This is a genomic window from Ferrimonas sp. YIN67, from assembly GCF_057219095.1.
Genome location: NZ_JBXVVJ010000005.1, coordinates 120738 through 177121, shown reverse-complemented (window position 1 = coordinate 177121; position 56384 = coordinate 120738). Strand labels below are relative to the sequence as shown.

General features: G+C 58.1%; 58 protein-coding genes and 1 pseudogene (1 of these 59 only partly in view). 27 read left to right on the top strand and 32 right to left on the bottom strand.

Features of this window, described 5'->3' with window-relative positions:
* The 9 genes from AC2D8U_RS12695 to AC2D8U_RS12655 all read right to left on the bottom strand — a co-directional run.
* Positions 1-37: the 5' end (the start) of an ACT domain-containing protein gene (locus AC2D8U_RS12695; protein WP_484619436.1), read on the bottom strand. 377 nt of this gene lie to the left of the window's left edge; 37 of the gene's 414 nt are visible here — the first part of the coding sequence; the start codon lies at positions 35-37; its stop codon lies beyond the left edge, outside the window.
* 41 nt (positions 38-78) lie between these two features.
* Complete coding sequence (locus AC2D8U_RS12690) at positions 79-522, bottom strand: thioesterase family protein (protein WP_484619435.1); 444 nt, start codon at positions 520-522, stop codon at positions 79-81.
* 87 nt (positions 523-609) lie between these two features.
* Positions 610-3060, bottom strand: a complete 2451-nt coding sequence (locus AC2D8U_RS12685) for a penicillin acylase family protein (RefSeq protein WP_484619434.1) — start codon at positions 3058-3060, stop codon at positions 610-612.
* Entirely contained in the window at positions 3060-3260 is a 201-nt protein-coding gene (locus tag AC2D8U_RS12680; RefSeq protein WP_484619433.1) for a hypothetical protein, read from the bottom strand. Before AC2D8U_RS12680 ends, AC2D8U_RS12685 begins: the two co-directional genes overlap by 1 nt.
* Before the next feature lie 12 nt (positions 3261-3272).
* Positions 3273-4169 carry an SDR family NAD(P)-dependent oxidoreductase gene (locus AC2D8U_RS12675; protein WP_484619432.1) on the bottom strand — a complete coding sequence of 299 codons (897 nt, stop codon included), beginning with the start codon at positions 4167-4169 and terminating at the stop codon, positions 3273-3275.
* Positions 4166-5902, bottom strand: coding sequence for an FAD-binding protein (locus AC2D8U_RS12670; protein ID WP_484619431.1), 1737 nt, complete (start codon positions 5900-5902; stop codon positions 4166-4168). The genes AC2D8U_RS12675 and AC2D8U_RS12670 overlap by 4 nt, the downstream gene beginning before the upstream one ends.
* Positions 5903-5914: 12 nt before the next feature.
* The gene (locus AC2D8U_RS12665; protein ID WP_484619430.1) at positions 5915-6688 is read right to left on the bottom strand and encodes an SDR family NAD(P)-dependent oxidoreductase; all 774 of its coding nucleotides are present in this window, start codon (positions 6686-6688) and stop codon (positions 5915-5917) included.
* A 347-nt stretch (positions 6689-7035) separates the two neighbouring features.
* Positions 7036-8250, bottom strand: coding sequence for an NADH:flavin oxidoreductase (locus AC2D8U_RS12660; RefSeq protein ID WP_484619429.1), 1215 nt, complete (start codon positions 8248-8250; stop codon positions 7036-7038).
* 9 nt (positions 8251-8259) lie between these two features.
* Entirely contained in the window at positions 8260-9378 is a 1119-nt protein-coding gene (locus AC2D8U_RS12655; RefSeq protein WP_484619428.1) for a 3,4-dihydroxy-2-butanone-4-phosphate synthase, read from the bottom strand.
* Between the two features lie 310 nt (positions 9379-9688).
* On the opposite strand from AC2D8U_RS12655, the gene AC2D8U_RS12650 reads away from it, so the two are divergent.
* Entirely contained in the window at positions 9689-10831 is a 1143-nt protein-coding gene (locus AC2D8U_RS12650) for a helix-turn-helix transcriptional regulator (RefSeq protein ID WP_484619427.1), read from the top strand.
* A 666-nt stretch (positions 10832-11497) separates the two neighbouring features.
* The gene (locus AC2D8U_RS12645; protein WP_484619426.1) at positions 11498-12541 is read left to right on the top strand and encodes a 3-ketosteroid-9-alpha-monooxygenase, oxygenase component; all 1044 of its coding nucleotides are present in this window, start codon (positions 11498-11500) and stop codon (positions 12539-12541) included.
* Between the two features lie 45 nt (positions 12542-12586).
* Here AC2D8U_RS12645 and AC2D8U_RS12640 read toward each other — a convergent pair whose 3' ends face one another.
* The 3 genes from AC2D8U_RS12640 to AC2D8U_RS12630 form a co-directional block, all read right to left on the bottom strand.
* The gene (locus tag AC2D8U_RS12640; protein ID WP_484619425.1) at positions 12587-13618 is read right to left on the bottom strand and encodes a hypothetical protein; all 1032 of its coding nucleotides are present in this window, start codon (positions 13616-13618) and stop codon (positions 12587-12589) included.
* Between the two features lie 370 nt (positions 13619-13988).
* The gene (locus AC2D8U_RS12635; RefSeq protein WP_484619424.1) at positions 13989-14579 is read right to left on the bottom strand and encodes a hypothetical protein; all 591 of its coding nucleotides are present in this window, start codon (positions 14577-14579) and stop codon (positions 13989-13991) included.
* Positions 14580-14765: 186 nt separating this feature from the next.
* Positions 14766-15554: a sterol desaturase family protein gene (locus AC2D8U_RS12630; RefSeq protein WP_484619423.1), complete on the bottom strand. Its 789-nt coding sequence runs from the start codon at positions 15552-15554 to the stop codon at positions 14766-14768.
* 170 nt (positions 15555-15724) lie between these two features.
* Here AC2D8U_RS12630 and AC2D8U_RS12625 point away from each other — a divergent pair, with 170 nt between their 5' ends.
* The 5 genes from AC2D8U_RS12625 to AC2D8U_RS12605 all read left to right on the top strand — a co-directional run bounded on the left by AC2D8U_RS12625 (position 15725) and on the right by AC2D8U_RS12605 (position 21651).
* Positions 15725-16387, top strand: coding sequence for a TetR/AcrR family transcriptional regulator (locus AC2D8U_RS12625; protein ID WP_484619422.1), 663 nt, complete (start codon positions 15725-15727; stop codon positions 16385-16387).
* Positions 16388-16559: 172 nt separating this feature from the next.
* Positions 16560-17960 (top strand): efflux RND transporter periplasmic adaptor subunit, encoded by a 1401-nt coding sequence (locus tag AC2D8U_RS12620; RefSeq protein WP_484619421.1) that lies wholly within the window; start codon positions 16560-16562, stop codon positions 17958-17960.
* Positions 17960-18661, top strand: coding sequence for an ABC transporter ATP-binding protein (locus tag AC2D8U_RS12615; RefSeq protein WP_484619420.1), 702 nt, complete (start codon positions 17960-17962; stop codon positions 18659-18661). The genes AC2D8U_RS12620 and AC2D8U_RS12615 overlap by 1 nt, the downstream gene beginning before the upstream one ends.
* Positions 18658-19884 carry an ABC transporter permease gene (locus AC2D8U_RS12610; RefSeq protein WP_484619419.1) on the top strand — a complete coding sequence of 409 codons (1227 nt, stop codon included), beginning with the start codon at positions 18658-18660 and terminating at the stop codon, positions 19882-19884. The genes AC2D8U_RS12615 and AC2D8U_RS12610 overlap by 4 nt, the downstream gene beginning before the upstream one ends.
* 162 nt (positions 19885-20046) lie before the next feature.
* Entirely contained in the window at positions 20047-21651 is a 1605-nt protein-coding gene (locus AC2D8U_RS12605) for a cation:proton antiporter domain-containing protein (RefSeq protein WP_484619418.1), read from the top strand.
* Here AC2D8U_RS12605 and AC2D8U_RS12600 read toward each other — a convergent pair.
* The 3 genes from AC2D8U_RS12600 to AC2D8U_RS12590 form a co-directional block, all read right to left on the bottom strand.
* Positions 21617-22198 carry an LON peptidase substrate-binding domain-containing protein gene (locus tag AC2D8U_RS12600; RefSeq protein ID WP_484619417.1) on the bottom strand — a complete coding sequence of 194 codons (582 nt, stop codon included), beginning with the start codon at positions 22196-22198 and terminating at the stop codon, positions 21617-21619. The two genes, AC2D8U_RS12605 and AC2D8U_RS12600, sit on opposite strands and share 35 nt — an antisense overlap.
* Before the next feature lie 511 nt (positions 22199-22709).
* Complete coding sequence (locus AC2D8U_RS12595; protein WP_484619416.1) at positions 22710-22919, bottom strand: DUF2061 domain-containing protein; 210 nt, start codon at positions 22917-22919, stop codon at positions 22710-22712.
* Positions 22920-23039: 120 nt separating this feature from the next.
* Entirely contained in the window at positions 23040-24086 is a 1047-nt protein-coding gene (locus AC2D8U_RS12590) for a patatin-like phospholipase domain-containing protein (RefSeq protein WP_484619415.1), read from the bottom strand.
* A 432-nt stretch (positions 24087-24518) separates the two neighbouring features.
* Between AC2D8U_RS12590 and AC2D8U_RS12585 the strand changes: the two genes are divergently transcribed.
* The 7 genes from AC2D8U_RS12585 to AC2D8U_RS12555 all read left to right on the top strand — a co-directional run bounded on the left by AC2D8U_RS12585 (position 24519) and on the right by AC2D8U_RS12555 (position 29100).
* Complete coding sequence (locus AC2D8U_RS12585) at positions 24519-24899, top strand: DUF2057 family protein (protein WP_484619414.1); 381 nt, start codon at positions 24519-24521, stop codon at positions 24897-24899.
* Positions 24900-25019: 120 nt separating this feature from the next.
* Positions 25020-25619: a peptidylprolyl isomerase gene (locus AC2D8U_RS12580; protein ID WP_484619413.1), complete on the top strand. Its 600-nt coding sequence runs from the start codon at positions 25020-25022 to the stop codon at positions 25617-25619.
* Between the two features lie 106 nt (positions 25620-25725).
* On the top strand, positions 25726-26145 hold the full coding sequence (arfB, locus tag AC2D8U_RS12575) for an alternative ribosome rescue aminoacyl-tRNA hydrolase ArfB (RefSeq protein ID WP_484619412.1): 420 nt from the start codon (positions 25726-25728) through the stop codon (positions 26143-26145).
* Between the two features lie 166 nt (positions 26146-26311).
* On the top strand, positions 26312-26773 hold the full coding sequence (gene aroQ, locus AC2D8U_RS12570) for a type II 3-dehydroquinate dehydratase (protein WP_484619540.1): 462 nt from the start codon (positions 26312-26314) through the stop codon (positions 26771-26773).
* A gap of 8 nt (positions 26774-26781) precedes the next feature.
* Positions 26782-27237, top strand: coding sequence for an acetyl-CoA carboxylase biotin carboxyl carrier protein (accB, locus tag AC2D8U_RS12565; RefSeq protein WP_484619411.1), 456 nt, complete (start codon positions 26782-26784; stop codon positions 27235-27237).
* 11 nt (positions 27238-27248) lie between these two features.
* Positions 27249-28595: an acetyl-CoA carboxylase biotin carboxylase subunit gene (gene accC, locus AC2D8U_RS12560; protein WP_484619410.1), complete on the top strand. Its 1347-nt coding sequence runs from the start codon at positions 27249-27251 to the stop codon at positions 28593-28595.
* Between the two features lie 202 nt (positions 28596-28797).
* On the top strand, positions 28798-29100 hold the full coding sequence (locus AC2D8U_RS12555) for a hypothetical protein (RefSeq protein WP_484619409.1): 303 nt from the start codon (positions 28798-28800) through the stop codon (positions 29098-29100).
* A gap of 330 nt (positions 29101-29430) precedes the next feature.
* On the opposite strand, the gene AC2D8U_RS12550 is transcribed toward AC2D8U_RS12555, so the two are convergent.
* The 5 genes from AC2D8U_RS12550 to AC2D8U_RS12530 form a co-directional block, all read right to left on the bottom strand.
* On the bottom strand, positions 29431-31011 hold the full coding sequence (locus tag AC2D8U_RS12550) for a S8 family serine peptidase (protein ID WP_484619408.1): 1581 nt from the start codon (positions 31009-31011) through the stop codon (positions 29431-29433).
* Between the two features lie 190 nt (positions 31012-31201).
* On the bottom strand, positions 31202-31939 hold the full coding sequence (locus AC2D8U_RS12545; protein WP_484619407.1) for a fumarate reductase iron-sulfur subunit: 738 nt from the start codon (positions 31937-31939) through the stop codon (positions 31202-31204).
* On the bottom strand, positions 31936-33927 hold the full coding sequence (locus AC2D8U_RS12540; RefSeq protein WP_484619406.1) for a fumarate reductase flavoprotein subunit: 1992 nt from the start codon (positions 33925-33927) through the stop codon (positions 31936-31938). The genes AC2D8U_RS12545 and AC2D8U_RS12540 overlap by 4 nt, the downstream gene beginning before the upstream one ends.
* A gap of 15 nt (positions 33928-33942) precedes the next feature.
* Positions 33943-34629 (bottom strand): fumarate reductase cytochrome b subunit, encoded by a 687-nt coding sequence (locus AC2D8U_RS12535; protein ID WP_484619405.1) that lies wholly within the window; start codon positions 34627-34629, stop codon positions 33943-33945.
* 88 nt (positions 34630-34717) lie between these two features.
* On the bottom strand, positions 34718-35419 hold the full coding sequence (locus tag AC2D8U_RS12530) for a succinate dehydrogenase/fumarate reductase transmembrane subunit (RefSeq protein ID WP_484619404.1): 702 nt from the start codon (positions 35417-35419) through the stop codon (positions 34718-34720).
* Between the two features lie 221 nt (positions 35420-35640).
* On the opposite strand from AC2D8U_RS12530, the gene prmA reads away from it, so the two are divergent.
* From prmA to fis, 3 genes are all read left to right on the top strand, one after another.
* Positions 35641-36522, top strand: coding sequence for a 50S ribosomal protein L11 methyltransferase (gene prmA / locus AC2D8U_RS12525; protein ID WP_484619403.1), 882 nt, complete (start codon positions 35641-35643; stop codon positions 36520-36522).
* Between the two features lie 236 nt (positions 36523-36758).
* Complete coding sequence (gene dusB / locus AC2D8U_RS12520; RefSeq protein ID WP_484619402.1) at positions 36759-37724, top strand: tRNA dihydrouridine synthase DusB; 966 nt, start codon at positions 36759-36761, stop codon at positions 37722-37724.
* A gap of 19 nt (positions 37725-37743) precedes the next feature.
* Complete coding sequence (gene fis, locus AC2D8U_RS12515; protein WP_013343972.1) at positions 37744-38052, top strand: DNA-binding transcriptional regulator Fis; 309 nt, start codon at positions 37744-37746, stop codon at positions 38050-38052.
* Between the two features lie 70 nt (positions 38053-38122).
* Here the strand turns inward: fis and AC2D8U_RS12510 are convergent, their stop codons facing one another.
* The gene (locus AC2D8U_RS12510; RefSeq protein ID WP_484619401.1) at positions 38123-38773 is read right to left on the bottom strand and encodes a hypothetical protein; all 651 of its coding nucleotides are present in this window, start codon (positions 38771-38773) and stop codon (positions 38123-38125) included.
* A gap of 248 nt (positions 38774-39021) precedes the next feature.
* Here AC2D8U_RS12510 and AC2D8U_RS12505 point away from each other — a divergent pair, with 248 nt between their 5' ends.
* From AC2D8U_RS12505 to AC2D8U_RS12495, 3 genes and pseudogenes are all read left to right on the top strand, one after another.
* Positions 39022-39741 (top strand): YebC/PmpR family DNA-binding transcriptional regulator, encoded by a 720-nt coding sequence (locus AC2D8U_RS12505; RefSeq protein WP_484619400.1) that lies wholly within the window; start codon positions 39022-39024, stop codon positions 39739-39741.
* A 219-nt stretch (positions 39742-39960) separates the two neighbouring features.
* Positions 39961-40182 (top strand): annotated as a pseudogene (locus AC2D8U_RS12500) (RNA-binding S4 domain-containing protein); the annotation flags it as partial.
* Between the two features lie 98 nt (positions 40183-40280).
* Complete coding sequence (locus AC2D8U_RS12495) at positions 40281-40631, top strand: ribonuclease E inhibitor RraB (protein WP_484619399.1); 351 nt, start codon at positions 40281-40283, stop codon at positions 40629-40631.
* Positions 40632-40716: 85 nt separating this feature from the next.
* Here AC2D8U_RS12495 and AC2D8U_RS12490 read toward each other — a convergent pair whose 3' ends face one another.
* The gene (locus tag AC2D8U_RS12490; protein WP_484619398.1) at positions 40717-41541 is read right to left on the bottom strand and encodes a hypothetical protein; all 825 of its coding nucleotides are present in this window, start codon (positions 41539-41541) and stop codon (positions 40717-40719) included.
* 165 nt (positions 41542-41706) lie between these two features.
* Between AC2D8U_RS12490 and AC2D8U_RS12485 the strand changes: the two genes are divergently transcribed.
* The gene (locus tag AC2D8U_RS12485) at positions 41707-42363 is read left to right on the top strand and encodes a YiaD family glycine zipper/OmpA-like lipoprotein (protein WP_484619397.1); all 657 of its coding nucleotides are present in this window, start codon (positions 41707-41709) and stop codon (positions 42361-42363) included.
* 105 nt (positions 42364-42468) lie between these two features.
* Here the strand turns inward: AC2D8U_RS12485 and AC2D8U_RS12480 are convergent, their stop codons facing one another.
* From AC2D8U_RS12480 to AC2D8U_RS12470, 3 genes are all read right to left on the bottom strand, one after another.
* Positions 42469-43251: a hypothetical protein gene (locus AC2D8U_RS12480; protein WP_484619396.1), complete on the bottom strand. Its 783-nt coding sequence runs from the start codon at positions 43249-43251 to the stop codon at positions 42469-42471.
* 138 nt (positions 43252-43389) lie between these two features.
* Entirely contained in the window at positions 43390-44196 is an 807-nt protein-coding gene (locus AC2D8U_RS12475) for a hypothetical protein (protein WP_484619395.1), read from the bottom strand.
* Between the two features lie 287 nt (positions 44197-44483).
* A complete protein-coding gene (locus tag AC2D8U_RS12470) occupies positions 44484-45821 on the bottom strand; it encodes a DEAD/DEAH box helicase (RefSeq protein ID WP_484619394.1) in 1338 nt (445 codons plus the stop codon).
* A gap of 357 nt (positions 45822-46178) precedes the next feature.
* Here AC2D8U_RS12470 and AC2D8U_RS12465 point away from each other — a divergent pair, with 357 nt between their 5' ends.
* Both AC2D8U_RS12465 and AC2D8U_RS12460 read left to right on the top strand, forming a co-directional pair.
* Positions 46179-46373 (top strand): DUF2375 family protein, encoded by a 195-nt coding sequence (locus AC2D8U_RS12465; RefSeq protein ID WP_484619393.1) that lies wholly within the window; start codon positions 46179-46181, stop codon positions 46371-46373.
* Positions 46374-46521: 148 nt separating this feature from the next.
* Positions 46522-46719, top strand: coding sequence for a DUF2375 family protein (locus AC2D8U_RS12460; RefSeq protein ID WP_484619392.1), 198 nt, complete (start codon positions 46522-46524; stop codon positions 46717-46719).
* On the opposite strand, the gene AC2D8U_RS12455 is transcribed toward AC2D8U_RS12460, so the two are convergent.
* Positions 46716-47066: a glutaredoxin family protein gene (locus tag AC2D8U_RS12455; RefSeq protein WP_484619391.1), complete on the bottom strand. Its 351-nt coding sequence runs from the start codon at positions 47064-47066 to the stop codon at positions 46716-46718. The genes AC2D8U_RS12460 and AC2D8U_RS12455 overlap by 4 nt on opposite strands.
* A 275-nt stretch (positions 47067-47341) precedes the next feature.
* Here AC2D8U_RS12455 and AC2D8U_RS12450 point away from each other — a divergent pair, with 275 nt between their 5' ends.
* On the top strand, positions 47342-48238 hold the full coding sequence (locus AC2D8U_RS12450) for a LysO family transporter (protein WP_484619390.1): 897 nt from the start codon (positions 47342-47344) through the stop codon (positions 48236-48238).
* A 74-nt stretch (positions 48239-48312) separates the two neighbouring features.
* Here AC2D8U_RS12450 and AC2D8U_RS12445 read toward each other — a convergent pair whose 3' ends face one another.
* The 4 genes from AC2D8U_RS12445 to zntR all read right to left on the bottom strand — a co-directional run bounded on the left by AC2D8U_RS12445 (position 48313) and on the right by zntR (position 51426).
* On the bottom strand, positions 48313-49164 hold the full coding sequence (locus AC2D8U_RS12445; protein ID WP_484619389.1) for a tetratricopeptide repeat protein: 852 nt from the start codon (positions 49162-49164) through the stop codon (positions 48313-48315).
* A 210-nt stretch (positions 49165-49374) separates the two neighbouring features.
* Positions 49375-49707 (bottom strand): hypothetical protein, encoded by a 333-nt coding sequence (locus tag AC2D8U_RS12440; protein ID WP_484619388.1) that lies wholly within the window; start codon positions 49705-49707, stop codon positions 49375-49377.
* 73 nt (positions 49708-49780) lie between these two features.
* Positions 49781-51025 carry an SO_0444 family Cu/Zn efflux transporter gene (locus tag AC2D8U_RS12435; RefSeq protein ID WP_484619387.1) on the bottom strand — a complete coding sequence of 415 codons (1245 nt, stop codon included), beginning with the start codon at positions 51023-51025 and terminating at the stop codon, positions 49781-49783.
* On the bottom strand, positions 51022-51426 hold the full coding sequence (zntR, locus tag AC2D8U_RS12430; protein WP_484619386.1) for a Zn(2+)-responsive transcriptional regulator: 405 nt from the start codon (positions 51424-51426) through the stop codon (positions 51022-51024). Before zntR ends, AC2D8U_RS12435 begins: the two co-directional genes overlap by 4 nt.
* A gap of 396 nt (positions 51427-51822) precedes the next feature.
* Here zntR and purH point away from each other — a divergent pair, with 396 nt between their 5' ends.
* Positions 51823-53415, top strand: a complete 1593-nt coding sequence (gene purH, locus AC2D8U_RS12425; protein WP_484619385.1) for a bifunctional phosphoribosylaminoimidazolecarboxamide formyltransferase/IMP cyclohydrolase — start codon at positions 51823-51825, stop codon at positions 53413-53415.
* Positions 53416-53639: 224 nt separating this feature from the next.
* The gene (purD, locus tag AC2D8U_RS12420; RefSeq protein ID WP_484619384.1) at positions 53640-54923 is read left to right on the top strand and encodes a phosphoribosylamine--glycine ligase; all 1284 of its coding nucleotides are present in this window, start codon (positions 53640-53642) and stop codon (positions 54921-54923) included.
* A 71-nt stretch (positions 54924-54994) separates the two neighbouring features.
* Here purD and AC2D8U_RS12415 read toward each other — a convergent pair whose 3' ends face one another.
* On the bottom strand, positions 54995-55441 hold the full coding sequence (locus AC2D8U_RS12415; RefSeq protein ID WP_484619383.1) for a universal stress protein: 447 nt from the start codon (positions 55439-55441) through the stop codon (positions 54995-54997).
* A 141-nt stretch (positions 55442-55582) separates the two neighbouring features.
* Here AC2D8U_RS12415 and AC2D8U_RS12410 point away from each other — a divergent pair, with 141 nt between their 5' ends.
* Positions 55583-55957, top strand: a complete 375-nt coding sequence (locus tag AC2D8U_RS12410; protein WP_484619382.1) for a glutaredoxin family protein — start codon at positions 55583-55585, stop codon at positions 55955-55957.
* A 67-nt stretch (positions 55958-56024) separates the two neighbouring features.
* Here AC2D8U_RS12410 and AC2D8U_RS12405 read toward each other — a convergent pair.
* Positions 56025-56384 (bottom strand): hypothetical protein (locus AC2D8U_RS12405; protein WP_484619381.1); only part of this gene is annotated, 360 nt, incomplete at its 5' end.

The window sequence follows — 56384 nt, the reverse complement described above, 5'->3', positions numbered from 1 at the left end:
AACTCAACAGCTTACTCAACTCCATGATCCCCGCCATTGGCCTGCTCTCCATTGTCCCGTTTACCGAGGCAGTTTACCTTAGCCTGGGACTTTGTACACGACGCTTGAGAAGAAGGCTTCGAACCCCTCACCGGCCTCGGTCAGCTTGCCCTGCTGGTAGTCAAACGTCAGCATGGCAAAGCGTCCCAGGGCCAACACCTGTTTTCCACGCCGGAAGCGATAGAGGAAATCGCAACCGTAACGGTGAAAATTGGCCACGGCAAACTCACCGTTAAGCGTATCGAAACAGCGTCCCTCACCGAGTAACTTCAGCGAGATCTCGCCGTTGATCAGTGGTTGGCCCAGCACATCCCCTCCAGAAAGCTCGCGCTGTCGAAAATAGCGCAACATGGTTTCGTTACAGAGCTCAACAAAATGGTTGTTGCCGACATGATCGCCGCGATTGACTTGATTCGAACCAATCGTGAACTCGGTCTGAAATAGCGGGGGGTCGGGAAAATCGATCTGGACGCGTTGACGCATTCGCGCCTCCTCAATGCGTTGCCAAAAAGCAAAAGAGTCGATCCCCCGGTGCAAACCGGAGCGGATCGACCCTAAAGGGGATGGCGGTTACAACCGAACGTAGTCGGTCAACTGGGCCTGTCGCTTCACACCAAAGTGCGCACGACACTGGGCCTCATCCGCAAAGCTGGGCTTGGCAAAACGCTGCCAGCCGTTGCCCCGACAGTCCTGGGCACCCTCGCGCACCGTGGTCACGCTCTGGGCCGCCGCCGCCACCTGCTCCGGTGTAAAGGGCAGGATGGCAAACTCCTTACGGGCGAACTTATCGGTCATATCCCGGTAGTGGGGGGAGTCGGGATTGGTGGAGATGGAGTAGGCCAGCACTCCCTGGGCCTTGACCCCTCGAGGGGTGAATTCGGTGACCATCAGCCAGCTGCCGCTGGAACCGTCGATCTGAGGATAGCCCTCAGCCCCTCGGTAGCTCGCCTCCATCTTATTGAAGACTCCGACATTCTCTGGGCCGCCATGCATGGGGATCTTAACGCCGCCCTTTTCGGCAAACTGCAACTCACCCAGGGTCGCATCCAGGGCGATGCCGTCACCATTAAGGCGGGACACCGCACGGGCCAGGGCATCCAGCACCTTGGGGTTGTCCCGGGTATCCAGGCCCCTTGGGGTGTTGAGCAGATCCTTGGGATCGAAGGGGACCGCATAGTTAAACTGAGGCGGCAGCCAGCGGTGTTTATGCTTCAACTTGGCTTCTTTGAGCGCCTCGGCGATGAATTCACGGAACAGGTGGGCCCCCCGGCTGTCGAGGTTGTCGTGGCGGTCCCAGCCAGCCAGCGCATCACAGGCCGGCGTGAGATCCACACGCTGGCCATCCACCGTCCAGTCCGGGTTGGCGCGGCACAGGGTGATCAGATCATCAGTAAGCAACTGTCCGGCGGTATTCTGGTTGGAGAGCATCAGGGACGACAGGGTATCGCCATCAAACTTGTTGCCCGCCGCCAGGTGGTCCGCCACCATGGTCAGACCCGAGCGGGTACGCAGGCTGCGCTCGCTGCCCTGACTGCCCAGGCTTTGACGATAGCCATCCAGGGGCTGATCAGGGTTGGGCAGCCAGTAGCTGTCGTTGGAGTTGGTGACATAATCCCGACGCACCAGGTGGGGCTGGTTGGCTGGCCCCAGCAGGCCCGGCGCACTGGCATCGGGATCCGTACCCCACTGACAGGCGCTGCGGCTGCCATCCAGGGCCTTGCCGTAAAACACCGAACACTCGGCCAGCTGGGTATCGGTCAGGTTGGCCATGGGGCCCACGTCGGCGTACAGCACCGCCCCCTGATCGTCGGCAGCAATCAGGTTAACCGGGGTGAACTGGTATTGCTCCTGGGCGGCGAGCACATCCTCAACACTCTTTGCCCGGTAGTAATCCAGGGTGCCGCCCTGCATGCCACGGGGGCCTTCATCGGCGATCTGCAAGGCAAAGGCGATCTGCTCATTCCAGGGAAACTGCCCCACCAGGTAGCCAAACTCGGTCTCGAAGAAACTGTGCCGGTGCGCCTTCACGCTGCCGTCCGGCTGCTTCACCGGCACGCTCACCGAATGCTCGGTCATCGCCCGCTCTTTGCCATCCACCAGGTAGTGGAAGGGATCCTTGGGGCTCAGTGCCAGCTGGTAAAAGCTGTAGCGGGTGGCCGTAGAGACCGTATTGGTCCAGGCCACGTGTTCGTTGGTGCCAAAGCCGACACTGGCCCTATCGATGGCGTTGGCCCCCAGCACGTTCATCACCCCGGGGATGATCTGGTGCATGGGGTAGAAGCGCCAGGCGGGCTCCCAGTTCATATGGGGATTGGCAAACAACACCCCGCCACCGCTGACGCTGGCCTCGCCGCCGATGGCGACGCCGTTGGAGCCCTTGTCGTAGGGATTACCCGCGTCCTCGGCCAGGGCCAACAGCGTCTCCAGAGGCTGTGCCGCCGAGGTTTCTTTTTGGGGAGGCCGAGCGCTGATCAGGAGATCGCGGAAATTGGGCAGGAAGAAGGGGGTCAGGTGGATCCGTTTCACCAGCTCTGCATCCACAGGCTGCACCCACTCGGCCCCGGCACAACGCCCATCCGGCCAGCGCTCAAGCGGTGTGTCTGCCAGGAAACGGTTGTAGCCCGCGGCATAACCCTCAAACAAGGCCGCCATCTCCGGCGCCACCTCAACCTCGTAGCGACCGCTTTCAATGATCAGCTGCTGCACCAGATCGGTTCCCAGGTTGTTCTCCTGGGGGCCAAAGTAACGGGACAGCTGAGCCTGGTACTTGAGGAAGTTTTTCGCCAGGTGACAGACGTTGTCCTGGGCCGCCGCATAGCCGGTGCCAAAGCCCAGGCTGGCGAAGTCATTCGCTTCAATATGGGGGAAGCCCCCGGCGGTGCGGGTGATCTTGGCCTGGTAGGTCGGCAAGTCGACGGGCTGCACGGGACTGCGCAACGACTTCTCCCCCAGGCAGCCGGTCAGCAAGACGCTGCTCGCAAGTAAAGCCCAAAGGCCTTTGGAATGGCTTAGAACGCTCATCATTGATCTCCTATCATGCTGTCCAGGCCACAATAATCTGGGTAGGGCTGACAGCCGCCGGACACAAACTGTTTCTGTGGTGGTGCCGAGTCCCAGGCTTCGCTCGCCAGGATCTGATCGTCCTCGCCCTGCCGATCGATACAGCCCGCGAGGGCCATCGCCCCCACACACAAACCGATACGCCACTGTGCTTCAACCATGCTCCCTCCGACTTACTCGATAATGGCCGGATTGGGCTCAGCAGGCCCCCCCAGCATGGGACGATGGGATGGGGGCTGAACACCGCCAAGATCGGTCACGCCCAGCTCCTGGGCCAGTTCGGCGGCGATCCAGACCCGGCCTGAGCGCTCGAGCAGATCGTCCCTTTGTGCCAGCGCCGCGATCACCCGACCGCCAAACTGGGGCGACTCGGCTGCGGCCGCCAGCTCGGCATACTTGTCCGGCTCGGCCGCGAACACTTGATTGGTCCGCTCGGTCGCCACCAGCCCCAGCCAGAGTGAGATGCAGCCGACCCCGTAGGGCTTGAGGTCCACCGCCATATCCGCGGCAAACTTATCCACCGCCGCCTTGCCCGCCCCATAGGCCGGTCCATGCATATAGCAGCGTCCACCAAAGGAGGAGGTGTTGACGATCAAGCCCGATCCCTGCTCGCTCATGATCTTGGCGGCGTAATAGGCAGCCACATAGCTCGAGCGCATCCCAACATTCAGAATGTCGAGCATCTTCAGGCTCTTTTGGAAGAATGGCCCGGGTTGCACCAGTTCATCGGGCAGGGCGATGGCATTGTTGACCAAGAGATCCAGCCGCCCCTGCTCCCGCTGGATCTGGCCAAACAGGGCTTCGACCTGGGCGTCATCGCCATGATCGCACACCACAGCAATGCCCTGGCCGCCCGCCTCGGTCACCGCCTGCGCGGTAGCAAACACAGTGCCCGGCAGCGGCGCATCCCCCTCCTGCTGGCTGCGCCCGGTGACGTACACTCGGTAACCCGCCTCGCCCAAGGCGATGGCGATCCCCTTACCGACACCACGGCTGGCCCCGGTGACCAAAGCCACAGGCGGGGCTACGGACGCGATTGACGTGACGGATATGTCAGTCGGCTGGCTCATGCGGCATCCTCCTGTCCCCGGGACTGGGCTTGACTGGCAATATGGTTCGCCGCTAGGTAGCCAAAGGTCATGGCCGGGCCTATGGTGGATCCCGCGCCGGGATAAGTTGCTCCCATCACCGAGGCGGCGGAGTTGCCGATGGCGTATAGCCCGGCGATCGCCAGGCCGGCGTCATCCAGCACACAGGCATCACAGTCGGTTTGCAGCCCGCCCTTGGTGCCGATATCACCGGCATCGACCCGCATGGCGTAGTAGGGGCCTTTCTCCAACGGAGCCACACAGGGATTGGGCTGCACATTGGGATCGCCGTAGTAACGATCAAACAGGGACTCCCCCTTACCAAACTCCGGATCCTTGCCCACTTTGGCATGCTCATTAAAGCGCTGTACCGTCTCGGCCAGCGCCTTGGGATCTAGGCTGATCTTGGCCGCCAGCGCTTCCAGGGAGTCGGCTTTCTCAAAGCAGGCACGGTGGCGCCGGGAGAGGGCGCTGTCGGGCTTGGCGTAGCCAGGAATGAGTGGCCCGGCCGGGTATTTATGACGGAAAGTGGCATCGAAGATCATGTAACAGGGAACACCCCCCTCGCCCTTTTTCATGGAGCGATACATGGCATAACCGATGTCATTGTAGGGCGCACCCTCGTTGACAAAGCGTTTGGCGGCACTGTTGACCAGGATGCAGCCGGGCAGGTTGCGCTCGACAAACAACGCCCGCTGCTTCTCTTCACCATCCACGTACACCGTCGGCGCCCACCAGCTGTGCTCCATCAGGGCCGTAGCCGCCCCCAGTTGCTGGCCCGCCCGGATCGCATCCCCGGTGTTATGAGGCGGCGCGGCACTCCACTGGGCATGGGAGGGTTGAGGATGGTACTGATCCCGCATCTGCTGGTTGCGTTCGAAGCCGCCGGCGGCCAGAACCACCCCGTGGCGCGCCTGGATCCGTACCGGCTGTCCCTCCCGCTCGATCACCACACCGGTCACCCTGCCATCCTCCCTGACCAGTTCGGTCATGGGGCACTGGAGCCAGAGGGGAATATCCTTTTGCATCATGGCGTAACGCAGGGCGCCCACCAGGGCGTTGCCCAGACACAGGTAGCGATCGCGCTTGGAGCGGCTGCGCCACACCAGATCCCGGTAGTAACGCCAGAGGATCTTGAAGGTGACACCCAGCCAGCCCTTGCCTCGACACATCAGGATCCGCGCTTCCTTCATCCCCAACGACATGCGCCCCATCATCAGGGTGCCTGGCGAAGGCTCACGCAGTCGGTCGAATTCCGCTCCCAGCTTGGCGGCATTGAACGGCAGGGGATCCATGGAGCGATAGCCCGGCAGGCCTCCCTCGACCTCGGGGTAGTAATCCGTGTATTCACTCTGGGCTTCGAAATGCACATCGGCGTCGTGTCGCAGGTAATCCACCATCTGGCGTCCCTGCTGAACATAGGTCTCGATGCGGCCATCCTCTACCACGTCATCGCCCATCACCCGCTTGATGTAGGCAACGGCATCCGCATCACTGTCCTGACCGCCCAGCGCACTGATCCTGTGGTTGTTGGGGATCCAGATCCCGCCACCGGATACGGCAGAGGTGCCGCCATACTTGTCACTCTTCTCCAGTACCAGGACCTCCTGGCCCAGATCCTTGGCCCGAAGGGCCGTGGTCATGGCACCGGCACCGGACCCCACCACTACCACGTCGACACTGTGATCCCATTGGGTTTGATTCTGCTGACTCATGTGGAGCACTCCTTAAACGTGGTAGCCGCCGTCGACGGCGATGATCTGGCCCGTGGTGTACGCGCTGCGGGGGGAAGCGAGATAGGCCACGGCCTCCGCCACCTCCTGTGGTTGGCCAAAGCGCGGCAGACACAGGCTGGCCTTCACCGCTTCCTGCCAGGCTTGATCAAAATGGGTCTCTTTCAGGCGCAGGAAGATCCCGGTTTCAATTACGCCGATGGCGACCGAGTTGGCCCGGATCCCATGGCGCCCCTCCTCCTTGGCGATCCCCTGGATCAGGGATTCGATCGCCGCCTTGGGCGCCACCGATAACATGTCCTTGGGCGGATAGCGCAGCAGCCCTGCCGAGCTGACATGGACAATGCTGCCCCCCGCCGCGCGCAGATAAGGCAGCGCGGCGTGAATGACCCGATAGAAGCCATGCAGATCGGAATCGATCACCCGCTGGAACAGCTCAGGGGAGGTATTGCCTATGTACTCCTGGGGAATATCAAAGCCGGTGGCAAAGACGATGCTGTGAATGCGGCCGTGACGCTCGGTCAGATCCGCCAACAGTTGCCCGATCCCCTCACCATCCGCCATCGTCAACTGGTGGGCCTCGGCACTGCCGCCACTGCCACTGATCGCCGTAACCACCTCGTCGGCCCGCGCCGCGTTGCTGTTATAGGTCAGTGCCACCTTGCTGCCGCCATGGGCCAGACGCTGGGCGATCACCGAGCCGGTCCCGCCACTGCCGCCCAAGATCAGGGCAACGCCGTCCTGGGGAAACTCCGCGATAAAATCCATTAAGAGGTCCTGCTGTAAGCCCGGTGCAGTTGTGAAACCGGACGGCAAAATCGATGCTTCCATCCTTGCGCGGGAAGGGGAAAAAATAATCGTCTAAAGGGACTAACGGAGAGGGGATAGATGGGGGCAGGGAGCAGGGAAAGGCAGAAAACAGAGAAAAGCAGAAAACAGAGAAAAGCAGAAAACAGAGAAAAGCAGGGGGCACAACGCCAGCTCTTTGCTCTTCCTGTCTTCTGTTCCCTGTCAGCGCAGCGTCCTGTGTTCGGTCGGTGCATGTGCTGAGTGCTTACCGAGCTTTTCCCTGGAACCTAGGCTTTATCCCTAGAACCTAGTGCCTAAGCCCTTCCCTAGAAACCGCCCTTGAGGCTGACACAACGTACCCCGCCGGGCAGGGCCATGGAGGGGACGCACAGGTTGCAGTGATCACACTGGTTAGGGTAGCTGGCACCGTCGACCGCAGCCTTGTTGATCATCTCCGGATCGCGAATAAGCGCCCGGCCCATGGCAACGAAATCAAACCCCTCTTCCATGGCCCGCACCATGCTGTCTCGGCTTGAGACACCACCGAGATACACCAGGGGCACAGAGACCGCATCGCGCATTTTTTTGGCCTTGTCGAGGAAATAGAGCTCCTCAAACTTGGATGGGCGGAACAGCTTGGGCCCGCCGATCTTCATGAAAAAGGCCATCACCGGGTTCTTCTCAGTTTGGATCATCTGCTTGAGCGGGCTGCCGCCACGGAACAGGTACATGGGCGTCCGCGCAGTAAAGCCACCACTCATTACGATGGCGTTGATCCCGGCCTGCTCCAGCATCTGTGCACATTGGATCGCATCATCGATCTGAATGCCACCACGGAAGCCGTCGGACAGATTGAGCTTACACAGGATGGGAAACTCCTCCCCCACCGCCTTACGCACAGACGCCAGCACCTGCAAGGGCAAACGCATTCGGTTTTCCAGGCTGCCACCGTATTCGTCGGTCCGTTTATTGGTATAGGGACTGATGAACTGGGACAGCAGATAGCCGTGGCCCATGTGGATCTCCACGGCATCAAAGCCAGCCCGTTTTACCAGCGCGGCGGCATCATGGTACTCACCCAGGGTCTTTTCGATGTCGGCTTGGGTCATGGCGCCGCCAATGGGAAAGCCGGAAAAGGCCCCATAGTGGTTGAAGGTGACGCTGGGCCCACGGGGACGGGGCAGATTCTTGGGCTTGTTTCGACTGAAGAAACCACAGTGGGACAGCTGTGCAGATACCTTGCCTCCTTCACCGTGTACCGCATCCGCCAGCAGCTTGAGGCGATCAAAGATCCCTTCATGCATCCACATCTGATCGGCAAAGGTCAGGCCATCCGGCGACACGCCGCAGTAAGCCACCGTGGTCAGGGCGGTGCCGCCGGCGGCAATCCCCTGGTGATGGGCGATCAAGGCGTCACTGGGGATCCCTGCAGGAGTCATCCCCTCGAACGTTGCCGTCTTGATCACTCGGTTACGCAGTGTGGTTCCCGCCAGAGAAACCGGGGCAAACACATTGGCTGCATTACTTTTAACCTGTTCCATATCAATCCTTTAATCTCTTTTGTCGCCATAGGCAACGAACTCTTCCACTTCCATCTCATAGCCTGAGATGGCGGTAAAGCTTACTGGGTAATTGAGCAGACGCAGGCGGCGAACGTTCAGATCTCGCAGGATCTGCGCCCCGACGCCCAACATTCGGTGCTTGAAATTGGGCGGAGTTGGGATCGGTGCCTGGGGCTCGGCATAGCGGGCCAGTTGGCTCAATACCGCCTTGGGGCTCTCCTGGGCTGCCAGCAGCACCAGCACGCCGGTCCCGGCTGCGGCGATCGCCTGCAGGGCGCGCCCCACATCCCACTGCTCTGGCCCGGCGTCGGAATGGGCACCGAGCAGATCTCGAACCATCTGGGCCGACTGAACCCGGACCAAAACCGGCTCCTCGGGTTTTATCTCGCCCTTCACCAGAGCCAGGTGCAACACTCCCTGATATTGATCTTCATAGGCCACCACCTCAAATTCACCGTACTTGGTGGGCAGGGTGTACTGGGCATCTCGTTGCAAGGTGCCCTCATGCAGCAAACGGTGATGAATAAGGTCGGCAATGCAGCCTATCATCAGACCGTGCTCCTGAGCGAAAGCCACCAGGTTTTCCCCCCGGGCCAGCTCTCCTTCATCATCCAAAATGGCGGCCAGTACGGCGGCACTCTTGAGCCCCGCCAGGCGAGCCAGGTCGCAGCCAGCCTCGGCGGCGGCAGAACATCCCATTACCCCACCCGGATGAGTCAGCACGGGAAACACATGACCCGGTTGCACCAGATCCACCGGCGCTGCATTGTCCGCCATTGCCGCTTCAATGGTGCGTGCTCGATCCGCGGCGGAGATCCCCGTGGTTACCCCCTGTGCCGCCTCGATGGAGACGGTAAAGTTGGGTCGATTGCGGGAGTGACTTCCCGCCATCAAGGGAAGCTTAAGCTGCCGACAGCGCGCTTCGTCCAGCGCGAGACAGATCAGCCCTCGGGCCCGGTGAGCCAGGAAGTTCACCGCCTCAGCATCACAGTGCTGTGCGGCGACCAACAGGCTTCCCTCGCTGCCAGACTGGTTCTCATCGAGCAACACCACCATCTCGCCTCGCCGGATCGCGGCAACCATCTCAACGGCCGTATTCAGTTCCATCGCCTCACCCTGATTGCGCCTATTTTGCAATCAAGATTCAGGCCTCGGACCGAAAAAAGCATCGTCCAATAAGACGACCGCGCACCTTGGCGAAAGGCGCTGACAGGGGCAAACCAGCCCTGTTCATCATCCCTAAAATCCCCCCCGAACAGGACAAACCGCTTACATTAACGAATACAGGTCTCCGCTCCCAATCCCCGGCCGAGCTGGATGAGCGCGGACTTATTGCACATTGGTAAACAAGGCGTTTATGCTAGGCCGGACAACACGGAATGTGACAACGATCCCAACTAAGGGGCGGATAATCATAATGATCACAACCAGCCAACCACCTATCGATGTCGATAGATTCAGCGGATTGATCGGTACCCTGTATCAGGGGCTGGAAGACGACATCCCCTGGAAAGCCTTCCTTCGGAAGCTTCAGGATGCCGTGGGTGCAAAATTTGCGACCTTTATTTTGCGCCCCCCAAGCCATGATCTCGACGGACTGATCCTCAGCACCGGACGACCCACGCAGGATGCCATGTCATCCTATAACAAACATTTCTATGCCCTGGATCCCTTTGTCGGCGTACCCAGTGGCCACGTCGTAACTCTGGATGAGTTTATTCCCGAGCACGAGCGGGAGAGCTCTGAATTCTTCCGGCTCTACCTTGCCCCACTGGATGTCTATCATATTGTCGGTACCGACATCATCACCCCCGACGGTGCCACCTGCAGCCTGCGGATCAGCCGAGGAGCCGATGGCGAGCCCTTTGGCACACATGAGAAAGAGATTGTCCGCCTGTTTATTCCCCATATTGAGCAGGCGGTAAAGATCCACATGCAGCTCAATCGCATTGAAACCGAGCGCAATCTCTATGCCGGTGCCGTCGATCAGCTGGCGGTGGGCACCATTATCCTGGATGAGAAAGGCAAGGTGTTGCAGGCCAACCAGGTGGCCCAGGAGCTGCTGGCAGAGAAAGATGGGCTAAAACTGGTCAACGGCGCATTACAGGTGGGTTCCAGTCGGGATACCTTGACCTTCCGCCAGATGGTTAAGCAGGCCACCGAAGCCCAGCACAACAAGCAGCCTTCTGTGGTGGAAGCCCTGAGGATACAACGCATGTCTGGTGCTTCGGATCTGGGGATTGTCGTGCGATCCATCCCCAGTGTCGATTGGAGTGAAGGCAAGCAACAACCCGCCGTGGTGCTGTTTGTCTCCGATCCGGATCGAAAATCCCGAGCTCCTCAGGAGGTGGTCAAGGCCCTGTTTGACTTCACGCCGGCAGAGTCACAGCTGGCCATGCTACTGGCCAATGGCCTGACCCTGGATGAAGCCTCGGAGCATCTGACCATCAGCCGCAACACCGCCCGGGCGCACCTGAGATCCATCTTCTCTAAGACCGGCGTCACCCGTCAGACCATGTTGGTTCGACTGATCCTGCGCAGTGTCGCCACCCTGGGGTAGGCAATCAAGTTGTCAGAAAAAAACCAGGTTCCAGGAAAGAGCCTGGGTACTAGGAAAAAGCCTAGGTTCTAGGGCAGAGCTTGGGCTCTAGGGAAGAGCCTGGGCTCTAGGGAAAAGCCTGGGCTCTAGGGAAAAGCCTGGGCTCTAGGGAAGAGCCTAGGTTCTAGGGAAGAGCCTAGGTTCTAGGGAAGAGCCTAGGTTCTAGGAAAGGCCGTGCTTTAATGCTTTACCTAGCGCCTAGCGCCCAGCACCCAGCTCCTAGTGCCTAGAACCTAGCACCCAGCCCCTAGTGCCGAGCACCTAGCACCCAGCACCTAGCATCTAGCACCTAGCACCTAACACCTAACACCTAGTACCTAATACCTAGCACCTAGCGCCCAGCCCCTAGTACCTAGCACCTAGTACCTAGCACCTAGCACCTAGCGCCCAGTACCTGGCGCCCAGTACCCTGTACCTAATACCTAGCTCCCCGTTTCCTGCCCCTCCCTGTCATCCGATCCTCCGCCGACGAAAAAATTGATCCAGCACAAATCCACCCTCTTCTTCCGGGCTCGTCTCCGTCCCATCGTCAATTCGGACGATGCCTGGATCCGGGTAGGCCCCAAGAATGGAGTGCAATGAAGGCCCACGCCCCCTAGGGACGAATTCAGCAAACGGAGCAAGAGCATGAGCGCAACCCATCGCATTGAAGCCCAACCGATTCCAGAGCGTTACGCCCGTGGTTGGCACTGCCTCGGCCTGGCCGAGAAGTACAAGGACGGCAAAGCCCACACCCTGGAGATCTTCGGCACCAAGCTGGTTTGCTATCAGGGTGAAGATGGCGAATTGCGGATCCTGGACGGTTATTGCCCTCACCTGGGCGGCGACCTGAGTAAAGGCTGCATCGAAGGCAACTCCATCCGTTGCCCCTTCCACGACTGGCGTTGGGATGCCGACGGCAAGTGTGATGATATCCCCTATGCCAAGCGCATTCCGCCACGGGCCAAGATCAAGGCCTGGCCCCTGTGCGAACAAAATGAACTGCTGTTTGTCTGGAACGATCCAGAAAACAACCCACCGATCCCTGAGCAGGCGATCCCCCGCGTCAACGAAGTCTATGACGACGCGTGGGCCAACTGGGTGATCGCCGAAATGGAGATCGGGATCAACTGCCGCGAGCTGGTCGACAATATCGCCGACAAGGGCCACTTTGGTCCGGTACATGGCGCACCGATCAAGACCTTTACCAACATCTTTGAAGGCCATCTGGCCACTCAGATCATGGAGGGCAAGAGTGAGCGCCTGGCCGAAGATGGCGAGATCCGCACCGAAGCGACCTACTATGGCCCCTCCTACCAGATCACCCATATGACCGGTGAGATGCATGGCAATCCGATCCACTCCATTTTGCTCAACTGCCATGTGCCGATCGATCAAAACAGCTTCCAACTGCGCTATGGCGTGCTGGTCAAGAAGGTGCCCGGGCTGACCGATGCCGAAAATCACGAGATCGCTCAGGCCTATGTCACCCAGGCCCAGGAAGCCTTCTATGAAGATGTGGAGATCTGGGACAACAAGGTACGGATCGACAACCCCATCCTCTGCGATGGCGACGGGCCTATCTACCAGTTGCGCAAATGGTACGATCAATTCTATACCGATGTGGGTGCCCTGACCGGCGATGAGAAACAGCAGCAGCGGTTTGAAGCCCACAACCTCGACGCGCTCTGATCATTGCATTCAGTAACCTCGACGCCCTGCCCCTGGCAGGGCGTTTTATTTGGGTAACTGCAGCTGAGCCACCTCCCCTGTCGGCAGCAACTGCCCGTCACCGCGCCGCCACAGTTCGGCCAGCATCAATCGATAGATCGCTTCGACATAGGGACGATGTCGGGAGAAAGCGCCGCCGTAGGCTAAATTTGGATTCCACAGCATGGGCAAGGGGTTGGGCTCCCACAGCACCATCTCGCCGTGTCGGTCCACACCATAGTCCACGGCCATCCAGTCCAACTTCAGGCACTGGCGATACCGCTCAAAATCCTGATGAAAACGACAGTGACGCTGACGGATCAAGGCCAACTCCTCTTCCCGTGCCGCATCGCTGTCGATCCTGTCCCTGGCGTGGACACACCAGTTGCGCGACAGGATAAGGTGGCGCATCAGGCCACCGCCCCCCACCAGCATGTAGCGATACTTACGAAACAAGCCGTCTTCACCACGGGTATCGATAAACTCGCAGGCTGCCGTCTGGCGAAACTGCGCCCACGGCACCGCCAGATAGTCGGCCCGGTTGGCGATCCAGATCATGGGACGTGTGTGCGTCGCGTTATCCCGAACAAAGAACGGCAATCCGACCTCGGCCACCAAGGCATCGAAATCCGAGTCCTTCGAACATAAGCAGATCCGGGCACAACGCAGCCCGGCCTGAGCCGCCAGCATCAGTGCCCTATCCTTGACCGTGTTGCTCAGGCTCGACACAGGGTTGATCACCGTCAACCCCAGTTGTTGATAGGATTGCTCAATCTCCCGAACCCTGGCATAGAGCCCAGGATCCCGCTCTTTCACCGGATCCTTCATCCAGGGCAGCAGCAAGAGATCCGTGTCGCGCCGAGCGGCCCAGGGCGAGTCGATGTGGGTGATCCGAACACGACGAAACAGTCTAGGGTGCACCGCTCGCAGCCAGTTGAAGAAATCGAAATTGAACTGGTGGTCGTTTTCGGTCAGCACCTGCCAAGTCGGCCCGTCGCCCCTGGCGAACCGCACATTACGAGGCCCGTAGTCTATCCAGCGCCGTAGCTTTCGCCGCACACGTCTTCCCAGGCTTTGGGTCATACTTCCCCCCTGTCGTAGCGATAAAAAGCCAGGGACAAGAGAGTGCCCAGCTGAGTCGGTGCGCAAGAATGGCCATTGGGACCAGGCTCCGTAATGGGAGGAGGGGTGATGATCGGTTTTGTCAGGGAGAAGGTGTATACGGCTGTGCGACGCCCGGAGGGAGTCCTCGTCACCGATCCACACCACAGGTGGAAGGCCCGACCGTACTGCCGCTTTCGTACTACTCGCGCAAGGTACGCCACCATTGACCCCCGGTAACAAACAAAAAATTACGCAGGAAAGGGGCTGAGTGTAGTCAATAGCGATTCAAAGCGGAGACCAATTGCTCAGCCTCCTCAATCCAGTCCTACTCGTAGCCCCAAGGGGCGGGCGGCGGGGTGATTGGTTTGGTCAGATCAAAGTCCACCCGAAACTCCCGTGCATCTCGGGTCAGTTGGTAGGTAAAGCGGTCCGGATAGATCTGCATGTGCCAAACATTGCCATTGGACTGGGGAAATCCAAGGCGTGTGAACAGATCTTTGGAATAGTCATCCGCCGGGAAGGCTTGATAATTGGCGTACCCCCGCTGCTGAGTGTGACCCCCATACATGGTGGTCTCATCATCACTGCCATCGGCCTCACGATGATCATGCTTAAGCAGAATTCCGGCACCGGTTTGTGTCAGGATCCAGGTTCGTGACGCATTGTCCCCAACATGAAACGGAATGTGGATCTGATCCTCAGCGCACTGACGCACATGCATCACCAGTCGCTTTCCGCTAAAGCCATCGCCTTCCCGCCCGCCGGAAACAATCTTCCCCTCGAACGCCTTGCCGCAGTGAAGTCGAATATTGTCAAAGAAACCGGCCTGTTCCGGGACGGTCGTGGTAAAAGCCGCATTGCTGGAAGTGCTGATTAAACATGCGCAAGCAAATGAAAATACTACTTTATTCTTCATTGTTCTCTCCCTAGTAAGGGGGAGCACTATAGGCGCAGGACAAAAGCCCGAGCAAACCACCTGTTCAGGTGAAAATCTCGAACTCCTGCCCAATACCAACGTTTCCCACCGAATCTGTGGAACTTAAGCGTGATCTCCACCCGCTTTAAGACGCCAGTAAGTATGAGAAACCGTTTGTATTCATACTCAACTCTTACGGACTAACGGCCAAAATACTTCTTCTGCGGTATCCAGATTTTTGACCGGTAACCCGAAGCGTTTCTGCCGCGCATGGGGAATGTAAGCGGTCCGAAAGATCACATCCCATAGGAACAACGAGGTCGCATAGTTTCCCGTCAAGCGACCATAACGGCCCATGCCATGGTGAGCATGGTGGGTATCCGGCGTCACCACAACCCGCTCCACGACCCAGATCAACGGCTTGAGCCAGCGGATCTCATACAGGGGCAGATCCCAGCGATAGGGCAGATGGGTATAGATCCCTATGATGAAACTCACCACGACGAAGGGCCAGTAAGCCTCCAGCAGACCAAAGTAGGCGGCAAAGGCACCAAACCAAGTCTGCGGCCGTAGGAAGGGCCAGAAAAAGTTATAACGAAAGAGCACCAGCATCCCCATCTTGTCGGCGCTGTGATGGGTTCGGTGAAGTTTCCATAGCCACTTCTTCTCATGGGCCCAACGGTGCATCCAGTAAAACACCAGCTCCTCCAATGCCCAGATCAAGCAGAATGCCAGTGCGATGTTCATCCCCGACAAACTACCGGCCATGCCGGGAAACGCCCAGGCAAACAGCAGACCGAAGGAGACCCCCATCAGCCGCCCCGAGATCGCCTGACCCATAAAGCCTCCCAGGCTCTTCCAGTAATCGGGCCACCGCCAATGCCAGTTATCCCGGTAGAGCCAAAAGCGCTCTATCAGCAAGCCCAGCACCAGGGTGGCCACAACGGCCAGGGTCACGAACTGTTCCATATTCATCTGCAATCCTTCGCCTCACTATTTCACCACATGGTTAAAGAACTTAGTGAAGCGATGGAACAGCGTCAACCCCTTCCATAAGCGTTTTTGTTTTAGCAGACAAAATAAACCCCCGTTCCGGCAACGGCTTCATGTTAGCCTAGAGACAGTACAGGGGAGGGAGATCCGTTTTGGTTCAAGCAATGGAAGGGCGACAGGGGCGCCGACAGGGTACCGCCACCCGCAACGACATCCTCGATAAGGCCGAGGCCCTGTTCGCCAGAGAGGGGGTCGCTCGAGTCTCACTGAGAGAGATCAACAAGGCCTGCGGGATCAGCCAGGGGGTGATCCACTATCATTTCGGTGGCCGCGACGGCCTGCTTGAGGCCCTGCTGCGCCGACGCTTTCCTACCCTGACTCAAAGGCGTCAACAACTGGTCCAGGCGCACCTGCTGGACAACCCCAAGGTCGAGCTGAGTGATCTGTTGACGGTATTGGCACGCCCCCTGGCCGAGATGATGATCGACGGCGGCCCCCAAGGCGAGCGCTTTGTGCGGGTGCTGGTGCAGCTGCATCACGAGCGTAATCCAGTATATATTCAGGTCGCTGGCCAGCAACTGGGCAGCCTCGGAGTGCATCTGCTCGATCTGCTCTATGAGCTGTTGCCGGCTCAACCGAAGAACCGGGTGGAATTTCGCCTGCAGCTGGCCCACAACACCATCTTCGCGACACTCGGCCAACTGACCGAGCCCCACGCCCCCTGGCAATTAGGCCTGCAAGCGGCTCCCCTCTCCCCCTGGCAGCGGCTCGATCTGCTGCTGGAGACCTTGGCCGCAGGCTTTGAACCGAGCTGAACCTGAGGTCTTTTTGATGGGATAGTGATGATCGGATCCAATCGCGGACTCGGGTCAACTCGGCGAAAAATTTCGCAAAATGTAACCAAGAGTAACCAAGTGCATGGGGTCCGTACGGGAGGGGATAAACACGCTACCATGGCGTCAGTTTCCACCACCTTGCAGGACTCCAATGAGAAGATCTTTGATTGCCGCGGCCGTGCTCCTCGGCCTCGTTGCCACAGTTACACTCCGTCCCGGAGAGTCGCCCGAAGCGGCGATGAGCTATCAGACACAGTCCATCCAGATCGGTGAGATCCGCAAAACCGTGGCGGCCACCGGCACCCTGGCGGCGGTGGATGACGTGGTGGTGGGGGCTCAACTGTCCGGCCAGATCACCCAAGTCTATGTCGACTTCAACGACACGGTCAGCGCCAATCAACTGCTGGCCCAGATCGATCCCCGCACCTTCCAGGCCCGACTGGATCAGAGCCAGGCTCAGGTGGCCAGGACCCAGGCCGATCTCCGCCTGCAGCGGATCGCCATCGAACGGGCCAGGGTGAACGCCAACCAGGCTAAGCGCGAGCTGGTGCGGGCCCAGGCGCTGGTGGCGGAGAAACACATCTCCGAAGATGAGTTGGACCAATACCAAACCCGGGTCAGGCTGACCGAGCTTGAACAACAACAGGCAGAGGCCCAGTTGAGTGCCCTGCAGGCCACCCTGTTGAGCAATCAGGCCAGCCGGGATCAGGCCCAGATCGAACTGGACCGCACCGAGATCCGTGCCCCCATCGATGGCTTCGTGATCAACCGCACCATCGAAGCCGGCCAGACGGTGGCAGCCAGCCTGAATACCCCTGAGCTGTTCACCCTGGCCAAAGATCTGGCCCAGATGGAGATCGAGGCCTATATCGATGAATCGGATATCGGCCAGATCGCCCTGGATCAGCGAGTCGAGTTTAACGTGGATGCCTTCCCGGACAGCAGCTTCAACGGCCGGGTGCAGCAGATCCGCCGGGCACCGCAGACCAATTCCGGGGTCGTCAGTTACACGGTGATCATCAGTGCCAATAACCGGGCCGGCCAGCTGCTGCCGGGCATGACCGCCAACCTCGAACTGCATATCGACAACCTGCGGGATATTCAGCGAGTGCCCAATGCCGCCATCCGCCTGGCAGAGCGCCAGGCCAAGGCCCAGCCTCAGGAGAAAGGGGGCAAAAAAGGCAAAGAGCGGGGAGGTCGTGGCGGTTCGATGGCCCTGCTCAACCTGACCGATGAGCAACGCCAGCAGATCCGCGAGGCGAGCCCCAAGCGCAATGCCAGCGCGGGGGATCCCCGAACCGCCGAGCGCAATCGGGAGCAGTCCCGGCAACGGATGAACCAGCTGCTGGATCGGATCCTCACCGACGAGCAGAAAGCACTGAAGGCCAAGATCGACAGTGGGGCGATCCGTCCCGGGCACCTGCTCGTGATGAAAGACCAAGCGCCCGAGCTGATCCCGGTTCAATTCGGGATCAGCGACGGTGACTTTACCGCCGTGCTGAGTCCGGATCTGACCGGCATCGATGTGATCACCCAGATGCGGAGCCAATGATGTCCATCGCCATCGAATGCCGGCAACTCAGCCACAGCTTCCCCATGGCCGGGGAGCGCTTCCAGGTCCTGTCCGAGATCGATCTGACCATTGAAACCGGTGAGATGGTCGCCATCATAGGGCCATCGGGCTCGGGAAAGTCCACCCTGATGAACATGATCGGCTGCCTGATGACCCCGGAATCCGGCGAACTCACCCTGCACGGCCGGTGCACCACGGGGATGAGCAAAGACCAGCTGGCCCAATTACGCCGGGACCATATCGGCTTTATCTTCCAGCAGTTCAACCTGCTGGCCCGCACCTCGGCCCTGGACAATGTGATGATGCCCCTGATGTATCAGGACCAGCTTGTCCCCGACGGACGCCAACGGGCCATCGACTGCCTGGAGCGGGTCAACCTGGGCGATCGCCTCGACAACACCCCGGCTCAGCTGTCGGGGGGCCAGCAGCAACGGGTAGCCATCGCCCGGGCGCTGATCAACCGGCCCAGTATCCTGCTGGCCGATGAGCCGACCGGTGCGCTGGACAGTAAGACCAGTGGTGAGATCATGACCCTGTTCCGCCAGCTCAACCGTCAGGGCCACACCGTGGTGTTGATCACCCACGAAGCCGAGGTGGCCGCCCAGGCGGATCGCATCGTCACCGTCCGCGACGGCCGACTCCTCGACGAAAGCCAAACCGCACAGGAGGGCGCGGCATGAAACTGGTGATCACCGCCCTGCTCTCACTGCGCCGCAACCTGATGCGCTCCATCCTCACCACCCTGGGGATCGTGATCGGGATCAGCGCCGTGGTGATCATGTTTGCCCTCGGCGAAGGCGCCCAGCGAGAAGTGGAAAAGCAGATCGAAAGCCTGGGCAGCAACCTCTTGATGGTCCGCGCCAGCTCCAGCAAAAGCGGGGGCGCGGCCGGGGCGGCCGGCAGCCGAGATCGAGTCCAGCTGGCGGATGTTGAGGCACTGAAACGGGAGATCCCCGAGATCGTCGCCGCCGGAGCCAGCAACAGCCGCTCCGCCCAGATCATCGCCGGTAACCGCAACTGGAACAGCTCGGTATCCGGGATCAACGCCGATCAGCTGATCGCCGCCAACTGGGAGCTGTCCGCCGGACGCGCCTTCACCGAAACGGAGATCCGTAACAGTGGCCGGGTGGCGCTGATCGGCGAGACCGTGGCCCGGGAACTGTTCGATCAACCCCACTATGCGCTGGGGGAAACCATCCGGGTCAACAAGGTGCCACTGGAGATCATCGGCCTGCTCAAAGGCAAGGGCCAGGACATGCGGGGCAACGATCAGGATGACACCCTGATGATCCCCATCAGCACGGCCAACCGCCGGGTGCTGGGCTACAACAGCAACGACGTCAACCGGGTCTCCCGCCTGACCCTGTCCGTCGACGATGCCCAAAACATGGATCTGGTCAGCGAAGAGGCCTTGTCCCTGCTAAACCAAAGGCACAGGATCGGCGCCAGTCAGCCCTCGCCGTTCAGCATCATGAACCTGTCGCAGATGATGGAAACCCGGGCCCAGGCCAACCAGGTGTTTAACTCCCTGCTGGCAGGCGTCGCCGGCGTATCTCTGCTGGTGGGCGGCATCGGCGTGATGAACATCATGCTGGTGTCAGTCACCGAGCGGACCCGGGAGATCGGCCTGCGCATGGCCGTGGGGGCCCGTCCCCGGGATATCCTGCTGCAGTTTTTGATCGAGAGTGTGGTCTTGTGTCTGCTCGGTGCGCTGATGGGGCTGGCCCTCTCGCTGGCCGCCATGGTGGTGATGCAGAGCGCCTTTGGCTGGAGCATGGCCCTGTCCCCCGTCATCATGCTGATCAGCATCGGCGCCACGGCGGTGATCGGCGTCGGCTTCGGCTTCTACCCCGCCTACCAGGCCGCCAACCTGGATCCCATCGAGGCCCTGCGCTACGAGTAAGAGGACGCATCGCAGGGAGGGCCGCTCGTCCCCCTCCCTGCCCTAACGCAGCCTTAAAGTAAATATATTACTGATAGTTACATCCCCCAATAGCTAGCCAAACTGCTAGAATGACGCCTCCCGGGCATCCCGCCCAAGCTGTACAGAGGAACCCTGAGCGTCATGATGGAACCCATGCTATTGGTCTTCCCGCTGGTGTTGGCCCTAGTCGCCACCCTGGTCGGATTCCCCCCTTTAATCGGCTATCTGCTGGCAGGCTTCGCCCTGTTTGGCGCCGGGATCGAGGCCCTGCCCTTCCTGGAGCCCATCGCCGATCTCGGGGTACTGCTGCTGCTGTTCGCCATCGGTTTGAAGCTGGATCTGCGCAGCTTGATCAAGGCCGAAGTCTGGGGGGGGGCCAGCCTCCACTTGGGGATCACCCTGGTGGTGGCCAGCGCCGCCATCAAGTTATTTGGTGCACTGGGGATCAGCCTTTTTGCCGCCCTGTCGCTGGAGCAAACCCTGGTACTGGCCTTTGCCCTGGGGTTCTCCAGTACGGTCTTTGCCATCAAGGTGCTCGAAGAGCGGGGCGACAGCCAGACCCTGTACGGCCGAACCGCCATTGGGATCCTGATCATGCAGGACCTGTTTGCCGTGGTGTACCTGACCGCCAGCAAAGGTGCCCTGCCCTCCGTCTGGGCGCTGGGCCTACTCACCCTGCCCCTGCTGCGCCCCCTCCTCTACCGCCTACTGGATAGGGTCGGCCACGGTGAGATGCTGGTTCTGTTCGGTCTGGCCATGGCCCTGGTGCCCGGCGCCGCCCTGTTCGATCTGGTCGGCCTCAAGCCCGATCTGGGCGCCCTGATCATGGGCCTGTTGCTGGCGGGACATAAAAAAGCCAACGAACTGTCCAAATCCCTGTTCCTGTTTAAGGAACTCTTCCTGGTTGCCTTCTTCCTGACCATAGGTCAGCAGGGCCTGCCCACGGGAAGTGAAATCGTGGCAGCTGTGGCACTGATGGTGTTGTTACCCTTTAAGGGCGCCCTGTTCCTGGGGCTGTTGACCCGTTTCCGTCTACGTCTGCGCAGCGCCATGATGGCAACCCTAACCCTGGGGAACTTCTCCGAATTTGGCCTGATCGTCCTGACGGCGGCCATCGCCAGTGGCACCATGGATCCAGGCTGGTTGCGCGTAATGGCCCTGGCGGTCACCTTCAGCTTTATCATCTCCGCCCCGTTATCCGATCAGGGACAGACACTCTATCGCAAATGGAAAAATCGACTGGGTGGCCTGGAAAGAGAAGTCTTGCTTAAGGAGGAACAACCAATCCAGATGGGCGATCCTCGAGTGGTGATCGTGGGCATGGGCCGGATCGGCTCCGGTGCCTATGACGATCTCAAACAGTATTATGGCGATCGGATCCTGGGGATCGATCACAAGCAAGATGCGGTTGATCATCAACTGGCCGCCGGCCGAAACGTTGTCATGGGAGACGCAACCGATACGGATTTCTGGGACAAGTTGGAACACAGCGGTGGACTCGAACTGGCCATCCTGGCTATGCCCTACCACCACGGTAATGAATTTACTGCCCAACAACTGGCCCTGATTGGCTTTACCGGCCAGATTGCCGCCGTCTCTCGTTGGCCAGAAGAAGCCGACGCCCTCTACAAACTGGGCGTCCACCGGGTTTACAACATCTACGAGGCCGCCGGAGCCGGTGTTGCCGAGCAGGTGATTGAACTGACGGGCGTCACTCCGCCTGATGGGACTGGATCAAAGACATAACGTACTGCATCGTCTTGCGGCAATCCGGCTGCTCCATCAGCATCTGTTTGTCCTTCTCAATCAGGGGAAGGACCTCCAGCCAACGTTGACTGACCCAACAGGCGTCATCCAGCTCAAGATCGGGATAGAGATCCGCCAGCGCCGGTTGGGTATCGTACAGGCGGCGCAGTGCCTCTCCCAGCATGGCATACCCCCCCCCAAGGGGACGGGAAGGCCAGTTGGGAACCGGCAAAACCCGTCCCATCCAAACACCGTCTGGCGAAGCCCAGACCTCTGAGATACGCACTTTCTGCACCCCCTCCACCACAATGGAGAGCGAGTCATCGTCCAGCTGATGAAAATCCACCACTTGAACTTGGGTGGCAATAGGATAACAGGGCATTTCAGACTCTTCGCGGTTCATGCAGACCACGAGCCAGGCATTATCTTCCTTGAGGGAATTCGCAACCATCCTTAGCTGCCCGGGAGTAACGATGCGCAGCTCCTTTCGCCCTTGAGGCAATACCGGTGCCTCAATAGGGAGCAGCGCAGTCTCTATGCGTTTCATAGAGCCTCCGGTTGCAGCGATGGGGTCATTTTTTAACGTTCAGACGGGAGCCATCATTCTCCCGACAGGCGGTACCAGTTTAGACCATCTGGATCTCGAACTTGTTTCAAGTTTAGTGTGTTGATCGCCATTGGGCCTTCCGACTCACCTTTTAGGGCCGAGGTTTCAAGCGGAAAAGTCGATTACTGAGATGCGCTTTTCCCGTTGGAGCCCGTCACCGGCGTCGTGCCAATATTAAGGTGTCAGATGAGGGTAAAGCTTTCCCAGCAACCCGACCCCGACAACGGTCAGCAAGGACGCAGGCCAGCAATACCATCTCATCATCCCTGTGATAACCGGCCTCATCAGCCGGTTTTTTTTTGCCTCTCTATCAGCACTCTCTCTGGCAAGGAAAGACCCTCCCCGAGAGAGGCCCAGACAGGATCCCGGTTTCGCTGGCTCGACCTCAAGGGGCAAAAAAGCGCCATGACCCAAAGGTAATGGCGCTTGCTTTTGCAGGGAGGATGGAAGGTTAAGTCAGCGCCAGCTCTTTCGACTGTGGCGTTTGACGCCGTGCGTCGAACCGGGCCCAGAGCCGCTCATGAAGGGTATACCCCAAGGTGTTGACCATTGGCTCGATGACAGCCAACAGGCCACCTACCACCAAGCTTCCAGTGATCATATACGCCAGTAAGAAGGCGATACTAAAATGCATCATGGCAAAGGTGAGGGTCTTAGTCATACCGGGCTCCAGAGGCTGAACGCTGAACTTGAACAAATGATATCAATTCTCATTCGTAACACAAGGGCAATTCTAAGAAGCTCTTAATCTAAAAAATCGATGAGGAGCAGATCGAGACATTCACTCCGCCGAGCAGATGTAAGCCTGCGGATCCCGACGCAGCCCTTCAAATTCTGCCACCAGTTCCTCTCCCATCTCGGCCGCCCGCTCCCAAGCTGTGATCCGCGATTCCGTGTCCAACCGTTTAAAATCCGTTCGATCCGGTAACTTGCCCCCTGGCAGTCGCTCAACAAAGGCCTTGGTCGGCGCCAGTATCACCACCTTGTCGAAATTGTCCCCGGCTCTGCGCCAAGGGAGCGACTTATCAAACCAACCCGGGACGGCATCCGGATAAAAGTGGGGGTACAGCGTCAGTTTACCCTGGCGCAGAGCCGGGAGATCCAGATGATAGTCGGTCACCCCTCCATCAAAATAGCGCCCCGGGGCCGTGCCGGGGAGATCCCTGACACCGGGAAGCACCATAGGGATACTGCCACTGGCCAGCAGTGCTGGGATCAGACTCTGTGCAGACAAAGTCGCACTTCGAGTAGGCAGATCCGCCATCCCGCTGAACACAGAGTCAGCACCGGCATGCAGCACCCACCGTTGCCACAGGGCGGTGATGGCACGGCGATCGAGCAGGTTGATACCCGCGGTCAGTACCGCCCCCAGCGCCGACACTGAAGGCAGCGGGGAGGAAGCCGGGCCCCGTCCCCGGCAGACAATCACGTTCAAGTGCCTATTGGGATGTGTCAGCATCTGATCATGGCTACCTGGCTCAAAAGCGGCTTCCAACAAACCTCGACACTGGGCCTCCACATCCTGAGGAGTCGGCTTCGAGTCATAGCGCTGGTGAATATAGCCAGACTGAAGGCGGGCATGTGCCTCAAGGGGATCGGGATGGCACAAGGCAGCACAGCGCCACGCTCCGGATGAGGTCCCCATCAAACTCAACGACTGATCCCTAGATAAAAAAGCCTGGCTCAAGTGTCGATCCAGCGCGGCCAAGGGCAACCACTTGGGACCGCCACTGGCGGCGATCCATTTATCAAATAGCCCAGGGACCATTCCCTCTTGCTCTATGAGGCGTCGAGCCGTCGGCCCGACCACCATTTGTAACATTTTCAATGATAACTCCCTGATAAATAACGCCAGCGATAACAAGTTAGCAACACCGCTTTTTGACTTGGTCCCTTTTTCGATTGCCATCGGCGCAAGCGCAGAATGTTAAGATTTGGAATTTAGCGCTGTTTTTTGGACTAATCGCTCCTAGAACCACACATTTGTCTGCAACTCTCCGCATCGCAATCACCAAATCATGCCTGGCCCTAGGGCAATCCCTCTGAATTTCATTTCTCACCGGGACTAATGCGCACCACTTTGTTCACTTTTTGTCAACTTAGTGATAAACATAAAATAACGCCACGGTGATCTGGATCACAAAAATCCAGTTATACTTCCTTGAAGGATTAGGGAGTCACCCGTGGCTTAATAAGGGTCATCCCGGTTAGCTGGCCGACGATGCACCTTCTGGCGCTGTTTTTAGGAAGGAGAATCATCATGCGCAATTCCAAAACCTTGATCGCCTCGTTAGCAGCCACTCTGCTATTGAGCGCTGGCGCGCAGGCCAGCCAATTAGAGTTGAGCAAAGGCTTTTTTGCCACCGCCGTCAACGGTGACGCCGTCTCCGTCCACGCGGATTCTGTCGCCTTGACTCAAGGGAAGCAAGTGGTCACCGTTCGCCATGAACAGAACGTCATTCATAACCGTGAGCAGAACGACTTTACCGTGTCCAAGCCCATCTACTTGGTCTTCGATGCCCAGGGCAGTGGCACCTACCAGCTCAGCAAAACCCAAGACGGGTTACAACTGACTCAGAACGGCCGCGCCGTCGCAGTGAACGTACTGCAAGGGGACCAAGCCCTTAACTTTGCGCTGTAACACTATCAGTCGCAGAGAAAAAACGGCGCTAATGCGCCGTTTTTTGCGTCTCTACCGTCGATTTTGGAGCGGGAGCCAGCATACAATTCCCTGATCTGTTACCACCTCCAAGGACGAAACATGAGATCCTTTCTCCCCCTGCTCTGCGCCCCTTTACTGTTTGCCTGCCAACCTATGGTTGAAGGCCCCCTGCCATCGAGCAACCTGAGTGTCGATCAATGTTATCAACTGGAGACCCGCCTGGGCACGCTCCTGCTGGGCGTCGACACCAGCCAGACTCCAGTCTCCGGAAATAACTTTCACCAGTATGTTGAAAGTGGTTTCTATCAAGACACAATATTTCACCGCGTCATCGACGGCTTTATGATCCAAGGCGGCGGTCTGACCGAGACTCTGGAGCGAAAGGCAACCAGTGACCCCATCCTCAATGAGGGGCAGGCCGAGTTGAGCAATTTGCGGGGGACCCTCGCCATGGCCCGGACCCAACATCCAGACTCTGCCACCTCCCAGTTCTACATCAATCTGGTGGACAACCCCAACCTTGATGTACGAGGTCAACGACCTGGCTATGCGGTGTTTGGTCAGGTGCTGAGCGGGATGGAGATCGTCGACACCATTGCAACCGTCGAGACCCATAGCCAGGGGGGACACAGAGATGTCCCAGTAGAGCCAATCACCATCGACCAGATCGTGCCGACTCGCTGCCCTAAGCTGCCCTGAGCCGATCTTAAGGCACTCAATAGCACAAGAAGTGGGGTAAGCACTGTCCCAGCTGACGGTCAAGCCCCACCTTTATCCTCCGCCCAAAGCGGCGTACACTCCGGTCATGCTTACTTTGTCCCAGCGGGTCACCATTCCCGCCCATGAACTCGAGTTTCAGATGATCCGGGCCAGCGGCCCAGGCGGTCAGCACGTCAATAAGACCAGCACGGCAATCCAGCTGATCTTCGACGTCAAACACTCCCAATCCCTGCCCGACTATTACAAAGAGCGGATCCTCTCCCGTGCCCACCCAAACCTCACGGCCAGTGGCAAGATCATCATCAAGGCCCAGCAATATCGCTCCCAGGAGATGAACCGGCAAGACGCCCTGGCCCGGCTGAAAGCCTTGATTGATCAGGCGATGGTCGTTGTAAAAAAGCGGGTTGCCACCAAACCCACGCGCAGCTCTGTACGCAAACGGGTCGACGCGAAAAAACGCCATGGCCAGACCAAGGCACTTCGAAGTCGCAAGTCATTTGAATGAACCTTGCGGTGATCCTGCGGAGATTAGACCAGTAAAGTGCTGCCAAATTCATTAACGTCGTTATAATGGCTCAATCAATTTAGAACACGGAGACAAGTGGTCAGATTTCAGCCACGAGCTATTTTTGTCGACTTTTAACCGTAAGTTCGCAGGGGATGGAGACATGATGTCACACAATGCACAGATCTTGCTTCTAAATGGGCCCAACCTGAACTTATTGGGTCGCCGGGAGCCTGGCCATTATGGCCATCAAACTTTGGACGACATCGTCACTGGGTTACGAAACCAGGCCGACAAGGCCGGGATCAGCCTGTCCCACCTGCAGAGCAACAGCGAAGCCGAGCTGATCGAAGCGGTCCACACTAGTACTGCGGATTTTATTCTGATCAACCCCGCTGCCTTCACCCACACCAGCGTCGCCCTGCGCGATGCACTGCTGGGCGTTGCCATCCCCTTTATTGAGATCCACCTTTCCAATGTACATGCCCGTGAACCCTTCCGACATCACTCTTACTTTTCGGATGTGGCCCAGGGCGTGATCTGTGGACTGGGGGCCGAGGGCTACCGTTTTGCCTTTGAAGCAGCCCAAAGTTTTTTGCAAAAACAACAAACTGAGCAACAGGATTAAGCGCCGCTATGGACATTCGCAAGATTAAAAAACTGATCGAACTGGTACAGGAATCCGGCATCGCCGAGCTGGAGATCACCGAAGGTGAAGAGAGCGTACGCATCGCCAGCACCAACGCCCCGGTAGCCGCCCCAATGGCTTACGCAGCACCGGCCCCGGCCGCTGTGCCTGCTGCAGCTCCCGTCACCGCTCCAGCTGCCGCCCCCGCGGCCGCCAGCGATGCCCCCGCAGGCCACCAGGTGAAATCTCCGATGGTTGGTAGCTTCTACCGCGCAGCGACCCCGGGCGCCAAGCCATTCGTCGAGATCGGCGATACCGTTAACGTGGGCGATACCCTGTGCATCATCGAAGCGATGAAGATGATGAACCAGATCGAAGCCGACAAGGCCGGTGTCGTCAAAGCCATCCTGGCCGAAAACGGCGACCCGATTGAGTTTGATGAGCCCCTGTTCATCATCGAGTAAGGAAACGCCTCATGTTGGATAAAGTGGTGATCGCCAACCGTGGCGAAATTGCCTTGCGGATCCTGCGCGCCTGTCGCGAGTTGGGGATCAAAACCGTGGCGGTGCACTCCACCGCCGATAAAGATCTGAAACACGTATTGCTGGCCGATGAGACCATCTGTATCGGTCCCGCGCCCGCCAACCAGAGCTATCTCAATGTTCCGGCTTTGATCGCTGCGGCCGAGGTCACCGACGCCATCGCCATCCACCCCGGCTACGGTTTCCTCTCTGAGAATGCCGACTTTGCCGAACAGGTGGAAAAAAGCGGCTTCATCTTTATCGGCCCGAAAGCCGACACCATTCGCCTGATGGGCGACAAGGTATCGGCCATCGAAGCGATGAAGAAGGCCGGCGTACCTTGCGTACCAGGCTCCGATGGCCCACTGGGCGACGATGCCAAACGCAATGTTCAGATCGCCAAACGCATCGGCTACCCGGTGATCATCAAGGCCGCCGGTGGTGGTGGTGGTCGTGGCATGCGTGTCGTGCGCAAAGAGAGCGAACTGGTCGAAGCCATCGCCATTACCCAGTCGGAAGCCGGTAGCTTCTTTGGTAACTCCGTGGTCTACATGGAGAAGTTCCTGGAAAATCCACGTCACGTGGAGGTTCAGGTACTGGCCGATGGCCAGGGCAATGCCATCCACCTGGGTGAGCGCGACTGCTCCATGCAGCGTCGCCACCAGAAGGTGGTGGAAGAAGCCCCGGCACCCGGGATCACCGAAGAGATGCGTAAATTCATCGGTGAACGCTGTGCCCGCGCCTGCATCGAGATCGGCTACCGTGGTGCCGGAACCTTCGAGTTCCTGTTTGAAAACGGCGAGTTCTACTTCATTGAGATGAACACCCGTATTCAGGTAGAGCATCCTGTGACCGAGATGGTTACGGGTGTGGACTTGATCAAAGAGCAATTGCGCATTGCCGCTGGTCAGCCCCTGTCCATCACCCAGGATGACGTGCAGATCCGCGGCCACGCCATGGAGTGTCGCATCAACGCCGAGGATCCGGATACCTTTATCCCCTCGCCTGGCACCATTGCCCACTTCCACCCGCCTGGTGGTATGGGGATCCGCTGGGACTCCCATATCTACGCTGGCTACAAGGTGCCGCCGCACTACGATTCCATGATCGGGAAGCTGATCACCTATGGTGAAAACCGTGGGATCGCCATTGCCCGTATGCGCAACGCCCTGCGTGAACTGGTCGTCGATGGGATCAAGTGCAACGTCCCGCTGCAGCAACGCATCATGGACGATGAGAACTTCCAGAACGGTGGTACCAATATCCACTACCTGGAGAAGAAGCTCGAAGCGGAAAAGTGATCGCATCCCCCTGAAAAAGACGGCTTAGGCCGTCTTTTTTTTTGGCAAAACGGGATACGACCACAGCTCTATCAAAAAATTCTCCTAATTAATCGAATGGTTTGCCGCTATTTTTCACATTTTCTTTAGGCGGAAAATGGACTGAAATACGCCATGAAACAAGACCAAACAACATCAAACCCCCAGGGTAAAGGAATACGTTATGACACAGGCAACCATTCTGATTTTTGCAATATTATCCGGCAGTGCATGGGCCAAAGGCGGGCAACATGAAGCAGATCGTAACCTCTATCCTGCAGAGAATAATCTACCGTTGACGCAACGAAACAACATCACGACTCAGCACCTTCCCAGCCTGTCATCAGCAGAGCGCGATCTGCGCTGGCAAGCCCCCGAGTTCCTCCCCCATGGAACGGCACAAACCCAAGCTGTCAGCCATGCGGTCAGCCACCATGAAGCGGATCGTATGGAGTTGACACCCAGCTCTGACCGTACAGCATGCTAAGCCAGCGCCCTTTACAAGCAACGCCCTGAACAAAGGCCAGGACAGGGCGTTGTCGCCAAGGGGCAACGGCTAACGCTGACTCAATAGCCACCTAGTCGCGTTTGCTGCAATCATCGAAACGATATGGTCTCGCCCCACCACCGGGCCTGGGCCAGCCCTTATGATCCGAAACAAGGCATGGGCACCGACGGGGAGTGACACTCCCTGCCCAATCAGACAGAGAAACGAGTACCAAGACTCTGAGGAAAAGCCCGACGCGAAGTCGTCAGCTGATTGACCACAGGCAATAAAGGGACGACCAGTAGCCGCCCCTTGTTGCCTTAAAACGACTTACCGGCCTCGACCTGTGGGTTTGCCGCCTTTACCTCCCCCACCATTGTCCCCCCCTGAGTCACCGCCACCATTCGCTGCACCACAGTCGGCACCAAGGTAGTCACTGGCCGCTTTGGCCTGCACCAGGCCATGACCATAGGCGTTGTCACGGCCTGCGGTGCCAAGATCTTCTGCCGTGGCATTGAGCGCGGCGCGGATCTGATCATTGCTGCAGGTCGCATGGTGGCTCCACACCAGGGCCGCCACCGCCACCACGTGAGGCGTGGCCATGGAGGTGCCATTGAAGGGGGCGTAATTGCCTGCCTCGACCGTCAAGGTAGCACTGCCCAGGCTGGCCAGCAGGGTCGCACCATCAAGGTCGCTGATCCCTACCGAGGGGATCCCGGTGTTGACCCCCCCCAAGGTGCCGTACAACATACCGGGTTCATTGTTGTAGATCACCGCCCCTACTCCGCCACCGGCCTCACAGTTGAGCACTTTATCGGAGAAAGCGATGTTGCCACGCTGGATCAGGCAGAGGTTACCCGCCGCGGCACTGCAGGCGGAGTCACCCAGGCCACAATCCACCAGGGTGCCATTGACCGAGCCGATGGGGCTGCCCTCCAGGCCGGCCGCCGCCACATCACCGGCTCCCGTGCTCAATGACGCCACACTGGCGGTGCCCATGGGCACAGTGGACAATATCCCAACCCCTGGAGCAGACAGCTCCACCTGATCCGTCTGCTGGGAGAAGTCTGCCACCATCTTGCTCTCATCAATGGCCGCGACCGACACCACGGAGCCGTAGGAGGCCGGGTAGGAATGACGGGTATTGCCATCATTCCCGGCCGCGGCGATGCTCAGGATCCCCTCACTGTTGGCCTGGGCAAAGGCGCTTTCCTCGAAGCGGCTCTTGCGACTGCCCCCCAGACTCATGTTGATCACCAGGTTGTCGCCCCCCTGAGCCGCTTTGCAGGCATCCAGGGCCGCCACCAGGCCAGAGGAGTATGCCCAGCCATCGGCACCAAACACCTTGATGATGTGCAGGTTGAGGTTACCCGAGGGCAAAACACCGAGTACTCCGGTATTGTTTCCCCCGATGGCGGCTATGGTGCCAGCCACATGGGTACCATGGCTGTTCTCATCACTGTTCCAACTGCCGGTGCCCGGATCGTCGGTACCGCTGATCATCGCCCCCTGGTACAGATCTTCGTGGCCGCCATCGTAGCCGGAGTCGATGATGCATACCTTGGTGTTACCTGCGGCGGCATCCGTGAGCAGATCGGCTTGCACCATGGGCACCCCATAGGGCGTGGTCTCCGCCAGCATGTAGCGTTTGACGTCCTCTTCGACGTATTCGACATTGGGGTTATTGGCCAGGGCCTGGGCCTGACCGGCATTGAGGCTGGCGGAGAAGGCATTACGTCCCTTCAGGGTGCGTTTGATCCGCCCCTGACCCACTGCGGCGGCCACTGCCTGTCCTTTGCCAGCCTGGAACTTAACGATATAGCGGGCATCCTGTGCCGAAGCGGTAGCGGGCGCCAGCAGGAGTGCAGCAGCGACCCCCGCCAGGGCCATGTTGAAGAATGAGTGTTGCATTGTCTGGCTCCCTAAAACACTAAAATGTCTAACGGAGCAGCACGAACCCAAGTGGGCCTCGACAACCTAGCTGCGGATCCCCAACCTAGTCGCTGTCGCCACGGATTGCAAAATAGCTATCGCATCTATGCCCTTATCGGCCACAACAAAACAACGCCTCCCAGGGGAGGCGTTGTGGATGCCAGAGTCTTTACAGGATCCTCGGGTGGAGCGCCAGTTTTCGCCTCAGGTAGCCGATCTGAGCCTGGTGGTTGAGATCCTTCGGGCAGGTGTCGGCACAGCCCAGCAGGGTCATGCAACCAAACACGCCGTCCTCATCGCCGATCACATGGTAAAAATCATCCACCCCTCGGCGATCACGATCATCCAGCGCAAAGCGGGCCACCTTGTTAAAGCCTACGGCGCCGACAAAAGTCTCGCGCATCTGGGCCGTGGCACAGCTGGCCACACAGCAGCCGCACTCGACGCAGCGATCTGTTTCATAAATGGACTCGGCCAGATGGGGCTCCATCTTCTGCTCCATGGCATCCATGCTGTGGGGCGTTTCTCCCTTGGGGTGGAGCCAGGCACCGATCCGTTCCGACAGGCTACGCATAAACTTGCCGGTATTGACCGACAGATCGCCGATCAGCTCAAACCCGGGCAGGGGCATCAACTTGATGCGACCGTCTTTAAAGTTGGCCGTCAGGGTACGGCAGGCCAGAGTCGGCAGGCCATTGATCACCATGGCACAGCTGCCGCAGATCCCGGCCCGGCAGACAAAATCGAACTGCAGGCTGGGATCCTGCTGCTCCCGCAACATTTTCAGTGCCACGAACACCGTCATGCCCGGCGCTTCCTCCAGCTCAAAGGTTTGCATCCTGGGTTTCTCCCCCTCGACAAAGGGGTCAAAACGGAAGATCTCAAACGTCAGGGTACGGGCGCTCATGCTTGCTCTCCTGGGGCTTTAGGGTTCACAGCCCGGCGGGCGTTGGGTTGATGCAGTGCCTCTGGCAGCGTCTCAAAAACATCAGGATTCAGTGCCTTGATCCGCTCCAACGGCGCCGCATCGGGATGGGCCTGATCCCAGGCATCGATCTCGGCCTGGCGTTGCTCGGTCTGCGGGTGGGCGATGGTGAGATCCTTGCCGTATCCCCGAAAGCCGGGCGGCAGCTCCATGGCCATGACATCCAAGGCTTCATACTCGATCTTCGGGGCATCCTCCCCCTCGGGCCAGCGCACCAGGGTCCGGTTCAACCAGTCACGATCATTGCGCTCAGGATAGTCCTCCCGGGCATGGGCCCCGCGGCTCTCGGTGCGGTCCCGGGCCGCCGTGGCGATGCACAGGGCCACTTTGATCATTTTACGCAGGCGCAGGGCCTCCACCAGCTCGGGGTTGCTGTGGCGTTTCTTCGTCTGGAGGGTCAGGCTGCGGCTTTGCCGTTCGAGTTCGGCCAATTCACTCACCGCCTCCTCCAGCTGTGGGCCGTTGCGGAAGATCCCGACCTTCTCCATCATGATGGTTTCCATGCGAGTGCGCAGCGCCACCGCACTCGGTCCTTCCCCGTTACCGGAAAGCAGCTGGTCGATCTCCTGACGAACCGCATCGCCATGACGGCGAGCCAGTCCCGGCTCGCCCATGGCATTCACCTCACAGGCATCGGCCACCTTGTCACCGACGATCATGCCCGCCACCACAGTTTCACTCAGGGAGTTACCGCCCAGGCGGTTAAAACCGTGCATGTCCCAGCAGGCCGCCTCACCGACGGCATAGAGGCCATCAAGACCATCACTTTCGCCATCGGGTTTGGTGCGCACCCCACCCATTGAGTAATGCTGGGTCGGGCGCACCGGGATCCACTCCTCGGCAGGATCGATCCCCAGGAAGTTTTCACAGATCTCTTTGACTTCGCGCAGATTCTTCTCGATGTGCTCACGCCCCAGGATGGTAATATCCAGCCACAGGTGATCACCATAGCGGCTCGGTACCCCCTTGCCCTTGCGCATATGCTCGGTCATGCGGCGGGACACCACATCCCGGGAAGCCAACTCTTTCTTATCCGGCTCATAGTCCGGCATAAAACGGTGGCCATCGACATCCCGCAGCAGCCCGCCGTCGCCACGGCAGCCTTCTGTGGTGAGAATGCCCACGGGCACGATGGCCGTGGGATGAAACTGCACCGCCTCGGGGTTGCCCAGTGCCACCCCGGCATCCAGCGCCAGTGCCGCCCCCGTTCCTTCGCAGATCAGGGCATTGGTGGAGACCGACCAGAGCCGCCCCCAGCCGCCGGTGGCGATGGTGGTGGTGCGGGCCAGGTAGGCGATCAACTCGCCGCTGATCAGATCCCGCACTATGGCCCCGTGACACCGCTGGCCATCGTGGATCAGGCGCAGGGCCTCGACCCGCTCATGGATCTCAATTCCAGCCCCGATCGCCTCATTATCCAGGGCGTAGAGCACCGAGTGGCCGGTGCCGTCGGAGGTATAGCAGGTGCGCCACTTGGCCGTCCCACCAAAGTCCCGAGCCTGGATCAGCCCGTGAGCCGACACCGGCTCTTTCAGGGTGACGGACTCGGCATTGACCACAGCCTTACGGGGACCCGCCTTGATCCGGCTCCAGGGCACACCCCAGGTTGCCGCCTGACGCACCGCCTTGGGTGCCACATGGGTAAACATCCTCGCCACGGCCTGATCACAGCCCCAGTCAGAGCCCTTGACGGTATCGAGGAAGTGAACATCTTCGTTGTCCCCCTCTCCCATCACCGAGTTACCCAGGCTGGCCTGCATTCCCCCCTGGGCCGCCGACGAATGAGAGCGCTTAGCCGGTACCAGGGACAACACCGTAGCCTGATGACCCCGCTGTCGACACGCCAGCGCCACCCTGAGCCCAGCCAGGCCTCCGCCGATCACCAGAGCGTCGGTATAGATTGTTTTCATTTTTTGCTCACTCACTTAGCCACCATACTCCAGCGCATAACGCACAAAGGCCACTAACGCCGCCAAACCTACTCCGATAAACACCGTACTGAGCACCAGACGCAGCCGGATCAGGTATTGCCTCTGGCTCGGCAATACGGGAAACCACTTAAGGATCACCCGGTACAAACCAATCATGGCATGCACCTCAACGGCAAAAAGCATAGGCAGGTAGAGCCATAGCATCCCCTGCTCCCAGACCCGTCGTGCTGCCCCCTCCGGACCAATGGTTTCGGGCTGGCTGATCATGGTCCACAAGTGTGCCGGTAACAGCAGAAACAGCACAAAACCCGTAATGACCTGTAATCGCCACAACCGCGTCTCAGGATGGGGCTGTTGACGCAGGTGCCGACTCAACACCCACCACTGATTCAGGTTCTGGGGAAACTTACGTAGCGCCGTCAGGGCGTGCAGCGCGACCAGCAGCAGGATCCCCATCGCCATCACGCTCACCACCCAGGGGTAGCCATGGCCGTCGTCACTGAGAAACCCCAGCTCCAGACTGCGAGCGATGAAATTCATCGCTTCTGGCCCCAGCAAGATGGAGGAAACCAGCAGCAGGTGCAGCCAGAGAAACAGCGCCAGGGCAGCACCGGAGGCACTTTGCACGAGATCGATCCAAGCGGATAAACGGTAAAAGCGACGAGATAGCGTGGCAGGCATGATGGCTCCTTATCAATGCCAAGTGTCGCTAGCAGTATTTATCAGCTTGAGACATCCGCCAACCCGATCCAGAACAAACTTTCACAGGTTAAGGAAAGGTTGTCGCTACATTCTGGCTAAACAGAAACAGGCCATTATTCACCTGCATCAACAGACTGGCTGTTCCCAGCACGATCAAATAGACCGCCAGGCGGCGCATCCAACGGCGCCCATTGATGCGAGGCTCAGCATAAGGACACCATTTGAGCCAGAGCCGGGCCATACCTGCCACACCATGGATCACCGAGGCGGGCAGCAACAGGCCATACAAGAGCCACCCCCCTTCAAACACGATCCTAAGGGATGAGGGCTCCGCCCCCAGGCTGTGTGGCTGGGTCATCATGGTGATCAAATGAATAGGCAGCAGGATCATCAGGGCCGCACCGGTCACCACCTGTACCAGCCACAGCCGAGTACCGTCATGGCGCACCACATTGATGTGTTGGCGCAACGCCTGCATCTTGCGCCACTCGGTTGGCAGGCGGCGCATCACGCCAATCACATGAACCAGCAGGAGCACCAAAACCACCAGCACCGCCAGGATCACCATAAAGCCATAGCCAATCCCGGCGGGATCGGCCCATCCGGCATGAAGGAACCAGGCCACCGCGTCGAACGCCTCTGGACCCAACAAGACACTGGCTTCCATGTGCAAATGAACGAACAGGAACAGCGTCAGGGCCGCACCGGCTATCCCCTGCATCAGATCCATCCGGGCCGGGCCCCGCCCGAGCTCTAACAACTTGCGCATAGTTTGATTGCCCCGTCGATACACTTTAGCCACAACACTACGCAGTGCTGACGAGCACTGATTTGACCGGGATCATGTTCTGAAAAAAATACCCATAGCCTGACCGATAGACGGGAGGCGGATCACAAACCAAATTCCTCCTTGAACTTAGGGAAAACACTGGCACAACGCCTCAGAGACATTACAATTCGCCCATTGCTATCGACAGAGATAAAAACACCATGGCCTGGATCCAACTGCGCCTCAACGCTACCGCCGAGACCGCCGACACCATCAGTGATCAACTGATGGAGCTGGGCGCCGCCTCCGTCACCTTCCTGGATGCCCAGGACACCCCTGTATTTGAGCCCCTGCCCGGCGAAACCCGGTTGTGGGGCGATACCGACGTAGTCGGTTTGTTCGACGCCATCGTCGACATGAAGCCAGTGATTGAGAAGCTCAAGCAACTGCCGGAGCTGGCCAATCAAATGACTTACAAAGTTGAAGCGCTGGAGGACAAGGACTGGGAGCGGGAGTGGATGGAAAACTTCCACCCCATGCAATTTGGCAAGCGCTTGTGGATCTGCCCGAGCTGGCGCGAAGCCCCGGAGCCCGATGCCGTTAATGTGCTGCTGGATCCCGGTCTGGCCTTTGGTACCGGCACCCACCCTACCACCGCCCTGTGCCTGACCTGGCTGGACGGCCTGGATCTGTCCGGCAAGTTCGTGGTCGACTTTGGCTGTGGCTCCGGCATCCTGGCCATCGCCGCAATCAAACTGGGCGCCGCCGACGTGGTCGGCCTGGATATCGATCCCCAGGCCCTGACCGCCTCCGCCGACAACGCCGAGCGCAATGGCGTCAAAGACCAGCTCACCGTCTACCTGCCCAAGGATCAGCCGGAGAACATTCAGGCCGATGTCGTGGTCGCCAATATCCTGGCCGGTCCGTTGCGCGAACTGGCCCCGGTGATCAGCGCCTTAGTCAAACCAGGTGGTCAACTGGCCCTCTCCGGCCTGCTGCAGGAGCAAGCCGAAGAGCTGCGCACGATCTACGGCCAATGGTTCGATCTCAACCCCACAGCCATCGAAGGGGACTGGTGCCGCCTGGATGGCATCAAGCGTTGAGTCGCCCCTGAACAAAGTTCTTCACTTTGACAGTCCAGACCAGTAGAAAAAATAGCCAACTCAAGGGCAACCACGTAAGTAAGTAACCGCTAACGTGTTTGCCCCCTTCGAATAAGGTTTGGTCACCAAGAAGTCAAGCTAAAAAATTTGCTCTGCGTTCATTTTCTGACCTTCCCACACCCCTAAAAAAAGAGTAAGATTCGCCCCCTTGTTTCGGATGCGGACGCGTGTAACTCATGAAAATTGGACCCTATCATCTGGAAAACCAGCTGATCGTGGCGCCGATGGCCGGTGTTACCGATCTTCCTTTCCGCCAACTGTGTCGCCGGCTTGGTGCCGGGTTAGCCGTGTCAGAGATGCTCTCTTCCAACCCTGATGTTTGGAAGACAGAGAAATCGATGGCCCGGATGGATCACAGTGGCGAAGACGGGATCCGCTCCGTCCAAATCGCAGGCTGTGAACCCGAGTTGATGGCACAGGCGGCGCGCTTTAACGTGGAGCGCGGTGCCCAGATCATCGACATCAATATGGGATGTCCAGCAAAAAAAGTTAATAAGAAGCTGGCTGGTTCAGCCTTGCTGCGCCACCCGGATCTTGTGCGCCAGATCCTCAATGCCGTCGTCGACGCCGTCGAGGTCCCTGTCACCCTCAAGATCCGAACCGGTTGGGATCCGGACAACCGCAATGGCGTCGAGATCGCCCGTATTGCCGAACAAAACGGCATTGCGGCCTTGGCCGTGCACGGTCGAACCCGACAGTGCATGTACAAGGGCGAAGCCGAGTACGACACCATTGCGGCCATTAAGCAGGCCATCTCCATTCCTGTCATCGCCAATGGTGATATCGACAGCCCGGAGAAGGCCAGAGAGGTATTGGATAAAACCGGAGTCGACGGACTCATGGTGGGTCGTCCTGCACAGGGGCGCCCCTGGATCTTTCGCGAGATCCACCACTACCTGGAAACCGGACAACGCCTGGCGCCGCCGCCTAAAGCGGAGCGACAGGCACTGATGCAGGAACACCTCGTTGCACTGCATGACTTTTACGGCGAACCGCGCGGCATGCGCATCGCCCGAAAGCATGTGGGATGGTACCTGGATCACCAGCAACAACCGGAGCTGCGTCGCCAATTCAACCAATTGGAATCGGCGTTAGCGCAGCGTGAGGCCCTAGCCGGCTTTTTCGAGCAATTTGATTGTTAAGAGACAGAGCAAAGACAGTATGTTTGATCAGCAGAACTCCTTTTCTGAAGCGCACCAGCTGACCGTAGGTCAGATCGAAACCCCAAACGGTACCGTGAAGCCGCAGCTGCTGCGTGACTCCGTAAAGCGCGCCGTAAGCAACTACTTTGCTCAATTGGATGGCCAAGAAGCCTCCGAAGTGTACGAAATGGTTCTGTGTGAAGTTGAACAGCCACTGCTGGACATCGTGATGCAGTACACCCGCGGTAACCAAACCCGCGCCGCCAACATTCTGGGCATCAACCGCGGTACGCTGCGCAAGAAGCTGAAGAAATACGGCATGAACTAAGAACCGCCCGGTTCTCATGCGTAAAACCCGAGCCTTGGCTCGGGTTTTTTGTTGCCTTTGAAAGAGTGACTCACTCCACCACTGGATAGTGCAACCGGCCCCAATCCTCATTGGGTTTGTCCATCATGATGGTGAGGATCGCCGGCACGATGGCCCGCATCAGGGCCACGCAATCGCGCAACTGGTCGCGGTTCAGGCCACTGTTCCAGGTGGCCCCACCGTGGATAAGCTGGTTGCGCAGGGTGTAGATCCGGTTAAACACCACATTGAGCACCCTTTCCGTGTCCCCATTACCCAGGGCCCGTTTGACGTTTTTCTGATCCTTGTCGAAGGACCACTTCCAGCCATCCTGGCATTCAGGGTTCTTCTGGCACTCCCAAAATGGCTGAAACACATAGGGATTGGAGAGCAGTACCCGGATCGGCCCAGAGAACTCCTGCCACACCAGTTGATCCAGGCATTCGCTGCGATCAACCCGATGCAGGTGGTGGATAAAATCCCGCAATGCTTTGATCTCCGGGGGATGATCACTGCGCAAATCGTTGGCGTAAGCGGCGTTAAACGCTATCCATAAAAACAGGAACTCACCGTCGGGATCGTTATCGCACAGCTCCGAGCGCTGCAGCCAGCTCAGTGCTCGGTGGATGCGTACCGATAAAGCCTGATCCCATCCGTCCCGCTGCGCCCGGTGGCGCTGTTTCAATACCTCATATGCACTCATGGTCCGTCCTTGTCCTGTGCTCATACTTTGGTCTAATCCGATGCTTCACCTTACCATGGAAACATGACCATGCGTGGTTCTGTGTCATGCCTGCCGATCAATGGGGAGCCGCCAGAAAATGAAATGGCCAGGGGCACCCAACCCGCATATTTGGGCTCCATCCACTGGAGCAGATTTGCCCTCTTCCGCCTAACTGGTAAACTCTTGCTCCAATATCGATTGAACCCACTTTGAGCACGAGGATCCCGATGGGACGCAGTTTTGAAGTTCGTAAGGCCTCCATGGCCAAGACCGCCGGTGCAAAAACCAAGGTCTACTCCAAGTACAGTAAAGAGATCTACGTCGTGGCCAAGAACGGCACCCCGGATCCCGACGCTAACCTGGCGCTGCGTAGCCTGATTGAACGCGCGAAGAAAGAGCAGGTGCCCTCTCACGTAATTGAGAAGGCGATCGAAAAAGCCAAAGGTGGTGCCGGTGAAGATTATGAAGCCGCCCGCTACGAAGGCTTTGGTCCGGGCAACTGCATGGTGATCGTCGACTGCCTGACCGACAACAACAAGCGTACCTTTGCCGAAGTACGTCAGTGCTTCGTTAAGACCGACTCCAAATTGGGCGGTCCGGGCACCGTTGCCCACATGTTTGATCATCAAGCCATCTTTGCCTTTGCCGGCGATGATGAAGATGGGATCCTGGAGATCCTGATGATGGACGACGTCGATGTGACCGACGTAGAAGTGGAAGATGGCATGACCACCGTCTTCGCTCCGCACACCGAGTACTTCAAGGTGAAGACCTCTCTGACCAACGCCATGCCGGACATCAAGTTCGAGATGGAAGAGATCACCTTCGTTCCCCAGACCTACACCAAGATCGAGGGTGAAGAGGATCTGGCGGCATTCGAGAAGTTCCAGGCGATGCTGGAAGACTGCGACGACGTACAGAACGTTTATCACAACGCCGAACTGTGATCGAACTCCTCTGATAGCTGATAGCTGATAGCTGATAGCTGATAGCTGATAGCTGATAGCTGATAGCTGATAGCTGATAGCTGATAGCGGATAGCTGATGGCAAGAATCAAACCCCTGGGCATAAGTCCGGGGGTTTTGTCATAGAGAGACCGGCAAAAAACACATCACTGCGAGAAAATCGCTATAATCCCGCCATATTCGTTTTTGAGGTGTTACCCATGTCCACGGCCGTTTTGGAGTTGAACCCGGGCGATGAATACATAGAGCTGTACAAGGTACTGAAGATCGAAGGATGGGTCGGTGCCGGCAGCGAAGCCAAGATGGTGATCGACGAAGGCCATGTACTGGTCAACCATGAGGTGGAAACCCGACGGCGTCGCAAGCTGGTGGCTGGTGACAACGTGATATTCGGTGAAGAGTCCGTGATGATCACCGCCAGCAGCCGTCCTGCCAGTGAAGCCCCGAAAAAACACGCTAAGCCCGCGAAGCCTGCCAAACCCAAAGGCCGGCCCAGTATTAAGTTTTAAAGGATCTTTTCATGTCATTTCCAAACGACGCCAATGGCGAACTGCTTGAGCTGATGCAAGGCGAAGGGATCGATCTCTCCCAGAGCCATATGCTGGATTTCTATGTGCTGTTCGGCAGTGAAAAACAGGGCCAGCTCAGTGCCGATGCGGCAAAAGAGGCTTTCCCGGATGCCGGTCTGTTCTTGAACCGCTCCGAAGAGACCGGCCAGTGGGAACTGCGCCTGCAGGCCGAAATGGTGCCTGAATATGACGCCATCTGCGCCATCGAGGCCAAACTGGCTGCCCTGTGCAAGCCCTTCAAGGGCAAGCTGGACGGCTGGGGCATGCTCGAGCCGGAAGAGGATCTGGACGAAGACGAGTAAATCCTTGTTTCGCCCAAGCCATCACAAAGCCCCCGTTCAACGGGGGCTTTGTTGATTAAGCGGACAGGCTCCAGCACCCGCCCAATCAGAACTGATATTGCAGCAGCAGGGTTGGCCCCTGGTAGGAAAAACGAAGGTCGATGTCCGAGGCGCTGCGATCATGGTCCACCGTCAATCGGTAATACTGCCAGGCCACGCCAAACTCCCACTGCTTGCCGAGCTTTCGATTGAGCTGGGCCCGCAAATCCACCAGACGCCCTCGATAGTCGTCGAACTTCACGGCGAAATACTGAGCCGAGAGCACCGCTTCCCATTTGGGAGTGATCAGCCAATGCCCCACCAGGCCCAGATCGGGTAACGGGGCCGTCAGCTTCTCCTCCACACTCTCAAGCCGTTGCTCTTGCTGCGAATCCCCAATCAAAGCCAATTCACCATCAAGCTGTGCCTGGATATCCATCACATGGATCCCCAGAGTACCCACCAAGCTCAGCGCCTCTTTCTGCCATAAGGTATAGCCGTAATAGAGCTGGTAGATATCGATATCCAGTTCAGAGCGGATCAGGGAGCCACTGTCGATCCGATACGTCTCCCCTTCCCAGTCAAACTCAAATCCCCGATTCACCTCACGGCTGACGGCATTACGATGCAAAGTGATGTAATTCATCGCCATCAAATGTCGCTCATTGAAGCGATAAGCGACCTCCAGCATGGGACTGAACTTGGACTCCTCCAGCCCAAGATCCGATTCAAAATCGATCTCCCGGGCAATACCCAGCTCCGGCACCCTGGCACCGAAACTGGAGTCCACCGAAGCCCAGAATCCACCAACCCGAATGCTGACATCGGGTACCATGGTCGCGGCCTGAACAGGCGCCGCCAGCAGCAAAAGAACCGCAAAGAAGAGGGGCATGGCACTCACTCTTTGTGATGAAATCTGTATGAAAGGTAGAACTTTGGGATTAATCTGTCGCTTAGAGTGGTAACAAGCCGTCATGATTCTGCTAAGCAAACATGTTCAGTACAGTATCCTGATGGCACACTATTGCCCCCATACAACCCGACTTTGAGGACACCCATGCAAAAGCATTTGATTGCGGCCTCTCTCGCCGCCCTGCTGATCTCCGGCTGCGCCAGCACCGATCCCTACACCGGCGAGAAAAAAACCTCCAACGCCACTTCCGGCGCCGTAATGGGCGCTGTCGGCGGTGCCCTGATCGGAGCCGCCAGCTCTTCCCGTGGTGACCGCAAAAAGGGCCTTCTGATCGGCGCCGCCTCCGGTGCTGCCCTGGGGGGCGGGATCGGCCACTACATGGATCGCCAGGAAGCCCAGCTGCGTGAAAAGCTTGCTGGCACAGGCGTCTCCGTGGCCCGTCATGGTGACAATATCCAGTTGATCATGCCCAACAGCCTGACCTTTGATGTCGGCAGCGCCAAGCTGAAGCTGCCTGCCATCAACACCCTGCAGGGCGTTGCCATGGTGGTTCAGGAGTTTGACCAAACCGATCTGCGCATCACTGGCCACACCGACAGCACAGGCAGCCGGGACCTGAACATGCGCCTGTCCAAAGAACGGGCCGAATCCGTTGCTACCGAACTGCTTCGCCAAAATATCTCTGTAAGCCGTATGGCGACTCAGGGAGCAGGGCCGGATCAACCGATCGCCAGCAACCAGACCAAGGATGGACAGGCCCAAAATCGCCGGGTAGAGATCGTCCTGACCCCCCGCGGCTAAATCCAACCCATAGAACAAAGCCCCTGCCTTTTACAAAGCAGGGGCTTTTTAATGCACAGTGCTAAAGCCGGACTGAAAAGTCGCCCCGCTTTATGGAGATCCCCCCTAACGCATGCGACCAATGCGGCGACGAATACGACGCCAACGGGCATAGATCAGCAGGTAAAGCCCGGCCAGAGCAAAAGAAGCCAGGGTCCCCCCCATAACGCCCAGCCTGGGATAAAGCAGTGCAACCGCCAGGGTATAGATGATCAGACTGCCGACCCCAAAGGGAAAATACTTGGCCAACACCATGGCCGGCTTGTTGTCATAGCTAATCTGCATCAAAAGCATCAAAGAGAACAAGATCAGGGGGAAGGAGGCCAGGAGACCGGCCCATTTGGGCGGAAGCCAGTTTGCCAGCCCGGTAAACGCCACGACCAACAGGGCAGCCAGGCCAGCACGGGCCCACACCATCCAGGGTTTCTGAGTCACCGCCGTAAAACTCGGATCCGCGATTGGGCGCAGCAGACGGATCGCCACCAAGGTACCAATGATGGCCCAGACTACGCCCCAAGCCCCCATGGACGGTAACTTCTGCGCCAGAGCCCCTAAAGCCAGGTAACCCAGTATGGCCAGTACCATGGGCCACCAGGAACGCCAAGCAAAACGCTGAGCTGAATGGGTATAGATCACAACAAACCCCAGGCTCACGACCAAGCCTATCAGGCCATAATAGGCCGAGCGAGAAGCATAGTCCGTCCCTTGCTCAATGCCGTAAAAAAACAGCAACAGGGCAATCCCAAGAGGCAAACCAGACAGGACCCCTGCCCATTCCGGGCCAACCCGTTCAGCAATTCGGGCCAGTCCAATCACCATGCCGACGGCCACCAACACTTTAGTTATCAATAAAAGATCCATCACCACTCTCTTGGACAACAGCACCACAGGGCATTGGTCAACGACCATTCACAAACATACGCTCAGTGTTCAAACACAGATGATCCCCTTAAGGCCCTCCATCAACAAACCCCGAATTGACTAGATTCAGCGGACCGGACGCAAATTAATAAGCCCTTGCACCCGAGCACGTCGCCACAAGGTGAATAACCAGAGATAAATGCCGGCCACAAAGAACGAAAGCAGCGTTCCAGCAAGGGGTCCGATCTTGGGATAGAGGTGCGCAACCGACACCGTGTAAAGGATCAGGCTGCCCAGGCCGTAGGGAAAATTCTTCGCCAGTACCATGGCTGGGCGGTTGTCATAGCTCAGTTGCAATAACAGCATCAGGGGAAACAAGACCAGAGGAAAAGATGCCATCACCCCGGCCCATTGATGAGGAAGCCAGTATGCCGCCGAAGTGATCAGTACCACCAGCATCGCCGCCAATCCCGCACGAGCCCATAACAGCCACCAGCCTGGTGCTGCGGCAACAAATCTGGGTTCGGGGACACTGCGCAATAGCCGTATTGCAAGAACGGCGCTGACCGTCGCCAGAAGCACGCCCCAAGCCCCCAATGGTGGCAGAGACTGACCGAGTGCGGCCAGGCTGAACAGGCCCACCAGTGCCAAGATCAGAGGCCACCAGGATCGCTGGGGCATACGGTAAGCAGCCAGGGTGTAGATCACGACAAACCCAGTTGTCGCAACTTGGCCGATCAGGCCGTAGTAAGCAGCCTGTGAGGCGTAATCCGCCCCCTGTTCTATCCCATAGAAAAAAAGCACAATAGCCGTGCCCAAAGGAAAGCCGGATAAAACACCGGCCCAGTCGGGGCCAACCTGTTCCGCCACTCGGGCTAACCCCACGACCACGACCACGGCTATCCCAATTTTTGCGAACAGTAGTACGTCCAACCCAGCCTCTGAACCGCGATACCCAAACAATTTGGCCGCACGATAGCAGAGTTAAAGCGCAAATGTTTCATTCCTTTTCACTGACTTAGTACCATGAACACCGAATTTTATGACGCGATAACGAGTGCCAGATAAAACGGGTCGCCGATAGGCATGTCGGCATGGATACAACCCGACGCCCGCATCGTCAGGCCCAGGTAAAGACTCCAACCAAAGCGGCAAGAATGGGCGGTATAAGAGAAGCAGGCCAATTAAAAACGCCCCCAAGATTGGAGGCGTTACTGGCGTCACTCTTCGGTTTCGTCCACCAAAGGCTTGGGCTTCTTCTTCAGTTTCATCGGCGCGTCACCGACATCGGTGAGTTTAAAGGCAAACTTTTTCTTCACCTTCTGCGGCCCACGTTTGGATGGCTTGGCTTGCGCCTTGCCTGGCTTATCGCTGGACTGGACCTTGGTCCCCTTCTCCCGGATCACAAAGCCCTTGAACTTGGCTTCCAATCCGGACAAGGCCTCAAACGCCAGCTCCTGGTCCAAAAAGCCTTCGAGCTGCTTAAAGCTCTTCCAGTCTTTCGGCCCCACCAGAGACAAGGCATCTCCCTTGGCACCGGCACGGCCGGTCCGTCCCACCCGGTGCACATACTCTTCGGCATGCTTGGGCAGGTCAAAGTTGATGACATGGGAAACCCGGGCAATATCCAATCCCCGACTGGCCACGTCTGTTGTGATCAGGATCTGCGCCTTACCGCTGGCGAACTCCTGCATGATCTGGTTACGACCGGCCTGATTCAGCTCCCCGGACAGGGCGAGAGCCGTATAGCCCCACTGTTTTACCAAGTCAGCCAGACGATCGGTATCGCCCCGGGTCGCGGTAAAGAGGATCAGCTGAGTGAAGTCCTGCTTTTCCAGCAGCGCCTTAAGCTGAGCTTCCTTATGATCCAGATGATCGGAAAACAGGAAGCGATGGTGAATATCGGCATGGATCTGCGCCTCCGCATCGATCCGGATCCGGGCGGGTGTCTGCAGCAACTCGGCGCCAAATTCACTGACCTGAGCATGATCCAGGGTGGCGGAGAACATCAGGGTTTGACGTTTCCGATGATCAGCGGCTTTGTGGATCGCCTTAAGTTGCTTGGCAAACCCCAGGTCCAACATGCGATCCGCCTCATCCAGGATCAGCATCTCAAGGCCATGCAGATAGAGGTGGCCATGCTCCAGATGATCCGCCAAGCGCCCCGGCGTGGCCACGACAAAGTGGGGATCCCGGGCCAACGCCTTGCTCTGCTGGTTAAAATCTTCTCCGCCCAGAATCAGCTCACTCTTGAACTGGGTGTTGGCCACCACCAGGCGTAATTGGCCGTAGACCTGCTTCGCCAGCTCCCGGGTCGGTGCCAGGATCAATACGCGAGGATCCTTTTTCGACAGCGCCTTGTTTTTAATCAGGCGCTGCATCGCTGGCAAAAGGAAGGCCAATGTCTTGCCAGAGCCAGTGCGAGAGGAGGCCAGCAGATCTTTACCGGCAATGGCCGCAGGAATGGCTTTTTGTTGGATCTCAGTGGCTTGGGAGAAGCCCAAGTGTGCCACCGTGGCTAACAGGCGTCGGTCCAGCGCCAATTCGGAAAAGTGCAAGGAAGGCTCCGTCGATGGGTTAAAAGCGCGATTATACCAATTCTAACCGCGAACTGGCTGCTTTGCGGAAATTGAACCCAATTTCCGCAAAGCAGCCTTAACGGGATCGATTTTCCCGATACCCCGCCAACCCCTCCGCGCCTGAAGGGCTAGAGCCCTGAGGTACACCTGCATTGTGTCCTACAGGCGATGACAAAGAGAGACTCCCCCGTTGACACAAACACATCGAAAAAGTCTCGCAAGATAGTTAGCTTTTGCATTGAAAACAAAAGTATTCCTTCGCAGGCAAGCTCGATAACATCGACGGCACGGGAAATGAGAAACACCCACAACACTGTTTTCTATCGGAGGTAAGGAATGGATTCCTGCATTACCGTATTGTTCTTTGACAGCGATGTCTCTCTCAATATGCACAAAGCCGTGCTTTCAAATTTACCCGTTGGGGCTGGGGGACGGGTGATCTTGCCCAATGAGTTTCGCGCCGGAAAGGTGATCGTCGCCGTCCTAAAGGGTTCGGTCGAAGTGTTGGATATGGTGGGTGATCGCTATTAAGGCTCTCAGACATGGAGCAAGCCGGTGTTTTTTTGTTCACACAGGCACATTTGACCGGTAAACTCTTCTCAAGAAGTTAATCTGTCAGACTAGAGAAGAACAATCGGCAGTTTGACGCACCTTAAAAAGGATTTTGAGGACAGCGCTTATGATCGCCAAAGACGTCACCGTGCTCTATTTCGAACCAGACTCCCTGGTTATGGAAAAAGCCCTGCTTACCGATCTGGACATCGGACCCTCTGGTCGAGTCGTTTTGCCCCCCTCCTTCAAGGGAGAGAAGTCCATCATCGCCATCCTGGGTGGCAATGTGGAGGTGCTCAATATGATCGGCGAACGCCTGGATTAATCCCGCATTATCTGTTCAATTCTCTGCTGGTGAAAGCCTCGCATCGTATGGCCCCGGATCACCAGGAAAGGCACCCCATGACCACCAAATTGAGCGAACTCGCGGCCTGCATCCGGATCCTGCTCCATATCCAGCTCAACAAAATTATACCCACCGGCCGTCAGATACGCCCTGGCATGGTCACAGACCCCGCACCAGCTCGCACTGTAAAACACCACATCACTCTCATACTTTTCATTGAGCTCCTCTGCGAATCGATTGCCCGCGCCCAACTGGTAAATCGCTCCGGCAATAAACGCCACCGGCAAGCCAAAAAATATCAGAAAACGTAGCACCTTTGATCGCATCGATTGCTCCTATCCACCGTACGGCCAAAGCATTAGACCGAAAACCCGAAAAGCAGTCCAGTGCTAACGCCTTTCCGCCCTCCCATTTATTCGCCCGGCTCGCCACCACGGCTCGAAGCGAATGCCACGCCAGCCCTTAAATGACAAACCTTACCGCTTCCGGGAGCCACAACCTCCCCCATGGCTCATAGCTTGTTATTGGCCCCAGCAAAAATTCGCCTTACTGAGCCTGGCTTGGTAGGCTTTTGCGCCTGTTTCACCAATGGGTTGCCACCTTGGACGCACTGATCATTCTATTACCCCTATTTGCCGGCTACCTCATCCAGCTACGGCACGCTGCGCTGCTCAAAGCCATCGATCGCAGCCTGACCGGGATCGTTTACCTGATCCTGCTGCTAATGGGCATTGGCCTCGGAGGCATGGATAACCTGGCTGGAGAGATCGGTGTCATCGCTCAGATCACCGTCATTCTGGTTGGCCTAACCCTGCTGGCCAACCTGCTACTGCTCCCCCTCGTCGACAAGAAGTGGCCACTGATGTTGGACAAGGCCCAGGGAGATATCCGCAAGCTGACCCTGGTGCTGGAATCTTTGCAGTTAGCCGGTGTCGTCCTGGCTGGCGTGTTCATTGGCCTGCTGTTCTCGGTTCCGGTGCACTGGATCGAATCCGGGGCCAACGCCATCTTGATGCTCCTGCTACTTCTGATCGGTATCCAGATGCGCGCCAGCAAGATGACCTGGCGACAGATCTTGCTCAATCCCCGCGGCTTGGCGATCGCCGCCCTGGTGATGATCGCCAGCCTGACTGCCGGTGCCATTACGGCCGGGTTGTTGGGGTTGCCGATCAATCATGGCTTAGCCCTGGCCTCAGGCATGGGCTGGTACTCCCTGTCCGGGATCCTGATCAGCGCCGAATTAGGCCCGGTACTGGGCTCGGTCGCCTTCCTGGCCGACCTGTGTCGCGAGCTGATCGCCATCATCCTGATCCCCCTGCTGATCCGTCAGTCGCCAGCCCGCGCCGTCGGCTACAGTGGTGCCACTGCCATGGACTTCACCTTGCCGGTACTGCAAAAGAGCGGCGGAGCCCAGGTTGTGCCAACAGCCATTGTTTCCGGCTTCCTGCTCTCACTGGCAGGACCCATCCTGATCCCCTTCTTCCTATCACTGGGGTAAAAAATTGAAAGGGGCTGGCAAAGCCAGCCCCTTTAAACCGCGTCAGCCTGTCGGCAGGCTAATGGGCCACGACTTTATCCATCATGCTGTTCCATCAGCAATTCGAAACGCTCATTGCCTTTGAGCATCTCAAAATCCGCTTCTTCCGATGCGAGTTCACGTAAGGAGGCGCTCCCCATAATGGCGCGCTCCAGATCGGAGATCGCCTGTTCCTCCACCCCCAGGCAAGCATAGGCACAAGCCCGCTGGTACAAGGCGTGGGCATTGGTATCGTCCACCTCCAAGACCCGGTTACACAGGCTCAGTGCCCAGTGGAACTCACGGATCTCCATCGCCGCATCCGCTTTATAGGTCAAAGCTTCCAGATCGCCAGGGCGGATCTTCAAGATCTCATCGTACACCTCAATCTTCTGCTCTGGCGTCTGGCTACTCTGTGCCCGCAGCCAGAGGTTGTGCACCTCATTGATCCGCTCAATCTCTTTGTTGTTGTCACTGATATTGCGCGTCTTCCGCTTAAGCTCCAACTCTAACGCCTTGAGTTTCTTCTCATACTGCTCGGTCACATCCCGTAACTGAGTTTCCGCCATCTTGGTGGTGTTGGCCTTTAACTCGCGCAAGGACTGCCAGCCGATCATCGCCATCAAGGACGCCACACCAGCGATGATATAGAAGAAATAGGTCATGGTAATGTTGACGTAATTAAGGGACTTGTCAGCCACTGCTAGCTCACGCTCGGTGATCTCGATGATCATCCGCCGCTCCAGATCCCGCTGCTCGATGCGCAACTCCTTCAGCTCATCCAGAACATAGCGCTCCATAAAGGGCTTGTCGTACATCGGTAGGTCTGAATACTTGGTCTCCTGCGCTGCACCAAGGCAAGCGAGAAAAGCCAGGCTCCATGCCAACAGGCATCTTAATTTGTTCATCCGGCGCACTCATCATTTGGGTTCTATTCAATCCTACATCAAATGCTCGCCCCTATAGGCTGCTGGCAAACAAGAACAGAAGCATGATCGCCACCAAGAACTGGCTAAAAATGACAAAGGGCGAAGTGTTTTGACACTTCGCCCTTCCAATTCGCTGTAGATTGACGCAGCCACCGATAGCGGTTTGCGACAATGACCTGGCTTTGCCCTTTATTCAGGCAATTGTACCGGCGCTTCCTCTTCGCCCAGCTCCGGCAATTGTACCGGGACCGGACGCTCACAGCTCCAACCCCAGCCTCGATGCTTCTCCACCAGTTCGGCCGCTTTCTTGGCGCAATAGCCTTCAGAGTTCGCAGCCTTCCAAGGCGTCGAAACGCCATCGGCCTTGGTGTATTTCACTTCGCACGGCAGGGTTTCACCGGTCGGGTACAAGACCTCGATCAGACGGGACTCTTCGCCATGGGTACAGCGATCCAGGGTGTTCTGAGCCGCCATTGCGGAAGTGCTGGCCAACAGGGCAGCAATCATTGCCAATTTTTTCATCATCCATCTCCGGAATATTCGATGCCATATATAAAGCGGCCCAAAGGGCCGCCGACATAAATGGCTAGAGCCATCAGGCCGATGCGTGACGCTTTGGGCCCAGCGACAGTGTGCTGATCATTGCCCGGATCATCAATACCGCCAAGACAATCCCACTCAGGTACACCAGCAGATCCGGTAACAGGCGGTGCTCATCCCCCACCATGGGCATCACGATAAAGCCAAACTCGGCTACGGCCCAATCCACCAGGAAGCCAAACAGCATGGCCGTACCAATCACGCCTCCCAGGTACGCCCACAGGGCCCGTTTACCCAGTTCATTGCGCACCACCCCGAGGGTCGCAATATTGGTGGCCGGACCCGCCATCATAAAGACCAGCACCGCACCGGGAGAGACCCCGGCCAGCAGGAAGCCTGCGGCAATCGGTGTCGAGGCCGAGGCGCAGATGTACATGGGTACCGACACCAGAACCATGATGGTCATCGCCAGGATCCCACCGCCCCACTGGGCCAGAAACTCCTGCGGTACGAAGGTATTCACCAGCGCGGCGAAAAACAGTCCCACCAATAACCAGAGCGTGGTGTCCCGCACCAGATCATTGGCCGCAAACTTAAGGCCCGCACGCAGCTTGTTAAGCACGCCAACGGGCAAAGCCTCTTCCGTCTTTTTCGAAGCACAACAGCCTTCGGCCGTTTCTTTCGTGTCCGCCTGCGAGGCACAGCTCCCCTCGGCCCGGACCTGTGTCTCCACCTTGCTACTGCAACAGGATGAGGCAGATGGCGCAGCCTCCTGGTTAACGGCGACGGCTTGGCTGCTGCAACAGGATGACTTCACCGGATCCATCAATCTCCCTGCGGGCCTGGCCGGGGTCATACGCTGTGGCGTGTCAGCCGACTTGCTCTCATCCTGATGATCCCGTCCGACCAATAAGCCGGCGACGATCGCCGAGATCACCGCGGCAATGGGCCGGACGATGGCCATAAAAGGCCCGAGTAGGACATAGGAGACGGAAACCGAGTCCACCCCGGTTTCCGGCGTCGCCACCAGGAAAGCGGTGGTCGCGCTCTTTGAGGCCCCGCTGCGGCGCAACCCCACGGCCGCCGGGATCACGCCACAAGAACACAGGGGTAAAGGTGCGCCCAGCACAGCGGCCTTGACCGTCGGCCAGACACCATTGCCGCCTAGCTGCTTGCGCATCCAGCTCATGGGGATAAACATCTTGATCAGGCCGGCGATCACCAGCCCCAACAGCAGCCAGGGCGCCGAGTCGAGAAAGAGATCGAGGAAATTAACCGCCAAGGAAGTAAGGGTATTCACTGACTTACCTCCAAGGCATCCAGAATAGAACAATGCTCTGCACTCTCTGGTCCGCCACAGCACGCATCGGCCAGCCCCTGCAGAGAATCACGGAACTGGGTCAACTCAGTCATTTTTTGCTCGATCTGGGCCACCTTGGCTTCCACCAAACCTTTCACATCCTGGCAAGCCCACTGACTGCGGTTGGCGTCAATAGCCAGCAACTCCTGGATCTCCGCCAGGGTAAAGCCCACAGCCTTGGCTTTGAGGATAAAGCGCAGCTTTTGCGCATCCGACTCGCTATAGAGGCGATACCCGGCTCCAGAGCGCTCCGATGGGCACAACAGCCCGCTCTTTTCGTAATAGCGCAAGGTATCCGCCTTCAACTGATAAACCCTCGCCAGCTCTCCAATACGGTACATCGCTTCCACTCTTATCATTCGCTGTTTGAGCGCCAATATCGTCAGTGTAAACCCTGGAGTTATATCCAAGGTCAAAGGTTATCTTGCCGCGATCACTCCATAGAAGCTTTGTTTCGAAATAAAAACAATCAACTCGACAAATCAACGCTGATCTGGAAGCGATTTTTGCGTAGAATACGCGCGCAAAAGCAGGGGTCGCCTGCCGGTTGTCTTTTGACCGGGAGGATCGAGGGTATTTCGCCAAGCTCATTGCCGCGGCAAGCGGCACGTTCGGTGCAGCCGGTTTGGCGAAATATCTTCTCTTTACACCCTTAGGCCAAATCACGACCTCGTATTGCCCCGTCAGAATGGTCAAACGTTGCGTGCCAATGGCCTTCAATAAAGGATCTGTATCCTATGAACGCACCCCGCCCGATCCGTCGAGCCCTGCTAAGCGTCTCCGACAAAACCGGTATTGTTGAGTTTGCCCGCGCCCTGAGCGCACGTGGCGTTGAACTGCTGTCCACCGGTGGTACCGCGCGTCTGCTGGCCGAGTCCGGTCTGACCGTGACCGAAGTTTCTGATTACACCGGCTTCCCTGAAATGATGGATGGTCGCGTCAAGACCCTGCACCCCAAGGTACACGGTGGGATCCTGGGTCGTCGCGAGCAGGACGATGCCATCATGGACACCCACGGGATCAAGCCCATCGACATGGTTGTCGTCAACCTCTACCCCTTTGCCCAGACCGTCGCCCGTGATGGCTGCACCCTGGCCGATGCCGTGGAAAACATCGATATCGGTGGCCCAACCATGGTGCGCTCCGCCGCAAAGAACCACAAAGACGTCACCATCGTGGTCAATGCCCACGACTATGACCGGGTGATCGGCGAGATGGATGCCGGAGAAGGCTCACTGACCTTCCAGACCCGCTTCGATCTGGCCATTGCCGCGTTTGAGCACACCGCCGGTTACGACGGCATGATCGCCAACTACTTCGGCACCATGGTGCCAAGCTACGGTGACAATAAAGAGGGCGACGAGGACTCCGTGTTCCCACGCACCTTCAACCAGCAGTTCGAGAAAAAGCAGGACATGCGTTACGGCGAGAACAGCCACCAGCGTGCCGCCTTCTACGTCGAGAAGAACGTGCAGGAAGCCTCCGTCGCCACCGCCACTCAGCTGCAGGGTAAGGCCCTGTCCTACAACAACATCGCCGACACCGACGCGGCGCTGGAGTGCGTGAAAGAGTTCGATGCACCGGCCTGTGTCATCGTCAAGCACGCCAATCCCTGTGGTGTGGCACTGGGTGAGTCCATCCTGGACGCCTACGACCGTGCCTTTAAGACCGATCCCACCTCCGCCTTCGGCGGGATCATCGCCTTCAACCGTGAGCTGGATGCGGACACCGCCAAGGCCATCGTCGAGCGCCAGTTTGTCGAGGTGATCATCGCCCCGGCGATCAGCGCCGACGCTCAGGCCATCGTCGCTGAGAAGAAGAACGTGCGCCTGCTGGCATGCGGCCAGTGGGACAGCAAGACCACAGAGTTCGACACCAAACGCGTCAACGGCGGCCTGCTGGTGCAGGATCGCGATCAGGGCATGGTGACCCTGGATGATGTCAAAGTCGTCTCCAAGCGTCAGCCCACCCAGGAAGAACTGACCGATCTGATGTTCTGCTGGAAGGTCGCCAAGTACGTCAAATCCAACGCCATCGTCTACGCCAAGGGCGGCATGACCGTGGGTGTCGGTGCTGGCCAGATGAGCCGCGTCTACTCCGCCAAGATCGCCGGGATCAAGGCCGCCGACGAAGGCCTGACCGTACCGGGCTCCGTGATGGCCTCCGATGCCTTCTTCCCCTTCCGTGACGGCATTGATGCCGCCGCCGAAGCCGGGATCTCCTGCGTGATCCAGCCGGGTGGCTCCATGCGCGACAGCGAAGTGATCGCTGCCGCCGACGAGCACAATATGGTGATGGTGTTCACCGGGATGCGCCACTTTAAGCACTAAGTTTGAAACGCTGGCCTAACGGGCGATAGGCGTTGTCAGAGCAGAGGCTCGATCTCCTCATTTGCAACAGCAAACTCCGGGATCTCGCCTCTGCCCTTCCTAGCCTCTCATCCCGTTATCCTGCGCTCTGATCTGTAGAGCGCACAAATTTAAAAGGAGCGGTTATATCCTTGTTGACCGCTCTTTCTGGGACTTAGCACCTGGAACCTTTAAAGGGATAAAGAATGAAAGTATTGATCATTGGCTCCGGCGGCCGCGAGCACGCCCTGGGCTGGAAAGTGGCGCAGAACGCCGACGTGGAAACCGTGTTTGTTGCGCCGGGTAACGCCGGTACTGCCACCGAGCCCAAGCTGCAGAACGTAGCCCTGTCCGGCAATGACGCCCTGGTACAGTTTGCCCAGGAAAACGACGTGGCCCTGACCATCGTTGGTCCCGAGCAGCCACTGGTTGATGGCGTGGTGGATGCGTTTGAAGCCGCCGGCCTGACCATCTTCGGCCCCACCGCGGCAGCAGCCCAGCTGGAAGGCTCCAAGGCCTTCACCAAGGACTTCCTGGCGCGCCACGACATCCCAAGTGGTGCCTACCAGAACTTCACCGAAATTGAGCCGGCCCTGGCCTACCTGCAGGAGATGGGTGCACCCATCGTGGTCAAGGCCGATGGTCTGGCCGCCGGTAAAGGCGTGATCGTCGCCATGACGCTGAAAGAAGCGGAAGATGCCGTGAAAGACATGCTGGCCGGTAACGCCTTTGGCGATGCCGGTCACCGCGTGGTGATCGAAGAGTTCCTGACCGGTGAAGAAGCCTCTTTCATCGTCATGGTGGATGGCGACAACATCCTGCCAATGGCCACCAGCCAGGATCACAAGCGTGTCGGCGACGGTGACACCGGCCCCAACACCGGCGGCATGGGCGCCTACTCCCCGGCTCCGGTTGTGACACCAGAAATTCACGATCGCATCATGGCGGAAGTGATCCGTCCTACCGTGGACGGCATGAAGGCCGAAGGCCATCCCTACAAGGGCTTCCTCTACGCCGGACTGATGATCGACGCCGATGGCACGCCAAAAGTGATCGAATACAACTGTCGCTTCGGTGATCCGGAAACCCAGCCCATCATGCTGCGCATGCAGTCTGACATGGTGGAACTGTGCCTGGCCGCCTGTGCAGGCAAGCTGGATGAGAAGACCGCCGAGTTTGATCCCCGCGCTTCCGTCGGGGTTGTACTGGCTTCCGGCGGTTACCCGGCCAGCTACGAGAAGGGCTTTGCCATCTCTGGCCTGCGCACCGACTACGCCGAAGGGGAAAAGGTATTCCACGCCGGCACCAGCGAGAAAGACGGTGCCATCGTCAATACCGGTGGCCGCGTGCTGTGTGCCACCGCCTTGGGCCATACCGTCACCGAAGCCCAGCAGCGTGCCTACAAGCTGGCCGATGAGATCAGCTGGGACGGCATGTTCACCCGTCGCGATATCGCCTACCGCGCCATTGCCCGCGAGCAGCAGGGCTAAGCCCTTACCCGCTATCGCTGAAAAAGGCCGCACTCTTAGAAAGAGCGCGGCCTTTCTCTATCACTTCAACGCTATGACCCCAGCGGTACCACCAGCACATCACAGTTGCACTTGTGCATCAGGCGGGCTGCGTCAGAGCTGAGGCTGTGCCAGAAGGAGTGGTGGTGACCGACTATCACCAGATCGTAGCCTTTCTCTTCAGCCAAGGTGGCCACCTCATTGCTGATGGTGCCAAATTTCACCAGCCGCTCCTTGAGTGGATAATCGATCCCGTCCAACATGGCGTCAAAATTGGCCAGAGTCTCCTTGTTCATATCCGTCAATAAACCATGATAGTCGTACCAAAAGACGGGCTGGAACTTGGGGTGAGGCTCACTGAGATCGATCAATTCATCCCCTACATGTACCACACTCAGTTCGGCCTCAAACGCCTTAGCCAAACGGATGGCGCGTATGAGCACCGGCTTGCTGCTCTCATCCACATCGATAGCCACCAATATGTGCTTATATGCATCCATATTTCCCCCTTCCCATAGTCACGGCTTCACTCCCATGAGCATAGCCCAAGCCCAATACAAGGCGGAGCAGCAAGGCTTGGTCACCCCAGAAATAAATGCTACCCTGCGCCCACTTTTGGCACACATGAGAACTAGATCACCATGCTTTTCGTTCGATGGATCCTGGGTCGCCTGATCCTGCTGCTCAACGCCCTGTTCGCCCCCAAACGCACCCGGCGCCCAGCTCAACAGCAGCAACAGCTTGATCAGGCCATGCAAGGCTATAGCCTGTATCAATACGCCGCCTGCCCATTTTGCGTCAAGGTACGCCGTGCACTGCGCCGACACAGCCTCAACATCGAGCTGCGTGACGCCAAGAGTGAGCCCTACCGCTCAGAGTTGGCCGCTCAAGGAGGACGCCTAATGGTGCCCTGCCTGCGAATAGAGAACGACCAAGGTGTCCGCTGGATGTATGAATCCTCAGAGATCATCACCTATCTGGAACAGACCTATCTCGGCACAACCCAGGCTGAGTGATCGTTAAGGTTGAGGAGCCGGTGGCCGGTGGTCGACACCTCCGACGCCCGGCCACCGCTGTTCGACATTACCGCTCCGATTCGATACTGGCCGTCGCCGTATGCTCGCTGTAGGTACCATCCAGATGCAAAACAATGGCACTCACCGCCAGGCGATCACCGGCCGCCAGCCGGACCGAACAGACCGAATCCGAGCGTCCACACCAGGGCAGTGACCAGATCACCCTGTCCCCATAGGCCAGACTCTCCAGACGGAAAACCGCCTCGGCCGTTTGCGTGATCCGCTTCAGCTCACGCACAGGAGCCCCACTAACCCGGTTCTTCTCCCACTCGGCGTCGCCCAGGGCGGTAACGTTCTTCTCCCACTCGGCATCGCCCAGCACGTTAACGTTCTTCTCCCACTCGGCATCGCCCAGCACGTTAACGTT

Bases quoted from the DNA above. Each gene is read 5' to 3' on its own strand.
- AC2D8U_RS12440 (WP_484619388.1), bottom strand. From the start codon at position 49,707: ATGAAAAAATTGGCAATGATTGCTGCCCTGTTGGCCAGCACTTCCGCA.
- AC2D8U_RS12615 (WP_484619420.1), top strand. From the start codon at position 17,960: ATGTCCATCGCCATCGAATGCCGGCAACTCAGCCACAGCTTCCCCATG.
- AC2D8U_RS12675 (WP_484619432.1), bottom strand. From the start codon at position 4,169: ATGAGCCAGCCGACTGACATATCCGTCACGTCAATCGCGTCCGTAGCC.
- AC2D8U_RS12550 (WP_484619408.1), bottom strand. From the start codon at position 31,011: ATGCAACACTCATTCTTCAACATGGCCCTGGCGGGGGTCGCTGCTGCA.
- AC2D8U_RS12545 (WP_484619407.1), bottom strand. From the start codon at position 31,939: ATGAGCGCCCGTACCCTGACGTTTGAGATCTTCCGTTTTGACCCCTTT.
- AC2D8U_RS12410 (WP_484619382.1), top strand. From the start codon at position 55,583: ATGCTTTTCGTTCGATGGATCCTGGGTCGCCTGATCCTGCTGCTCAAC.
- AC2D8U_RS12665 (WP_484619430.1), bottom strand. From the start codon at position 6,688: ATGGATTTTATCGCGGAGTTTCCCCAGGACGGCGTTGCCCTGATCTTG.
- accB (WP_484619411.1), top strand. From the start codon at position 26,782: ATGGACATTCGCAAGATTAAAAAACTGATCGAACTGGTACAGGAATCC.
- AC2D8U_RS12465 (WP_484619393.1), top strand. From the start codon at position 46,179: ATGGATTCCTGCATTACCGTATTGTTCTTTGACAGCGATGTCTCTCTC.
- aroQ (WP_484619540.1), top strand. From the start codon at position 26,312: ATGTCACACAATGCACAGATCTTGCTTCTAAATGGGCCCAACCTGAAC.
- AC2D8U_RS12595 (WP_484619416.1), bottom strand. From the start codon at position 22,919: ATGACTAAGACCCTCACCTTTGCCATGATGCATTTTAGTATCGCCTTC.
- AC2D8U_RS12660 (WP_484619429.1), bottom strand. From the start codon at position 8,250: ATGGAACAGGTTAAAAGTAATGCAGCCAATGTGTTTGCCCCGGTTTCT.
- AC2D8U_RS12645 (WP_484619426.1), top strand. From the start codon at position 11,498: ATGAGCGCAACCCATCGCATTGAAGCCCAACCGATTCCAGAGCGTTAC.
- AC2D8U_RS12610 (WP_484619419.1), top strand. From the start codon at position 18,658: ATGAAACTGGTGATCACCGCCCTGCTCTCACTGCGCCGCAACCTGATG.
- dusB (WP_484619402.1), top strand. From the start codon at position 36,759: ATGAAAATTGGACCCTATCATCTGGAAAACCAGCTGATCGTGGCGCCG.
- AC2D8U_RS12655 (WP_484619428.1), bottom strand. From the start codon at position 9,378: ATGGAACTGAATACGGCCGTTGAGATGGTTGCCGCGATCCGGCGAGGC.
- AC2D8U_RS12650 (WP_484619427.1), top strand. From the start codon at position 9,689: ATGATCACAACCAGCCAACCACCTATCGATGTCGATAGATTCAGCGGA.
- AC2D8U_RS12455 (WP_484619391.1), bottom strand. From the start codon at position 47,066: ATGCGATCAAAGGTGCTACGTTTTCTGATATTTTTTGGCTTGCCGGTG.
- AC2D8U_RS12635 (WP_484619424.1), bottom strand. From the start codon at position 14,579: ATGAAGAATAAAGTAGTATTTTCATTTGCTTGCGCATGTTTAATCAGC.
- AC2D8U_RS12670 (WP_484619431.1), bottom strand. From the start codon at position 5,902: ATGAGTCAGCAGAATCAAACCCAATGGGATCACAGTGTCGACGTGGTA.
- AC2D8U_RS12605 (WP_484619418.1), top strand. From the start codon at position 20,047: ATGATGGAACCCATGCTATTGGTCTTCCCGCTGGTGTTGGCCCTAGTC.
- AC2D8U_RS12620 (WP_484619421.1), top strand. From the start codon at position 16,560: ATGAGAAGATCTTTGATTGCCGCGGCCGTGCTCCTCGGCCTCGTTGCC.
- AC2D8U_RS12445 (WP_484619389.1), bottom strand. From the start codon at position 49,164: ATGAACAAATTAAGATGCCTGTTGGCATGGAGCCTGGCTTTTCTCGCT.
- AC2D8U_RS12585 (WP_484619414.1), top strand. From the start codon at position 24,519: ATGCGCAATTCCAAAACCTTGATCGCCTCGTTAGCAGCCACTCTGCTA.
- AC2D8U_RS12685 (WP_484619434.1), bottom strand. From the start codon at position 3,060: ATGAGCGTTCTAAGCCATTCCAAAGGCCTTTGGGCTTTACTTGCGAGC.
- accC (WP_484619410.1), top strand. From the start codon at position 27,249: ATGTTGGATAAAGTGGTGATCGCCAACCGTGGCGAAATTGCCTTGCGG.
- AC2D8U_RS12680 (WP_484619433.1), bottom strand. From the start codon at position 3,260: ATGGTTGAAGCACAGTGGCGTATCGGTTTGTGTGTGGGGGCGATGGCC.
- AC2D8U_RS12510 (WP_484619401.1), bottom strand. From the start codon at position 38,773: ATGAGTGCATATGAGGTATTGAAACAGCGCCACCGGGCGCAGCGGGAC.
- AC2D8U_RS12555 (WP_484619409.1), top strand. From the start codon at position 28,798: ATGACACAGGCAACCATTCTGATTTTTGCAATATTATCCGGCAGTGCA.
- AC2D8U_RS12415 (WP_484619383.1), bottom strand. From the start codon at position 55,441: ATGGATGCATATAAGCACATATTGGTGGCTATCGATGTGGATGAGAGC.
- AC2D8U_RS12535 (WP_484619405.1), bottom strand. From the start codon at position 34,629: ATGCCTGCCACGCTATCTCGTCGCTTTTACCGTTTATCCGCTTGGATC.
- AC2D8U_RS12600 (WP_484619417.1), bottom strand. From the start codon at position 22,198: ATGAAACGCATAGAGACTGCGCTGCTCCCTATTGAGGCACCGGTATTG.
- AC2D8U_RS12505 (WP_484619400.1), top strand. From the start codon at position 39,022: ATGGGACGCAGTTTTGAAGTTCGTAAGGCCTCCATGGCCAAGACCGCC.
- purD (WP_484619384.1), top strand. From the start codon at position 53,640: ATGAAAGTATTGATCATTGGCTCCGGCGGCCGCGAGCACGCCCTGGGC.
- AC2D8U_RS12630 (WP_484619423.1), bottom strand. From the start codon at position 15,554: ATGAATATGGAACAGTTCGTGACCCTGGCCGTTGTGGCCACCCTGGTG.
- fis (WP_013343972.1), top strand. From the start codon at position 37,744: ATGTTTGATCAGCAGAACTCCTTTTCTGAAGCGCACCAGCTGACCGTA.
- AC2D8U_RS12490 (WP_484619398.1), bottom strand. From the start codon at position 41,541: ATGCCCCTCTTCTTTGCGGTTCTTTTGCTGCTGGCGGCGCCTGTTCAG.
- AC2D8U_RS12690 (WP_484619435.1), bottom strand. From the start codon at position 522: ATGCGTCAACGCGTCCAGATCGATTTTCCCGACCCCCCGCTATTTCAG.
- AC2D8U_RS12485 (WP_484619397.1), top strand. From the start codon at position 41,707: ATGCAAAAGCATTTGATTGCGGCCTCTCTCGCCGCCCTGCTGATCTCC.
- zntR (WP_484619386.1), bottom strand. From the start codon at position 51,426: ATGTACCGTATTGGAGAGCTGGCGAGGGTTTATCAGTTGAAGGCGGAT.
- arfB (WP_484619412.1), top strand. From the start codon at position 25,726: ATGCTTACTTTGTCCCAGCGGGTCACCATTCCCGCCCATGAACTCGAG.
- AC2D8U_RS12460 (WP_484619392.1), top strand. From the start codon at position 46,522: ATGATCGCCAAAGACGTCACCGTGCTCTATTTCGAACCAGACTCCCTG.
- purH (WP_484619385.1), top strand. From the start codon at position 51,823: ATGAACGCACCCCGCCCGATCCGTCGAGCCCTGCTAAGCGTCTCCGAC.
- AC2D8U_RS12530 (WP_484619404.1), bottom strand. From the start codon at position 35,419: ATGCGCAAGTTGTTAGAGCTCGGGCGGGGCCCGGCCCGGATGGATCTG.
- AC2D8U_RS12495 (WP_484619399.1), top strand. From the start codon at position 40,281: ATGTCATTTCCAAACGACGCCAATGGCGAACTGCTTGAGCTGATGCAA.
- prmA (WP_484619403.1), top strand. From the start codon at position 35,641: ATGGCCTGGATCCAACTGCGCCTCAACGCTACCGCCGAGACCGCCGAC.
- AC2D8U_RS12580 (WP_484619413.1), top strand. From the start codon at position 25,020: ATGAGATCCTTTCTCCCCCTGCTCTGCGCCCCTTTACTGTTTGCCTGC.
- AC2D8U_RS12540 (WP_484619406.1), bottom strand. From the start codon at position 33,927: ATGAAAACAATCTATACCGACGCTCTGGTGATCGGCGGAGGCCTGGCT.